A 55,614-nucleotide genomic window follows, 5' to 3' on the forward strand; every position below is an offset into this window, starting at 1 on the left:
TTGAGGGGTTAAGGCTCCCAGTAGACGACTGGGTTGATAGGCCAGATGTGGAAGCCCTGTGAGGGGTGGAGCTGACTGGTACTAATAGGCCGAGGGCTTGTCCATTGTTGCTCGCGTTCACTGTGTGGTTCTGAAACAACCAGCCCACCTGTCCCCTTGGGGCGGGTGTGTGTTTCATGGTGTTTCGGTGGTCATAGCGTGAGGGAAACGCCCGGTTACATTCCGAACCCGGAAGCTAAGCCTTTCAGCGCCGATGGTACTGCAGAGGGGACTCTGTGGGAGAGTAGGACACCGCCGAACAATTCTTGTCAGAGGCCCGGCCTCGGATCTTCAGGGATCCGGGACCGGGCCTCTTTTGCGTCTGGGGTAGAGTCTGCCCGGAACGTCCGGACATACATACAGGAGGGGCCCGGTGGAGGTCCAGGAGACAAGGGTGCAAACGGATCGGATCTTCACGATCCCGAACATCCTGAGTATGGGCCGGCTGGTGGGCGTACCGGTGTTCCTGTGGCTGATTCTGTGGCCCGAGTTCGACGGACCCAAGGCCGACGGCTGGGCCCTGCTCGTACTCGCCCTGAGCGGCGTCAGCGACTATCTGGACGGCAAGCTGGCGCGCCGCTGGAATCAGATCAGCAGCCTCGGCCGGGTTCTCGATCCCGCCGCGGACCGGCTCTTTGTACTGTCCACCCTGGTGGGCCTCACCTGGCGCGACATCCTCCCACTCTGGGTAACTGTTCTGTTGCTGGCCCGCGAAGCCATGATGGCCGTGATGCTGCTGATTCTGCGGAGGCACGGGTACGGACCTCCCCAGGTGAACTTCATCGGGAAAGCGGCTACCTTCAACCTTATGTACGCCTTTCCGCTGCTCCTGCTGAGCGACGGTAGTGGATGGCTCGCGACGCTGGCGTCTGTTTTCGGCTGGGCGTTCGCAGGTTGGGGTACAACCCTGTACTGGTGGGCAGGGATCCTCTATGTGGTGCAGGTCCGCCGACTTGTCCGGGCGGACACCACGGCTGACTGAGTCACGAGGAGGACGTTCCGACATGAAGGCGGTTGTCATGGCCGGCGGTGAAGGCACTCGCCTTCGCCCAATGACCTCGAGCATGCCCAAACCTCTGCTGCCGGTGGTGAACCGCCCCATCATGCAGCACGTTTTGACATTGCTGAAGCGGCATGGCCTCACCGAGACGGTGGTGACGGTCCAGTTCCTGGCCTCCCTGGTGAAGAATTACTTCGGGGACGGCGAGGAATTCGGAATGGAGCTCACCTACGCCAACGAGGAAAAGCCGCTGGGGACGGCCGGCAGCGTCAAGAACGCCGAGGAGGCCCTGAAGGACGACTCCTTCCTGGTGATCTCCGGCGACGCCCTGACGGACTTCGACCTCACCGAGCTGATCGAATTCCACAAGGAGAAGGGAGCCATGGTCACGGTCTGCCTGACCCGGGTCCCCAACCCGCTGGAATTCGGCATCACCATCGTGGACGACGAGGGACGCGTCGAACGCTTCCTGGAGAAGCCCACCTGGGGCCAGGTGTTCTCCGACACGGTGAACACCGGCATTTATGTGATGGAGCCCGAGGTCTTCGACTACGTCCAGGCCGACGTGTCCGTCGACTGGTCCGGCGATGTCTTCCCGCAGCTGATGAAGGAGGGCAAGCCCGTCTACGGCTTCATCGCCGAGGGCTACTGGGAGGACGTCGGCACCCACGAGAGCTATGTGAAGGCCCAGGCCGACGTCCTGGAGGGCAAGGTCGACGTCGACATCGACGGCTTCGAGATCTCCCCGGGCGTATGGGTCGCCGAGGGCGCGGACGTACACCCCGACGCCGTCCTGCGCGGACCGCTGTTCATCGGTGACTACGCGAAGGTCGAAGCGGGCGCCGAGATCCGCGAGCACAGCGTCATCGGCTCCAACGTGGTCGTGAAGACCGGCGCGTTCCTCCACAAGGCCGTCATCCACGACAACGTCTACATCGGGCAGCAGACCAATCTCCGCGGCTGCGTCATCGGCAAGAACACCGATGTGATGCGCGCGGCACGGATCGACGACGGCGCGGTCATCGGCGACGAGTGCCTCATCGGCGAGGAATCCAACATCGCCGGCAACGTACGCGTCTATCCGTTCAAGACCATCGAGGCCGGCGCCTTCGTCAACACCTCGGTCATCTGGGAATCACGCGGCCAGGCACACCTGTTCGGCGCGCGCGGCGTGTCCGGCATCCTCAATGTGGAGATCACACCCGAGCTGGCCGTACGGCTGGCGGGCGCGTACGCGACGACGCTGAAGAAGGGCGCGACCGTCACCACGGCCCGCGACCACTCGCGCGGCGCGCGGGCGCTCAAGCGCGCGGTGATCTCGGCGCTCCAGACGAGCGCCATCGACGTCCGCGACCTGGAGAACGTGCCGATGCCCGTGGCGCGGCAGCAGACCGCGCGCGGCAGCGAGGGCGGCATCATGATCCGCACCTCGCCCGGCCGGCCGGACTCGCTCGACATCATGTTCTTCGACGAGCGGGGTGCGGACCTGTCGGCCGGCGCCCAGCGCAAGCTCGACCGGGTCTTCGCCCGCCAGGAGTACCGCAGGGCGTTCCCGGGCGAGATCGGCGACCTGCACTTCCCGGCGACCGTCTTCGACTCCTACACCGGTGCGCTGCTGCGCGCGGTGGACACCTCGGGGATCGCCGACGCCGGCCTGAAGGTCGTGGTCGACGCCGCCAACGGCAGCGCGGGACTGGTCCTGCCCAGCCTGCTCGGCAGGCTCGGCGTCGACGCCCTGACCGTCAACCCCGGCCTGGACGAGGCACGGCCGACCGAGACCACCGAGAGCCGCAGGGCCGGGCTCGTACGGCTCGGCGAGATCGTCGCGTCCGCGCGCGCCGCCTTCGGCGTCCGCTTCGACTCGGTCGGCGAACGGCTGTCCCTGGTGGACGAGCAGGGCCGGATCATCGAGGACGACCGCGCCCTGCTGGTGATGCTCGACCTGGTCGCCGCCGAGCGCCGCAGCGGCCGGGTGGCGCTGCCCGTCACGACGACGCGGATCGGCGAGCAGGTCGCCGCCTACCACGGCACCCAGGTGGAGTGGACGACGACGTCGCCCGACGACCTCACCCGGGTCGGCCGCGCCGAGGGCACCATCTTCGGCGGCGACGGGCGCGGCGGCTTCATCGTCCCGGAGTTCAGCAGCGTCTTCGACGGATCGGCCGCCTTCGTCCGGCTGATCGGACTCGTGGCGCGTACACAGCTGACCCTCAGCCAGATCGACGCCCGGATCCCGCGGGCGCACGTCATCAAGCGCGACGTGCCGACGCCGTGGGCGGTGAAGGGCTCCGTCATGCGGCGCGTGGTCGAGGAGGCCGGCGACCGCTCGGTGGACACCACCGACGGCGTACGCGTCGTGGAGGCCGACGGGCGCTGGGTGATGGTGCTGCCCGACCCCGCGGAAGCCGTCACGCACCTGTGGGCGGAAGGCCCCGACGACACCTCGGCGCAGGCGCTGCTGGACGAGTGGTCGGAGGTCGTGGAGAGCGCCGGAAGCTGATTGCGCGCCCGAACGGCGCGCCGTGAGGGGGCCGTTCGAGTGTGGCGGCCCCGACGTGCGACGATGTGCGGCATGCCGCAGCAGCAACCCGATCGGAGCAGCCCCCTCACAGGGGCTGCCCGGCGGCGTCCCGACGCCTCGATGTCGCTGCTCACCAACGTCATGGAGCACAGCCTCGACGACGGATACGCCGAGGCCGCCGCGCGCCGCGGGGAGGTCGGCACCTCCCGGCTGCCCAAGCGGCTCGGCGGGAAGCTGGGCCTGGCGGCCGGCCTCGTACTGGCCGCGATCGTCGTCACGGTGGGCGCCGCCCAGACCCGGGTCGCCGCGCCCACCGAGGCCAAGGAACGGCAGAAACTGATCGATCAGGTGAAGTCCGGGACCGACAGCGCCGACAAGCTCCAGGACAACGTCGACAGCCTGCGCGACACGGTCGCCGCGGAACAGCGGGCCGCCCTGGAGGACCACGGCGGCGACAGCACGGCTCTCGTGGAGCTGCTGGCCGGTGCCACACCGGTCGAGGGCCCGGGGGTGCGGCTGGTCGTGGACGACGCCAAGGAAGCCTCCGAAGGGGGCACCGGCGGCCCGCGGGAGAGCAGCGGCTTCTCCGACACCGGGCGGGTCCGCGACCGCGACATGCAGCGCGTGGTGAACGGCCTGTGGTCCTCCGGCGCCGAGGCGATCACGGTGAACGGCCAGCGGCTCACCGCGCTGTCCGCGATCCGGGCCGCCGGTGACGCCATACTGGTCGACAACAAGCCACTGGCGCCGCCGTACACGGTGCTGGCGATCGGGGACGGGGAGCGGTTGAGCACGGCGTTCCAGGACAGCGCGGACGGCCAGTATCTGCACGTACTGCAGCAGGACTACGGCATCCGCACCAGCATCTCCGTCCAGAAGAGTCTGCGGCTGGCCGCGGCGCCCAGTCTGATCGTGCGGTACGCCAAACCGGTCACCGACCGGCAGACGACGGACTCGGCCGCCACAGGGCAGGCCACAACAGGGAAGGGTGCGAAGTGATCGCCGTACTGGGCCTCGTCGTGGGAGTCGTGGTCGGGCTCGTGGTCCGACCCGTGGTGCCGACCGGGGTCGAGCCCTATCTGCCGATCGCCGTCGTCGCCGCGCTCGACGCGGTCTTCGGCGGCCTGCGGGCCATGCTCGACGGGATCTTCGACGACAAGGTCTTCGTGGTGTCCTTCCTGTCCAACGTCGTGGTGGCCGCGCTGATCGTCTTCCTCGGCGACAAGCTCGGCGTGGGCGCGCAGCTGTCCACCGGCGTGGTGGTCGTGCTCGGCATCCGGATCTTCTCCAACGCCGCGGCCATCCGCCGCCATGTCTTCCGGGCGTGACGACGGCATGAGCGACGAGCGGGAAGAGCCGGAGAACACGGCACCGGGCAGCACGGACGGCGCCACACCGGGCAGCACGGACGGTACGACGCCGCACGAGCACCGGGCGCACGAGCATGCCGCCCCGCCCGTCACCGGCCGGCAGCGCCTGGTGGCCGGGTTGTGGCCGCCGCGGCTCTCGCGCGCCCAGCTGACCGTCGCCGTCCTGCTGTTCGTGCTCGGCCTCGGTCTGGCGATCCAGGTCAGCTCCACCAGCGACAGCGGCGGGGCGCTGCGCGGCGCGCGCAAGGAGGACCTGGTGCGCATCCTCACCGAGCTGGACAACCGCACCCAGCGGCTCGAGGACGAGAAGCGCGGCCTGGAGAGCCAGCGCTCCGAACTGGAGACCAGCTCGAACCAGGCTGCCGAGGCGCTCAAGCAGACCCAGGCCAAGGCCCAGCAGCTCGGCGTCCTGGCGGGCACGGTGGCCGCCCAGGGCCCGGGCATCACGCTGACGATCACCGACCCCAAGGGCGGTGTGGAGGCCGACTCGCTGCTGGACACCCTCCAGGAACTGCGGGCGGCCGGAGCGGAGGCGATCCAGATCAACGACGTACGGGTCGTCGCCGACACGTACTTCACCGAGGGTGCGGACGGGGTGCTGATCGACGGCCACAAGGTCGCGCAGCCGTACGAGTTCAAGGTGATCGGAAACCCGCAGGATCTGGAGCCGGCGCTGAACATCCCTGGCGGGGTGGTGCAGACGCTGGAGAAGGAGCAGGCCACGGCCGATGTGGTCAGGTCGCAGAAGATCGTTGTGTCCGCCTTGCGGCCGTCGAAGCAGCCTGACTACGCTCGGTCGTCATCCCAGTGAGACGGGGTCCGGGGCATCAGTGGGGTGTTGTGTGAGGGAAACTGTGTGTAGCGAGGGTTCGTCCTGCCCCACGGGCGGGTCTGTTTCTTTCAAGGGGAATCGCCCGTGAAGTTGTTTGGGAAGTTTTTCGGCAAGAGCGCGCGGCAGTCGGGTGGTGACCCGGCGACGGCGCGGCACCGCGCTCCGCGGAACCTCGGGGAGGACGCCCAGCCCGGCGACCGCCCGCTGTTCCGCAACGAGGAGCAGTACGGCGGCGGCGATTATTCGTCCGGCCCCGGCGTGGCGCCTGTTGACCCTGCGTCGTCCGGCCGCATAGGTTTCGGGGAACCATCAACCTCAACCCCGGGTGGAGGGTTCGGCTTGCCGGTCTGTACGAGGTGCGGGCACACGAACGCGGAGGCGAGCCGCTTCTGCTCCAACTGCGGTGCGCCGCTGCGTGCCGCCGGCGGCGGGCAGGAACGGGCGTCGGAGACCACCTCCACCATCTCCATCTCGGGCCTGGAGGCGTACGAGGCGGAGGCCACCGGTCAGCATGTGATGCCGTCGCTGTCGTCCGAGGCGCAGTCGGCGGTGGACGCCCTGCCGATCGGCTCGGCGCTGCTGATCGTCCGCAGGGGACCGAATTCGGGCAGTCGCTTCCTGCTGGACGGTGAGATCACCACGGCCGGCCGGCACCCGCAGAGCGACATCTTCCTGGACGACGTCACCGTCTCCCGGCGCCATGTGGAGTTCCGGCGCGGCCCCGACGGCGGTTTCACCGTCTCCGACGTCGGCAGCCTCAACGGGACGTACGTCAACCGGGAGCGGATCGACTCCGTGCCGCTCGCCAATGGCGACGAGGTCCAGATCGGCAAGTACCGGTTGGTGTTCTACGCGAGCCAGCGGGGGATCTGACTCCCCGGGACCGCCGGGGAAGGACCCCTTTTACCCCCGGACCGGGTCCGGGGAGATCGAAGAAGGTGTCCATGCCGAGAACGCAGGGCGGTGCCGGGGACGGCACCGCCACCGGCGACAGTGCGCTGCTGAGCATTGGCGCCGTCCTGGGGCAGCTCCAGGACGAATTTCCCGAGGTCACCATCTCCAAGATCCGTTTCCTGGAGGCCGAGGGTCTGGTCGAGCCGCAGCGCACCCCGTCGGGATACCGCAAATTCGCGGCCCGCGACGTCGAGCGGCTCGCCTACGTCCTGCGGGTGCAGCGCGACCACTACCTGCCGTTGCGGGTGATCAGGGAACACCTGGACGCCCTCGACCGGGGCGAGCACGTACCGCTGCCCGGGCCCGCGGAGCCGCGCGACGGGCACGACCTGCTCACGGACGGCGGCATCGAGCCCGAGACGCCCGCCGAGCTGCGGATCGGCCGCGCCGAGCTGCTGGCCGCGACCGGGGCCGACGGCGAGGAGCTGGACCAGTGGGAGTCCTACGGGCTGGTCGAGGCGGGCCGGGACGGCGGCTATGACGCCGAAACGGTGAACATCGGGCGGCTCATCGTCGATCTCGGCCGATTCGGGCTCGAACCGCGCCATTTGCGGGCCGTGAAGGCCGCCGCGGACCGTGAGGCGGGCCTGGTGGAGCAGGTCGTGGCGCCGCTGCGCCTGCACCGCAATCCGCAGACCAGGACACATGCCGAGGTCACCGCCCGGGAGCTGGCCGCGCTCTCCGTACGGCTGCATGCCGCGATGGTGCAGTCGGCGCTGCGGGTCAAGCTGCTCTGACCGGTGTTTCCGGCCTTTTCCGGCCGCCGCGAAGCGGTGTTCGAAGCTGTGGAAGTCCGGCCCAAGGGGTGCCCGACTACCCAAACCCGGCGGGCACGTCCTAGGGTTGCTGTGTGAACGAGCTCGACGTTGTGGGTGTCCGGGTCGAAATGCCCTCCAATCAACCGATCGTGCTCCTGCGTGAAGTGGGAGGCGACCGGTACCTGCCCATCTGGATCGGGCCGGGGGAGGCGACGGCCATCGCCTTCGCGCAGCAGGGCATGACGCCTGCGCGACCGCTCACCCATGACCTCTTCAAGGACGTACTCGAAGCGGTCGGACAGACCCTCACCGAGGTCCGCATCACCGACCTGCGGGACGGCGTCTTCTACGCCGAGCTGGTGTTCGCCAGCGGCGTGGAGGTCAGCGCCCGTCCGTCCGACGCCATAGCGCTCGCGCTGCGCACCGGAACGCCGATCTACGGCAGTGACGGGGTGCTCGACGACGCCGGGATCGCCATCCCGGACGAGCAGGAGGACGAGGTGGAGAAGTTCCGCGAGTTCCTCGACCAGATCTCGCCCGAGGACTTCGGCACGAGCAACCAGTGAGCCGTTCCCGAATCGGGGACACGCGAAACCACTCGTGGGGTGAATTTCACTCGGCGTGCCGAGTGTGGCGATCGTTGACGCACCCCTGGCGACTGCCTACCTTCGGAGTGGAAAGTCCCGATGGCACGTGCGCGTGGCCCCGGGACGCGAAGGGACGGAGGGCGGCGTGAGAAGCACCGGCGACGGTCTGGTGACCGGCGGCCCGTACCCGACCCAGGGGGCACTGGCCCGCGCGACGGGTGACACGGCCGGCGGCGGGGCGGCACAGGACGTACCGCCCGAGCAGATCGGCTACCGCGGGCCCACCGCATGCGCCGCGACCGGCATCACCTACCGGCAGCTCGACTACTGGGCGCGTACCGGCCTGGTCGAACCCAGCGTCCGCCCGGCCTACGGCTCCGGCACCCAGCGGCTCTACAGCTTCCGTGACGTCGTCGTCCTGAAGATAGTGAAGCGGCTGCTGGACACCGGCGTCTCGCTGCAGAACATCCGGACGGCGGTACGGCACCTGCGCTCGGTCGGGCCGACCGAACTGGCCCGGATGACGCTGATGAGCGACGGCGCCACGGTCTACGAGTGCACCTCGCCCGACGAGGTGGTCGACCTGCTCCAGGGCGGCCAGGGCGTCTTCGGGATCGCCGTGGGTGTCGTCTGGCGGGACGTGGAGAGTTCGCTGTCCCAGATGCACGGCGAACGCGTCGACACCGGCGAGACCCTGGTCGGCGACAATCCGGCCGACGAGCTGGCACGGCGGCGCAACCGGGCGGGCTGAGGGCCTGCCGGGGGACTCCGCCGCCGACGTGCCGTACACGTGTACGGCATTTGTCGGTGGTGTGCGGCACGATCGGTAGTTGTGAGAAGTACGCCGACGATCCTGCACCTGGACATGGACGCGTTCTTCGCCGCGGTCGAACAGGCGTCGAAGCCGAGCCTGCGGGGCAAGCCGGTGGTGGTCGGCGGCCTCGGCCCCCGCGGCGTCGTGTCGACCGCGTCCTACGAGGCACGCGTGCACGGCGTCCACTCCGCGATGGCCATGGCGCACGCGCGGCGGCTCAGCCCCAACGCCGCCTATCTCGTGCCGCGCTTCGGCATCTACCGGCAGATCAGCGAGACGGTGATGGCGCTGCTGCACGAGGTGTCACCGCTGATAGAACCGCTCAGCCTGGACGAGGCGTTCCTCGACCTGGAGGCGGGCGAATTGGCGGACGATCCGCGCGGGGCCGCCCGCCGACTGCGCGCCGAGATCCGCGCCGCGACCGGCCTGACCGCCTCGGTGGGCCTGGCCGGGTCGAAACTGCTGGCGAAGATCGCCTCGGAACAGGCCAAGCCGGACGGCCTGGTCGTCGTCGAGCCCGGTACGGAACGCGCGCTGCTCGAACCGATGCCGGTCCGCACCCTGCCCGGGGTCGGACCCGCCACCGCTGAGCACCTGCGGCGCGCGGGCATCACCACGGTCGGCGAGATCGTGCAGGCCGGCGAGCCGGAGCTGGTCCGGCTGCTGGGCAAGGCGCACGGCTCGGGACTGCACGCGATGGCCGCGGGCCAGGACAGCCGGCCGGTGGTCGCCGACCGCGACGTGAAGTCCATCTCGGTGGAGGACACCTTCGACGCCGACCTCACCGACCGCGCCCATGTGCGCTACGAGATCGACCGGCTCGCCGAGCGCTGTGTGCAGCGGCTGCGCGGCGCCGGCCGCTCCGGCCGCACCGTGGTCGTCAAGGTGCGGCGGTACGACTTCTCGACGCTCACCCGCTCCGAGACACTGCGCGCCCCGACCGACGACCCCGGCGTCGTACGGGAGACCGCCAGGCGGCTGGTGGAGGCCGTCGACACCACCGGCGGTGTGCGGCTGCTCGGGGTGGGCGTGGCGGGCCTCGCCGACTTCACGCAGGAGGATCTGTTCGCGCACGCGGCGGAGGAGCGGGCGGAGGGCGAACAGGCCCCCGAGGAACTGCCCGCCACACCGCCGCCGGCGCCCGCGCGGGCCCGGCTCTGGTGGCCGGGCCAGGACGTGGAGCACGAGACGTACGGCTCGGGCTGGGTGCAGGGCAGCGGGGTGGGGCGGGTCACCGTGCGGTTCGAGGTGCCCTCGGACACCGTGCCGGGGCGGGTGCGGACCTTCCCGGTGGACGATCCGGCGCTGGCGCACCGCGATCCGCTGCCGTTGACGGCGGGCGGCGGCCAGGAGAGTGAAGCGGAAGAGGTGACGGGCGGGGCGGCGGCTCAGTCCTCGCCGGCCAGCCGCCCGAAGTCCCGGTCGGCCGGGACCGCACCTGGCGCCGGCTCGGAGGCGGACGTCGGCACGTCCATCCCGTAGTGGTGGTAGAGCTGCAACTCCTGCTCGGGGGACAGGTGCCGCCCGACGCCGAAGTCCGGCGCGTCCCTGATCAGCGCCTTCTTGTACGGCACCCGCAGTTCGTCGTCGACGACCTCACTGGGCTCCAGCGGCACGAACGCGTCGCGGGTGAACAACCCGGTTCTGACGGCCGCCCACTCGGGTATGCCGGTGGCGTCGTCGAGATACACCTCGTCCACCGTGCCGATCTTCGTACCGTCATGGTCGAAGACACGGCGGCCGATCAGGCTGCGCGGATCGATGTCGGTCTGCACGGTCCCTCCAACCAACGACGACGGCCGGGCGGCACCGCCGCCCGGACTGCTGGACACCAGCCAAAGGCACATTTTCCCCCGTGTCGACTCGGGGAGTCGGCACGGTAGGCTGGTGAACGGCTGTCGACCCCGTGCGGGAGAGCTTCCGAGAAGGTGTCGGAGGCGCCGAAGGAGCAAATCCTCCCCGGAATCTCTCAGGCATCCGTACCGCACGGACGAGGTCACTCTGGAAAGCAGGACACGCACCGGGAGCCGGATTCCGGAGCGGGCCCTCACCGACGGTGCAAGCCGCCCCCCGCCGGGGCGGTGAAGCTCTCAGGTTCTGATGACAGAGGGGGAGGCCGTACGGGTGTCCGCGCCGCGGCACCCCCGAAGGTCGTCGCAGACCAGGAGGCCTCCGCAGATGACGTCCCCTCGCATTCCCCTCGCCGAGCTGGAAGCGGGCATGCCGTTCGCCAGGCGCCACATCGGCCCCGACGCCGCGGCGCAGGCGAAGATGCTCGCCCAGGTCGGCTACGGCTCGCTGGACGACCTCACCGACGCGGCCGTGCCCGACACCATCCGCAGCGCGCAGGCCCTGGCGCTGCCCGCGGCCCGCACCGAGGCGGAGGCGCTGGCCGAGCTGCGCGCGCTGGCCGACCGCAATCAGGTGCTGACCCCGATGATCGGCCTCGGCTACTACGGCACCTTCACCCCGCCGGTCATCCTGCGCAATGTCATGGAGAACCCGTCCTGGTACACGGCCTACACGCCGTACCAGCCGGAGATCTCGCAGGGGCGCCTCGAAGCGCTGCTGAATTTCCAGACCGTCGTCGCCGACCTCACCGGACTGCCCACCTCCGGCGCCTCGCTGCTGGACGAGAGCACCGCGGCGGCCGAGGCGATGGCACTGTCCCGCCGGGTCGGCAAGGTCAAGCAGGGCGTCTTCCTGGTCGACGCCGACACCTTCCCGCAGACCGTCGCGGTGATCGAGACCCGCGCCGAGCCGACCGGTGTCGAGGTCGTCGTCGCCGACCTGTCCGACGGCATCCCCGCGGAGATCGCCGAGCGCGGCGTGTTCGGTGTGCTGCTGCAGTATCCGGGCGCCTCCGGCGCGGTCCGCGACCTGCGCCCGGTCGTCGAGCGCGCGCACGAACTGGGCGCGGTCGTCACTGTCGCGGCCGACCTGCTCGCGCTGACCCTGCTCACCTCGCCCGGCGAGCTGGGCGCGGACATCGCGGTGGGCACCACACAGCGGTTCGGCGTCCCGATGGGCTTCGGCGGCCCGCACGCCGGCTACATGGCCGTCCGCGAGTCCTACGCCCGCAATCTGCCCGGCCGGCTCGTCGGCGTGTCCGTCGACGCGGACGGCGACAAGGCGTACCGCCTGGCGCTGCAGACCCGCGAGCAGCACATCCGCCGCGAGAAGGCGACCAGCAACATCTGCACCGCGCAGGTGCTGCTCGCCGTGATGGCCGGGATGTACGCGGTCTACCACGGCCCCGACGGGCTCGCGGGGATCGCCCGCCGCACCCACCGCTACGCCGCGGTGCTCGCCGCCGGCCTGCGGTCCGGCGGCGTCGAGATCGTGCACGACGGCTACTTCGACACCCTCACCGCCCGGGTGCCCGGACGCGCCGCCGACGTGGTCGCCGCCGCCCGCGCGACCGGCGTCAATCTGCGGCAGACCGACGCGGACCTGGTCGGTATCGCCTGCGACGAGACGACGAACCGGGCCGCGGTCGCCGCCGTGCTCGACGCGTTCGGCATCCCCGGCGAGAGCGCCGACCTCGACGCGCTGGACGCGGACACCGAGGACGCGCTGCCGGCCGGACTGCTGCGCACCGACGCGTATCTGACCCACCCGGTCTTCCACGAGCACCGCAGCGAGACGGCCATGCTGCGCTATCTGCGGCGGCTCGCCGACCGCGACTACGCGCTCGACCGCGGCATGATCCCGCTCGGCTCGTGCACCATGAAGCTCAACGCCACCACCGAGATGGAGCCGGTCACCTGGCCCGAATTCGGCGCCCTGCACCCCTTCGCGCCGGTCGACCAGGCCGAGGGCTACCTCGCGCTGATCCACGGCCTGGAGGACCAGCTCGCCGAGGTCACCGGCTACGACAAGGTCAGCCTCCAGCCCAACGCGGGCTCGCAGGGCGAACTGGCCGGGCTGCTGGCGGTCCGCGCCTACCACCGGGCCAACGGCGACACCGGCCGTACGGTCTGCCTGATCCCGTCCTCCGCGCACGGCACCAACGCCGCGAGCGCCGTGATGGCGGGCATGAAGGTCGTCGTGGTGAAGACCGGTGAGAACGGCGACGTGGACGTCGCCGACCTGCACGCCAAGATCGAGCAGCACCGCGAGCAGCTCGCCGTCCTGATGGTCACCTACCCGTCCACGCACGGCGTGTTCGAGGACAACATCACCGACATCTGCGCGGCCGTGCACGACGCCGGCGGCCAGGTGTACGTGGACGGCGCCAATCTCAACGCGCTGGTCGGCCTCGCCCGGCCCGGCCGCTTCGGCGCCGACGTCTCGCACCTGAACCTGCACAAGACCTTCTGCATCCCGCACGGCGGCGGCGGTCCCGGCGTCGGCCCGGTCGCGGTCCGCGCGCACCTGGCCCCGTACCTGCCCAACCACCCGCTCCAGCCCACCGCGGGCCCGGCCACCGGCGTCGGACCGGTCTCCGGCGCACCCTGGGGCTCGGCGGGCATCCTGCCGATCTCCTGGACGTACGTCCGGCTGATGGGCGCCGAGGGGCTCAAGGCCGCCACCCAGATGGCGGTGCTGGGCGCCAACTACGTGGCCAAGCGGCTGGAACCGCACTTCCCGGTGCTCTACACCGGCCCCGGCGGGCTCGTCGCGCACGAGTGCATCATCGACCTGCGGCCGGTCAGCAAGGAGACCGGCGTCAGCGTCGACGACATCGCCAAGCGGCTGATCGACTACGGCTTCCACGCGCCGACGATGTCCTTCCCGGTGGCCGGCACACTGATGATCGAGCCGACCGAGAGCGAGGACCTCGCGGAGCTGGACCGCTTCTGCGACGCGATGATCGCGATCCGCGGTGAGATCGACCGGGTCGGCGCGGGCGACTGGCCGGCCGACGACAATCCGCTGCGGGGCGCCCCGCACACCGCGGCGGCGCTGGGCGGCGACTGGTCGCACCCGTACAGCCGCGAGGAGGCGGTCTTCCCCGCCGGGGTGAGCGCGGCCGACAAGTACTGGCCGCCGGTGCGGCGGATCGACGGTGCTTTCGGCGACCGGAATCTGGTCTGCTCCTGCCCGCCGCCGGACGCGTACGAGAGCTGAGGCGGCCGGCCGCTCCGTGAGGCCGCACCGATTCCGCACATGACGAAGCCGGTTCCGCTGTCAGCAGTGGAACCGGCTTTATGTGTGCGGTGACGTGCCGTGCGGTGATCTCCCGTGCGGTGGCGTGCGCCGCTGTGCGGTCTCGTGTGCGGGCGACCCCGTACCGGTCAGGCCGCGGTGGTGATCTGTTCGGTGCCCAGCGGGCGGTGCGGGGCGATGATCTGCCCGTCGGGCAGCAGTTCGCCGGTGTCCTCGAAGAGAAGCACGCCGTTGCACAGCAGGCTCCAGCCCTGCTCCGGGTGGTGGGCCAGGGTGTGCGCGGCCTCACGGTCGGGGCACTCCGCGGTGGGGCATTGGGGCTGGTGCTGGCACATGGATGGTGTCTTTCGCTGCGAGAGGTGAGTGGTGCGGATGACTGCGCTGCTTGACTGGTGCATATCCGTTCCCCCGTCGGTACGGCCGTTCCCAGTGTTGCTCTCCGGACGACGATCCGCAGGGATTTCCCGCAGGCAATCCCTTTGCTGTCAAGACGCGTCACTCCGCCGGACGGTTGCGGGCCGCGGAGGGCTCCCGGCGCGCTCGCGGACAGCGCGATGCCCCCGTGCGCCGGACGGCGCACGGGGGCATGCGGGAGAGGCGGACGGACCCGTCAGGCGGGCGACCCCAGCAGCGGCGGCGGCGCCGTACGGACCGACAGCAGCGGCATCAGCTCCGACAGCCGGTGCAGCCGGTGCGAGGCGATCCCTGGGGGCGCCGGCGCCAGCGGCACCAGGACGTCGGCCGGGGTGGGCTGGGCCGTCGCGGCGTCGGCCCGCGGATCGCAGTGCAGCCACAGCGCCAGCATGTACAGGCCGGGCACCGACAACAGATGCGGCTGGTACGTGGCCGGCAGCGTTTCCCCCTGGCGCAGCGCCCGCTCGGTGGAGGCTAGGAACGGCCCCTCGGAGAAGCGCGAGAACACCCAGCCGTCGGCCGTCGCCACCGTCTCGCCCGCCGCGACGGTCTGCTGTGGCCAGCCGCCCGCGAGGATATGGAACCGCCAGCCGGTCAATCGGGCCCGCGGCAGACCACCGGGGACCTCGGCGGGCTCGAACACATGGACCGGCAACGGGTGTTCGGCCGTCAGCGGCCCTTCGGCGTTGCGCAGCGCCGGCGTCCGGGCCTCCTGGACCGCGGTGGGTGAACTGAGCGCGGCCAGGATGCTCCGCAGGGCGGGAGCGGGTGCTGGGGGAACAAGCAGCGGCATGATGTCGCCTCTCACTGGGAGACACAGTGGTGCGGGGTGACGGGGGTACCGGAGCGTGCGGGGTGCCGACGGCTCCGGCGGCGGTGCTACGGGGGTGGGGCTGCGGGGGTGCGGACGGCGCGTGAGGGAGTGAAGAGAAGCAGTTCAGGCGCGTCCGGCGAGAGCGGATGCTTTGCCTTGTTCGCGGAGTTTATACGACGGGTGTTCGCTCCGTGTTTCGTCTAGTCGCAGCCAGTATTACGCGCAAGACGAGAATTCGCCTTCTTCTGCGACGGCCCCCGAAGCATTCATGCAGGGTGCGCGGTGTGCGGCGGAAAATTCTGCCCGCCACGGACGGCTGGATCCCGCCGTCCGTATTCACGAGGTCTTAACGCGGTGCCCGCGGTTCCGTATGCCGCCGGTATGTGCCAGCGGAACCGACCCTGTTAGGCGCTGCCCACAGCCTAGCGGGAGACATCCGTCCGTCGTGGCGTTATCGATCATTTGGGTGGGCATCCTCCGGTGAGTACCCGCTCGAGGAGGGACGCTTCGATGGGGGAGAAGGTCGTCGCCAACGGCTTCGGTCTGGCGGACCGCAGGCTGTACCGGCACAAGCTCCAGCAGTGCCTCGTGGGGCTGGAGCGGCTGTTGGACGAGAAGCGATTCGACCGGCCGCGCAATCTCATGGGCCTGGAGATCGAATTGAATCTCGCGGATTCCGACGGTCTGCCGCGCATGATGAACGAAGAGGTGCTCGAGCGCATCGCGAGCCGGGATTTCCAGACCGAGCTGGCCCAGTTCAATATTGAAGTAAATATTGCGCCGCACCGGATTTCCGGCCGGGTCCTCGACCGGCTCGCCGAGGAACTGCGGATCGGCCTCGGCTATGCCGACCGGATGGCCGGCGAGGTCGGCGCGCACATCGTGATGGTGGGAATTCTGCCCACCCTGGAAGCGCAGGACCTGGTCTCCGCCAACCTCTCCCGCGCCGACCGCTACACCCTCCTCAACGACCGGATTCTCGCGATGCGCGGCGAGGACATCACCCTCGACATCGACGGCCCCGAGCACCTGCTCTACACCTCGTCCTCCATCGCGCCCGAGGCCGCCTGCACCTCCACCCAGATGCACCTCCAGGTCACCCCGGGCCGCTTCGCCGACGTGTGGAACGCCGCTCAGGTGCTGTCCGGGCCGCAGGTCGCGGTCGGTGCCAACTCGCCGTTCCTGTTCGGCCGTGAGCTGTGGCGCGAGACGCGCGCCCCCCTCTTCCTCCAGGCCACCGATGTGCGCCCCCAGGAACTCATCGCCCAGGGCATGCGGCCCATCACCTGGTTCGGCGAACGCTGGATCGACTCGGCCGCCGACCTCTTCGCGGAGAACGTACGGTACTTCCCCTCGCTGCTGCCGATCTGCGACGAGGAGGACCCGCTGGCGGTGCTGGAGGACGGGGGAGTGCCGCGGCTGCGCGAACTGACCCTGCACAACGGCACGATCTACCGCTGGAACCGCCCCGTGTACGACGTGGTCGACGGAGTGCCGCACCTGCGCGTGGAGAACCGGGCGATGCCCGCGGGGCCGACCGTCGCCGATGTCGTCGCCAACGCCGCCTTCTACTACGGGCTGGTCCGCGCGCTCGCCGAGGCGTCCCGCCCGGTCTGGCAGAAGCTGCCCTTCGCCGCCGCCGCGGCCAACTTCGAGGCGTCCTGCCGCGACGGCATCAACGCGGTGCTCCAGTGGCCGCGCGGCCGCGGCGGCGCCCTGACGGAGACACCCGCGGCGGAACTGGTCCTCGACGAGCTGCTGCCGCTGGCCGCGGCCGGCCTCGACGCCTGGGGCATCGAGGCCGTCGACCGCGACCACTTCCTCGGCATCATCGAACAGCGCTGCCTGCGCCGTACCAACGGCGCCGAATGGCAGTCGGCGGTCTTCCACCGGATGCTCGACCGCGGCCTCGACCGGCGTCCCGCGCTGGCCGCGATGACCCAGCGCTACCGCGAACTCATGCTGGCCGGCGAGCCGGTGCACGCCTGGGAGGTGGGCTGAGGCTCAGGGCGCCTTCGCCGCCGCGTTGGTGGCCGCGGCCACGACGGCCTTGAGCAGCACCGACTGGATCTCCGAGGGATCGTTGACCTGGTAGGCGGCGCCGCCGGTGGACCGCGCGATACGGTCGCAGGCCGCCTTGTCGGCGTTCGGCCCGACGGCGATGGCGATCAGCGGCACCGGGTGCGCGGGATCGTCCAGCGACTTCAGCTTCGACTCGAGCGCGCCGAGCGAGATGCTGCCCGGGTCCTCGTTGGCGCCGTCGGTCAGGATCACCACCGCGTTGAACTTGCCGTCGCGGTACGACCCGACGGCGTTCCGGTAGACCGCGAGGGCCGTGTCGTACAGCCCGGTGGAGCCGTCCGGCACCGGCTGGAGGTCGCGGAAAGCGGTGTCCAGACGTTGGCGGCGTGTCGTGCCGGTGGCGACGGTGTCACCGAGCCGGCCGGTCGGCACCACCTCTTGGTAGTCGTGGTCGCCGTCGAGCCGGGTGGAAAAACGCCACAGCCCGATCTCGTCCTGCGGGGTGAACTGCGACAGCGCCTGCCGCAGCGACTCCTTGGTGATGTCCAGCCGCGACTTGCCGCCCGCGCCCGTCACCACCGTGCCCATCGACCCGGACACGTCGACCACCGTGGTGATCCGGGCGCTCTGCACCGTGATCTGCCACAGCAGCCGCAGCTTCTGCAGTTCGGGTCCTGACGGGGAGGGGGCGGGCGAGGCGGCGACCGGCTGCGGGGTACGGCCGCCGGCCCGCTGGACCGGACCGGTGTCCGGTACGGCGCCCGGCGTACGGAAGCCCGCGTCCGCGAGCGTCTGCGTGCCCTCGTCGCCGCCCAGCAAGGTCAGGAAACGGGCCGCGGCCCGGCCCTGGTCGGTGCTCAGATGCAGGTCGTCGACCATGGTGTACGGATAGTCCAGCGTCGCCGCGCCGTCGGACGGATAGAACAGCCGCACCGGGGGCGCCGACCCGCCGTTGTGCGTGTAGGCCGCCTGCTCGGAGAGGATCACCGCCTGGCTGTGCGCCGGGTCCTTCAGCTCGGCCGACGTGGTGCCGCGGGGCAGCGTGGCCACCACCTCGGCGTCGCTCGGCCGGGTGCGCTGCGCGAGCGCCTTCGCCGCCGCCCCCGATTGGGTGTCGGTGTCCTGGTGGGTGCGCGCCCCGGCCCGCGCGATCGACTCGTTGATCATCGCGAGCGCCAGCATGCCGCTGGCGTTGCGCGCCGGGTCCGCCGTACCGAACCGCAGATCCGGCCGGCTGGCGGCGACCCCCGCCAGCTCCGCCCAGGTGTACGTCTTCTTCGGCCAGCCCAGCGTCCTCGCCTGTGCCTCCAGCGCGCCGACCACGACAGGGGACGTGGCGACCGACCGCAGCTTCGTCAGCGACCGCGCGCTGCCGGTCGCCGTCGCCTGGTCGACCCAGAGGCTGTCGTCCGGCACCCACACCGCGAAATCCGGCTTCTGGGAATTGTCGATCAGTTCGGCGGCCACATCGGCCGAGGGCCGGGCGGTGACGCGGACGTCCAGGCACCGGCCGTCGGTCGTGTCGTGCTCCTGGCGCGCCCGGTCCGCCACCGCCGTGAGCGCGGGCGCGATGTCGGGCGACGCGACCGCGGCGATCCGGACCGTACCGTCCCGGCACGCGCCGCCGAGCGGCAGCAGCCCGCCGCGCAGCGCCGCGAAGGCGCCGCCTCCCGCCGCGATCACCAGAGCCGTGGCGGCTGCGGTGGCACGGCGCCGGGACCGCGCGGGACGCGGACCCACCGCCGATTCCCGGCCATGCGCAATGCGGTGACGGCCCATCGCTCCAGTGCCTCTCCTGGGGTGGCTACGAACAGTCGAGCCCGTCCTTCGTAATCTTTGCCGGAGACCATAGCCACGCGCGGACGGCGCTGAAGCGGGATGACGTAAATGGAGGTCCGCGTGCACACAGAGTCATACGAGGTGGAGGCGGGGTTCGAGCGGCGCACACTGCGCAGCGAGACCCTGATCGTGCTGGCGCTGTCGCTGGGGGCCAGCGGGGTCTCCGCACTCATCGACTTCATCGGCTCGGTCACCCGGCCCGGTGCGCTCAAGGACCAGGCGGCCACCCTCGTCGGCTCCCAGGCGCCGGGCCGGCCGTGGCTGGATCTGGCCTGGCAGGTCTTCTCGATCGCCACCGCGCTCGCTCCGGTGGCCCTGGTCGCCCATCTGCTCGCGCGCGAGCGGGTCGGGATGCCCGCGATCGGCTTCGACCTCACCAGGCCCCGTCTCGACCTCGCCAGGGGCGCCGCGGTCGCCGCCGTCATCGGCGGCACCGGCCTCGCCTTCTACCTCGGCGTCCGCGCCGCCGGCTTCAACCTGACCGTCGTCCCCGAGTCCCTCCCCGACGTCTGGTGGAAGATCCCGGTCCTGATCGCCTCCGCGATCCAGAACGCCGTGCTCGAGGAAGTCATCGTCGTCGGCTACTTCCTGCGGCGCCTGGGTCAGTTGGGCTGGAGCCCCAACGCCGCGCTGGCCGCCAGCGCCCTGCTGCGCGGCTCCTACCACCTCTACCAGGGCGTCGGCGGCTTCGTCGGCAACATGGTGATGGGCGTCGTCTTCGTCCTGCTCTACCGCCGCTGGGGCCGCGTCGGCCCACTGGTCGCCGCCCACTCCCTCATCGACACGGTCGCCTTCGTCGGATACGCCCTGCTGGCCGGAAAGGTGGGCTGGCTGCCGACGGGATGAGGCCCCTGGGCCCACGGCTCACGAACCTCTCGCGACGCGGGCGGCCACGGCACCGCGTGCAGTTCGCCGTCCACCACCGTGACCGCGGAACCGGTCAGCAGCACCCTGTCGCCCAGCAGCCGCGGGAGACGAAGTCGTAATCGCTCGTGGGATCGGCGGCGCCCGCGGTCGCGATCACCCCGCGCCGTGAGTGCCGGGCGAGCGCCGCGAAATCGGGCGCGAGGGCGCGGACGGTCCGTTCGTCGGCGACCTCGATCAGCAGGTCGCCGCAGTCGGAACCGGTGTCCAGCACGCTCAGCGGCTCGGCCCCCAGCGCGTCGGCGACGCCGTCGGGCGCCGCCACCGGGGGCAGTGGCGCGGCCGGGAAGTCGAGTGTGATCGCGCCGCTCTGCCGCGACCTGTTGGAGCCAGCCGTCGGGCGGGAATCCTTCCGCGTCGATCAGCAGCACCCCCGCCGGGTTGCCCGAGAACGGGCGGTGGGTGAAGGCGTCGACGATACGGATGCGCATGATCGCGAGCGTAGGCCCCCAGGTCGGAGGCGTGTTGTCGGATGTGGTTGTCATCCGAAAGGTTCCGATATATCGTTGAGCCATCGCGAACGATCAGCGATGTGTAATGACTCGACGAACGAAAGGAGCGCCATCATGCGTTCCCACGGACACGACCACGGACAGCACGGCCACCGCGGATGGGGTGAGCGCGACGAGCGCCGCTCGGCCTTCGGACCGTTCGGACCGCCCTTCGGCGGCGGACCCTTCGGGCCCGGCGGGCGCGGGCGCGGCGGACCGCGGGGGAGGGCGAGGAGGGGCGACGTACGTGCCTCGATCCTGGCCCTGCTCAAGGACCGGCCGATGCACGGCTACGAGATGATCCAGGAGATCGCCGACCGCAGCGGCGGCGCGTGGAAGCCGAGCCCCGGCTCGGTGTACCCGACGCTTCAGCTGCTGGAGGACGAGGGCCTGATCAGCAGCGCGAGCGAGGGCGGCAAGAAGCTGTTCACGCTCACCGACAGCGGCCGCACCGAGGCCGACGCGGGCCCCGAGGCACCCTGGGAGGACGCCGGCCGCGGCGTCGACTGGGATGCCATGAACGAGATCAGGAAGGCGGGCGGCGGTCTCATCGAGGCGTTCCGCCAGGTATGGGCCACCGGCACGCCCGAGCAGCGCGAGAAGGCGCTGGGCGTGGTCAACGACGCCCGCAAGAAGCTCTACCTGATCCTCGCCGACGAGGACGTCACCGACCTCACCAAGGAGTGACGCGCCGCGAGCGCCCCGGGGGCGGCCGGTTCCGTACCGGCGCGGCCCGTGACGCGGACGGTGGCACCGACACCTGCACGGACGACGAGCCGGTCCGGGCGTATCACGCCCCGGGCCGGCTCGATCCGCGTATCAGCAGGCGGGTCGGGATGATCCGCGGCTCCGCGGTGTCGACCGGGGCCGCGTCGATCAGCCCGCGCAGCGCCGCGACGGCCGCCTCCCCGAGCCCGCGCTGGTCCTGCGCGACCGTGGACAGCGCCGGGCGCACCAGCGCGGCGGCGTCGATGTCGTCGAAGCCGACCACCGCCAGATCCCGGGGTACGGACAGACCGGCGTCGGCCGCTGCGTGCATCGCGCCGACCGCCATCTGGTCACCCGCCGCGAAGATCGCGGTCGGCCGCTCGGCCACCGCGAGCAGCCGGCGGCCCGCCGCCACCCCGCTGTCGAGGAAGAAGTCGCCCTCGGTGACGTACGACGGCGGCACCGGAAGTCCCAGCCGAGCGCAGGCCCGCTGGTAACCCGCCAGCCGCTCGGCGGCCGGCGGCAGGTGCAGCGGCCCGGTGATGGTGGCGATCCTGCGGTGGCCCAGCGCGTACAGATGCTCCACCGCCGCTTCGGCACCCGCCGCGTTGTCCGAGCTGACGCGGACCGTACGCGGCCCGGTGAACGCGGTGTCGATCCCCGCGCAGGGCACGGCCGAGGCGGCCAGCACCCGCAGACAGCGGTCGTCCGGCGGGGTGGTGAGGACGATGACGCCTTCGAGATTGTGCCGCCGCACCGCCTGGAGATGCGCCGCGTCCGGATCGTCCGGCCCCGGGGCGGTCAGCAGCATCAGGTGATAGTCGGCCTCCGACAGCGCGGTGCGCACCGCGCTCAGCAGCCCGAGCAGAAAAGGGTTGTGGAGTCCTTGCGCCTCCTGCCCGCTGTCCCAGATCAGCCCGATGGTGTCGGAACGGCGCCTGACCAGCGTGCGGGCGGGCTCGTTGGGCGCGTAGCCCAGCTCGCTCGCCAGCTGCCGGATGCGGGCGCGGGTGGCCTCGCTCACCTCGGCCCGGTCGTTGAGTGCCCGGGACACGGTGGCGGTCGACACGCCGCTGCGGCGGGCGAGTTCACGAATGTTCACGGCGTACCTGATTCTGCGCGGGGGGAACAACGTGGAAACGTAGGGCGGGCGAAAGGTGACTCCTGCGTACAGTCTTGACGATCAGTCATCGTGAGGACAGACTTCCGGCCGATCGGAAACGTTTACGGCACTAGGTCCTGGTGACCCGCCAGGACCCCGACAGGAACGGGACGCCTGCGATGCCTACGAACGCACGACGACGCATACGCCTCAGAGGCATTCTGACACTCGCCACCGCCGCCGCGTGCATCGCTGCGGTGGCTTCCGTACCGGCCGAGGCCGGGGACAATCCCACCTACACCAACGCGAAAGCGCCGGTCGACGTGCGGGTGAAGGATCTGCTCAAGCGTATGACACTGGCCGAGAAAATTGGTCAGATGGACCAGATCTCCGTGGTCAGAATGCAGGGCGACTGCGAATGGAGCGGCGGCGAATTCACCCCGGCCTGCCTGAAGAAGGTGCTCGTCGACAACGCGGCCGGATCCGTGCTGTCCGGCGGCGGCGCGGGCCCATCGGTGAACACGCCGGAGAACTGGGCGAAGATGGTCAACACCGTCCAGAAGTACGCCATCGACAATTCGCGGCTGCACATCCCGATCATCTACGGGGTGGACGCCGTGCACGGCCACAACAACGTCCTGGGCGCCACGATCTTCCCGCAGGAGATCGGCATGGGCTCGACCTGGGACCCGGACCTGGTCGGCGACGCCGGCGCGTCCACCGCCAAGGCCGTCGCCGCCACCGGCATCGACTGGAATTTCGCGCCCGTCACCGACATCGCCCGCGACCAGCGCTGGGGCCGCTACTACGAGACGTTCGGCGAGGACCCGCTGCTCGCCGGCACGCTCGCCGCCTCCGCCGTCGAGGGCATCCAGGACGCCAAGGGCGCCAAGCAGGTCGCCGCGACCGTCAAGCACTTCGGCGGCTACGGCGAGCCCGGCAACGGCCACGACCGGGTGCCCGGCGACGTCTCGATCCGCTACCTCCAGGACACGCTGCTGCCCTCGTACAAGCAGGCGATCGACGCGGGCGCGCAGTCCGTCATGGTCAACTCCGGTGCCATCAACGGCATCCCGGCGACCGCCTCGCACTACCTGCTCACCGATGTGCTGCGCAAGAAGTGGGGCTGGGACGGCGTCGAGGTCAGCGACTGGGCCGATGTCGTGGCGCTGCAGAATTCGTACCACATCGCGGCCGACTACCCCGAGGCCATCGCCAAGGCCGTCAACGCGGGCCTGGACATGGCGATGGAGCCGTACGACGCGCAGGGCTGGAGCGACGGGCTGAGGACCGCCGTCCAGCGCGGACTGGTCACCGAGAAGCGCATCGACCAGTCGGTGGCGCGCATCCTGAAGATGAAGTTCGACCTCGGCCTGTTCGAGCACCCCTACGTCGACGCCTCCAAGGCCGACAGCCGGGTGATCGGCGCCGACACCGCGCTGGCGCGCCAGGCCGCCGACGAGTCGCAGGTGCTGCTGCGCAACGACGGCGATGTGCTGCCGATCTCCTCCTCGGCCAAGAAGATCGTGGTCGCGGGCTCCTACGCCGATGACATCAACGACCAGGTCGGCGGCTGGACCGTCGGCTGGCAGGGCGTCCCGGACGGTGTGACGCTGCCGGGCACCACCGTGCTCCAGGGCATCAAGAAGGCCGCGCCCTCCGGCACGCGGGTGGTGCAGGCCACGACCGCGGACGACGCGGTGGCCCAGGCCGCGGACGCCGATCTGACCGTCGTGGTCGTCGGCGAGAAGGCGGCGGCCGAAGGCAGCGCCGACAGCCCGCGCCCCGAACTGAGCGCGGACCAGGTGGCCCTGGTGAAGGCACTGAAGGCGACCGGCAAGCCGGTGGTCACCGTGGTGCTCGCCGGGCGCCCGCTGGTCCTCGGCGACGCGGACGGCACCCAGGGCCTGCTGATGTCCTGGCTGCCCGGCACCGAGGGCGGCAACGCGGTCGCCGACATCCTCTTCGGCAAGGTCAACCCGAGCGGCCGGCTGAACGCCACCTGGCCCAAGGACATCGGCAACGAGCCGATGTACTACCAGCAGCTGCCCGGCACCAACGCGGGACCTGAGTCCTTCGTGGACGCCGCCTACCCCTTCGGCGCCGGCCTGTCCTACACCACCTACGCCTTCGACTCGGTCAAGGCCCGCTCCGCCACCTCGCGGACCCGGGACACCGTCCACCTCACGGTGAAGGTGTCCAACTCCGGGAACCGCGACGGCGACCTGGTCGTGCCGGTGTACGTGTCGCGGCCGTCGAGCGATGTGCTCTCGCCGTCCCGCAGGCTGGTCGCCTTCACCAAGGTGCACCTGAAGGCCGGGCAGTCCCGCACCGTCTCGCTCGACGTCCCGCCGAGCCGGCTGGCCGTCACCCCGGGCGACATCGACGGCGCGGGCAAGCAGCAGGTCGAGCGCGGCGACTACGTCTTCACCGCCGGCGACAAGACCGCGGCGGTGACGATCCGCTGACCGCCGGAGCACCACCGCACGGATGACGGCGCCGGGCCGCGGACGGGTCACTTCCGTTCGCGGCCCGGCGTCCGTCCGTGCGACCGGGGGGGCGCGGCACTCAGTTCTGATGGGCCGTCAGATACGGCGGGTGCGGCGGACGGCCGCTGCTGCGCGGCGCCGTCGGGGGAGTGGCCAGCAGCCGGTTCACATGCGCGCGCGGCAGGCCGTGCGCCGGATTCACCGGCAGCAGCAGCCGGTCCGTGCGGTACCGGGCCTGGCGGACCAGCCGGCGCGGGATCATGTCGTCGGTCCAGGCGAACGGCCGCCCCGCCGCGTGCCGCAGGATCGGCGCCCACTTGCGCGCCGAATACCGCTCCGCCTCCCGCAGCACCGGATCGCCCGGCAGCGGCAGATAACCGGCGATCTCCACCACGGGTAACTGCGGCAGCCCCAGCCGCGGGGATATGTGCCGGTTGGCCTCGTGCTCCCAGGTGGTCGCCCAGACGAGGTCGTAGACATCGGCCAGTTCGCGCAACCACGCGCCGTGCCGCGCGGACAGCAGCACCGTGGAGGCCAGGATGTCGTGTGCGGCGAAATCCGGTGACGGCAGCACCGGATTGAGCACACCGTCGACATCGAGGAAGAGCAGCGGGCGGGCCATGGAACTCCTTCCCCGGCGGCGGGGCAGGTCGGTGCTTGTCGCCAGAGAGGGACGAGGCGGCGGGCCGGTACGGTTGCGGGTCGGACGGGAGGACATATGCACGAGAACGACGGTCCGGTTACCCCGGCGGGCGGGGACGATGCGTCGTCCGGCGCCGCGCCGGACGGTGGAGCCGGGCCCGACAGTACCGCCACCGACGACGCCGGCCTGCTCGCCCTGCTGCGGGCCGCGCCCGTACTGGCCGGTCCGCTGCCGGAATTCGACCCGGACGGCGCGCCGGACACCCCCGGCCCGCTGCTGGCCGCCTGGCTGCGGCAGGCGCTGGCCGACGGTGTGCCCGAACCGCATGTGATGACGCTCGCCACGGCCGCCGCCGACGGCACCCCGAGCGCCCGCGTCCTCATGCTGCGCGGCATCGACACCGCCGCCTGCGCCGTCGACTTCGCCTCGGACGCGGCCAGCCGCAAGGGCCGCGACCTCGCGGAGAATCCGCGGGCCGCCCTGACCTGGTACTGGCCCGCCCAGGGCCGCCAGATCCGGCTGTCCGGCCGCGTCCACGTGCTGGACACGGAGACCGCCCGCCGCGACTTCCTCGGCCGCTCCCCGGCGTCCCGCGCCGCGGGCTTCACCGGATCGATGAGCGGGACGCTGACCGGCGCGATGGCGTACGAGCGGGCGCGCGCCGAGGCCGAGGCGCTGGTGGCTGCGGAACCCGGGCGCGTCCCCGACGGGCACACCGTCTACCGGCTGCGCGCCCAGGAGGCGGAATTCTTCCAGGCCGACCCCGGGCGCTTCCACGTACGGCTGCGGTACGCGCGTGAGGACGAGGCGGCCGGGGCACGGGAACGCGAGGGCGGTCGGGACGACGCGGGCGGGCCGGGCGCCGCCGGCTGGACCCGGACCTTGCTGTGGCCATGACTCATCCCTGGGGATGAGCCGCGCGCCGGGCGCCCCCCTCCGGGGACGGAGACAGGGATGGACCCGGATGCCGATGCGCCACGCCGCTACCACCTGATGAGGTGGATGGCGTGTACAGCAACCACCGGCCGCCGCTCGACCTGAGCCACCTCGCGGACGACCTCCGTCTGACGGTGGAGCTGCGTTCGGTGGCGGCCAGCGCGCGGCGCCGCGCGACGCGGGACGGCGATCAGCAGATCGACACCGCGCACCTGCTGCACTCGCTGCTGGAGATCGACCCGGCGGCCCGCGCCGCGTGCGATGCCGGCACCGGACGCGTCGCCCGCGTGCTCGGCTATCTCGTCCAGCGCAGCATCGGCTACGGGCTGCGCTGGCACGGCAGCGTCGAGGACTCCGGCGCGCTGCCCGTCGTCCAGCCCGCGCACGCCACCGGCTGGAGCCCGTCCGCGGGCGCCGCGCTGCGCAACGCCGTCACCCTCGCCCGCCGCCGCGGCCGCCCGCAGGCCGACGGCATCGACCTGCTCGACGCCCTCGCCGCCGACCCCGCCTGCCGCGCCGTGGAAGTCCTGCGCGCCGCCGGACTGGACGTCAGTGGCTTCAGGGATGACGGTCCTGTCGCGAGCTGACATCATGACCCGATGCACGTAACTCAGCGGCGAAACGGGGGCCTCGGGCTCGCTCTGCTGTCCGCCTTCGCCTTCGGCGGCTCCGGTGTCGCCGCCAAGCCGCTGATCGAATCAGGGATGGACCCCCTGCACGTGGTCTGGATGCGCGTCGCGGGCGCCGCCCTGATCCTGCTCCCGGTCGCCCTGCGCCACCGTGAACTGCCCCGCCGCAGGCCCGGACTCGTCCTCGGCTTCGGCCTGCTCGGCATCACCGGCTGCCAGGCCCTGTACTTCGTGGCCATCTCCCGCATCCCGGTCGGCGTCGCCATCCTCGTCGAATTCCTGGGCCCCGCCCTGCTGCTGGGCTGGGTGCGGTTCGTCCAGCGCCGGACGGTCAGCCGCTCCGCCGCCATCGGCGTCGTCCTGGCCATCTCCGGCATGGCCGCCGTCGTCGAGATCTGGTCGGGACTCGCCTTCGACGCCCTCGGCCTGCTGCTTGCCTTCGGTGCCGCCTGCTGTCAGGTCGCCTACTTCGTGCTCGCGGACGACGGCGGCGAGCACGCCGGTACGGACGCCGGCGCGGGCTCCGGCCCGGTCGCGCCCGACGTGCCCGAGCCCATCGCCGTGATCGCCTACGGCCTGCTCGTCGGCACCGTCGTCCTCACCGTCGTGGCCCGGCCCTGGACCATCGACTGGACGGTGCTCGGGCAGCAGACCGCCCTCGGCGAACGCGACGTCCCCGCCGTCCTGCTCGTCGCCTGGATCGTGCTCGTCTCCACCGTCGTCGCCTACCTCTCCGGCGTCCAAGCGGTCCGCCGCCTCACCCCGCAGGTCGCCGGCGTCGTCGCCAGCATCGAGGCCGTCGTCGGCACCGTCCTGGCCTGGGTCCTGCTCGACGAACACCTGGGACTCGCCCAGATCGTCGGCGGCACCCTCGTCCTGGCCGGGGCTTTCACCGCCCAGACGGCCGCGGGCGGAAGGAAGAGGGAGGCCGTGCGGGGCGGTCCGGAAGCGGTCACGGCGGGGTCGGGCGAAGCCCCGGGCGAGGCCGGGGCGGCGGAGGCGGGCCTGGCCGAGGCGCCGGGACTGCCGTAGCCCAGGGGCCGTTGACCCTGCCCGGCACCCGCCCCGTAAGCTGCGCCCATGCACTCCACCGTTCTCCCGCCGCCCGTCGTCTGACGCGGGCGGCAGTACGGAAGACCTGGGTCCCTTCGGCTCCACGCGTGACCAACCGCGTGTGAGGCGGACGGGCGGGTCGGCGCTGTCCGCGTGCCGTGATCGGCGTACGCGCTGCGCACCCACCCACTGACCCACCTCTTCCGCGGGAGCATTCTCGTGTCACTCACCCATGTCTCCACCTCCACCCCGGTCGGCGCCCCGCTGTCCACCAACCGGGGCCTGCTGTACGTCGTGTTCGCCGCCACCGCCTGGGGCACGGCCGGCGCGGCGGCGGCGCTGCTGTACGACGGGAGCGGGCTCGGCCCGCTCTCGCTGACCTTCTGGCGGGCGGCCTGCGGCTTCGTCCTGCTGCTGGCGGTGAGGGCGGTGCGCCCGGCTGCCTCGGCGCCGCGGCGGCCCGCCGCCGAACCGGCGCGCCGCAGGGCGGTCCGCGTGCTGGCGACGGGGGCGGGTCTGACCCTGTTCCAGACGGCGTATTTCTGCGCGGTGAAGTCCACGGGACTGGCCGTGGCGACCGTGGTGACGCTCGGCTCGGGGCCGGTGCTGATCGCGGCTGTGGCCCGGCTGGGCATGGGGGAACGCCTCGGGCGGGGCGGCACGGCGGCCGTGGCGGGCGCCCTGGCGGGTCTCGCGGTGCTGGTGCTCGGCGGCGGGAGCACGGGGGTGCGCCCGCTGGGGGTGCTGCTGGCGGTGCTGTCGGCGACGGGGTACGCGGGGATCACCCTGCTCACCCGGTGGCTGGGGCGCAGCGGATCGGCGGGCGATCCGCTGGAGACGTCCCTGTGGTCGTTCGGGATCTGCGCGGTGGCGCTGCTGCCCGCGGCCTGGGCGGAAGGGCTGCTGCCGCGGGCGGCGGACCTCGGCCGTACGGTGCTGCTGCTCGGCTATCTCGCGTCGGTGCCGACGGCGGTCGCCTACGGCCTGTACTTCGCGGGCGCCGCGGTGCTGCGGGCCGCGACGGTGTCGGTGATCGCGCTGATCGAGCCGGTCTCGGCGGCCGTGATCGCCGTGGCGCTGCTGGGGGAGCACCTGACGGCGGCGACGGTGACGGGCACGGTGATCCTGCTGGCGGCCGTGACCTGCCTCGGGCTCGAGGAGGCACGGTCGGCGTCCGCGCAGCGCAGGACGGCGCCCGCTGTGGAGTGAGCCGGCGGATCAGCCGCGGTCGCCCGGCTCTTCCTGCCGGGCGGCCAGGCGGCGGGCCTGGTGGGTGCGGGCGGCGGCGTCGCGCGGCCCGTCGCGGTCCGCGAGCAGGTCCAGATCGCGGCGCTGCATCCACACCGGTTTGTTGCCGCCGAATTTGAACTTCGCCCGGACGTCGACGACATCGAGCCGGATGCCGCGGATGCCGGGCAGCATGCGGCCGAAGGGCGGCTCATCCGGTGTCACGGGCGCGGTGCCGCCGTCGGGCTGGAAGTGGCCGACCTGCCGCCGCAGCAGGTCGGCCTTGTGGCCCGGGTCGTCGACCACCCGGGCCGTGCAGTGCAGCAGGACGGCGGCGTAGAAGCTGGTCGGGGTGCCGTGCTCGGCGGGGCCGTCCGCGGGCGCGTGCCAGGGCCCGGGGATGAACGCGTAGTCGTCGACGACGCTGAGGGTGACCTGCGGGGCCGCCTCCAGCGCCGGCCAGATCGGGTTGGGCCGGGCGAGGTGGGTGACTGCCTCACCGAGCCCGTGGCCGCCGGCCGCCGGGTCGTAGGCGAAGTGCAGCGGCTGGACGAACGGTGGTTGCCCGGACGGCCCGTTGACGGTGAGCTGGCCGAAATCGTGGGCGGCCAGCCAGTCCCGCCACTCGCTGTCGTCGGTGGGCGCGTCCCAGGGGTGGATCAGCACGGCGGCGGCCTCACTTCCCGAGCGGACGGCTCAGATAACCGGGCAGCGGTATCGACGGGTCGAGGTCGTCGGCCGGGACCGGGGTGCCGTACCTGCGGGCGACGGGGACGACGCCGGTCCAGTACGGCAGCGCGATGTCCTCGGGCTCGTCGTTGGGGCCGCCGGTGCGGATCTTCGCCGAGACCTCCAGCAGATCGAGGCGGATGACGGCGGTGGCGGCCAGCTCCTTGGCGTCGGCGCGCCGTGAGTCGGCGGCGCGGCCCGGCACGGCCTGTTCGACGATCGCGTCCAGGGCGACCGCCCGTTCGCCGGGGTCGGTGACCTGGTGGGCGGTGCCGTGCACCACCACGGAGCGGTAGTTGATGGAGTGGTGGAAGGCCGAGCGGGCCAGTACCAGGCCGTCGACATGGGTGACGGTGAGGCAGACCGCGAGCCCGGCGTCCTCCCGCGCCCCGCGCAGCGGCCGGGAGCCGGTCGAGCCGTGCACATAGAGCCGTTCGCCGTGCCGGGCGTAGAGCGTGGGCAGGACGACGGGCGCGCCGTCCCGGACGAAACCGAGGTGGCACACATAGCCCTCGTCGAGGATGGCGTGCACCACGTCCCGGTCGTACGCGGCGCGTTCCCTGCTGCGGGTGGGGACGGTCCGGCCGGTCGGCGCATACGCGGCGGGAGGTGCGGAAGACATGGCGTCACCTTTGCACTAGTGCATAATGATGTTTGTGCTAGGAGATTACCGGATCACAGGTCGGGGCGCATCGGATATCGCGGCCAGCGTCGAGAGCGCGGTCGGCGCGGGCGTGCTGCGGCCGGGCGAGGCGCTGCCGCCGCTGCGCGAGCTGGCCCAGGAGCTGGAGGTCAATCCGAATACGGTGGCCGCTGCGTACCGGCTGCTGCGCGACCGCGGGGTGATCGAGACCGCGGGGCGGCGCGGCAGCCGGGTCCGCGCGCGGCCGGCCACCGCGCCGCGCGACGCGATCCGGATCGAGGTGCCGCCCGGCGTCCGCGACATCTCGGCGGGCAACCCCGACCTCGCGCTGCTGCCGCCGTTGGACGGGGCACTGGCCGCCGCGGCGGCACGGCACGCGGCGGCGCCCGCGCTCTACGGCGGTGTCCCCGTCGATCCGGAACTGGCGGCCGCGGCCCGCGCCGCGTTCGACGCGGACGGTGTGCCCGCGGGCCCGATCGGTCTCACTTCGGGATCGCTCGACGCCATCGAAAGAGTGCTGAGCGCCCATCTGCGCCCCGGTGACGCGGTGGCCGTCGAGGACCCCGGCTGGGGCAGCACCCTGGACCTCGTGCCCGCGATGGGGCTGCGGCCCGTCCCGGTCGCGGTGGACGACGAAGGGCCGCTGCCGGCGGACGTGGCCCGGGCGGTCCGGGCGGGCGCACGGGCGCTGGTCGTCACCGACCGGGGGCAGAATCCGACCGGCGCCGCGATCTCGGCCGCGCGGGCGGCCGAGCTGCGGTCGCTGCTCGCGGAGCACCGCCACGTACTGGTCGTCGACGACGACCATGTGCACGGGCTGGTCGACCTCCCGCTGCACTGCCTGTCCGGTGTCACCGACCACTGGGCGCTGATCCGCTCCACGGCCAAGGCGTACGGCCCCGACCTGCGGCTGGCGCTCTACACCGGCGACCCGGTGACCGTCGACCGGGTCCGCGGGCGGCACCGGCTCGGCGCGGGCTGGGTGAGCCATCTGCTGCAACGGGCCGTGGTGCACCTGTGGGAGACCGGGGCCGTCGACCCGGAGCGCACGGCACGTGCCTACGGTGAGCGGCGCGACGCTCTGGTGCGGGCGCTCGCCGCGCGCGGTGTCGCCGCTCACGGCCGCAGCGGCATGAACGTCTGGGTGCCGGTCAGTGACGAGACCGGCGCGGTGGCCGGACTGCTCCAGCGCGGCTGGGCCGTCGCCCCGGGTGCTCGCTTCCGCCTTGCCTCGCCGCCGGGGGTGCGGCTGACCGTCTCCCCGCTCACCCCGGACGACATCGGGCCGCTGGCCGACGCCGTCGCCGCCGTGCTGCGCCCGGCGGGACCGGGCGCCGCGGCGGACGTGGGTCGTTACGGCTGAGGCGCCGGCTTGGGGCCTGTTCGGGACCGCCGCTGAGTGAGCGCGGCGCCGGTCAGGATGACGGCCGCGCCGACCGGTTCGTTCCAGCTCAGTGACTCGCCGAGCAGCAGCACTCCGGCGGCCGTGGCCACGATCGGGATGAGATACGTGACCATCGAGCCGATCGTCGGGCCCTTCTCCGCGACCAGGCCGTACTGGATGAGGAAGGCGGCACCCGTGCCGAGCGCGCCCAGCGCCAGCACCGACAGCACCGACTTCGCCGGGTAGGAGTCCGGTATCGAGGTGAAGAACGGCGTGACGATCAGCAGTTGCAGCGTGCCCAGGCTCAACTGGCTCGCGGACATGGCCAGGTTGGAGCTGCCGGTGCCGGTGAGCGTGCGCCGTACGTACGCCCAGCCGACCGCGTAGCTGAAGGCCGCGGTCAGCGCCATGATCGTGCCCTTGGGGTCCTGGCCGGAGAAGCCCTGCCAGGCGCCGAGCACGGTCAGCACCCCGATGAAACCGAGACCGACGCCCGCGAAGCGCTGCCGCGACGGCCGGTCCTCGGACAGCGCGACCACCGACACCAGCATCGAGAACAGCGGTGTCGCCGCGTTGCATATCCCCGCCAGCATCGACGGGATGGTCTGCTCGGAATAGGCGAACAGCGAGAACGGCAGCGAATTGAGCAGCACCGCCGCGACCGCCAGGTGCAGCCAGACCCGCGGTTCGCGCGGCAGCCGCTCCCGCTTGACCGCCACCGCCACGGCCAGTACCGCGGTGCCGAACACCATCCGGCCGAGCGTCACCTGGAGCGGTGCGAACGCCTCGTTGCCGACCTTCATGAACAGAAAGCTGAAGCCCCAGACCAGGCCGAGCGACGCGAACCGCAGCCGCCAGTCGACGGTCCTGCGCGTCGTACGGACGGCGGCGCCGGCGGACGCCGTGGATACCGCGGGCACGGCATACGCGGCGGCCGTGGCGGAATCGACGGAGGAAGCAGCGGGGGAGCGGTCGGCGGAAGCGCCGGTCCTGGGTTCGGCGGGTGCGGTCATACGGCTACGGTGGCGCGTCCGACGTCGTAGAACAAGCGAGAAAAAGTACACGGACGGCGTAGAGTTGCTTACATGTTGAGTCTGGAACGCCTGCGGATCCTGCACGCCATCGACACCTACGGCTCGGTGAGCGCCGCGGCGGACGTGCTCAGCGTGACGACCTCGGCCGTCTCGCAGCAGATGGCCAAGCTGGAGCGGGAGACCGGGCAGCCGCTGCTGGCCAGGAACGGCCGCGGGGTGCGGTTGACCGACGCCGGACGGCTGCTGTCCGGGCACGCCGACCGGATACTGTCGCTGGTCGAACTGGCGCACGCCGACCTGGAGGCGCACCGCGGCGCCGCCGTCGGCGAACTGCGCGCCGGCGCCTTCCCCACCGCGGTCCGCGGCCTGTTCCCCGACGCGCTCAACGCGCTGCGCCGCGAGCATCCGCAGCTGCGCACGGTGGTGCACGAGCTGGAACCCCACGAGTCGCTGTCCCGGCTGGCGCGCGGCGACATCGACCTCGCCGTCGTCCTCGACTGGTACAACAAACCGCTGTCGCTGCCCACCGGCCTGGCCAAGGCGCCGCTCATCGACGACATCGCCGATGTGGCGCTGCCCGCAGGGCACCGCCTCGCGGGCTGCGCCGACATCGAACTCGACGAACTGATCGACGAGGACTGGATCGCCTGGCCCGACGGCGGCTTCTGCCACGAATGGCTGCTGTTCACCCTGCGCGGCAAGGGCATCGAACCGCGGATCGCGCACCACGCGGAGGAGCACGCCACCGTCCTCGCGCTCGTCGCCGCGGGCCTCGGTGTCGCCGTCATTCCGAGGCTGGGCCGCGACCCCATGCCCGAGGGCGTCCGTATCGCCCCCGTCCAGCACACGATGCACCGCCACGTCTACGCCGTCTGGCGCGAGGACGCCGACCGCCGCCCGGCGATCCGGGTGGCCGTGGACGCGCTGCGCCGTTCCGCCGGCCACGAGGCCGGCTGACGCCCCGGGAAACCGCCCCGGCCGTACGGCTGTCCGGCGCCGGGCACGACACCCCACCTGCCGCGCCCGGCACCGCCGGAGGATCAGCTGTCGAGCATCACCTGGCCGCCGGAGACCGTGACCTTCTCCGGGGGCAGCGGCGCCATCGCGGGACCGCCCGCGACACTGCCGTCGGCCACATGGAACTTGCTGCCGTGGCACGGGCAGTTGATCGTGCCGTCGGACACGCTGGCGACCTGGCAGCCCTGATGGGTGCAGGTGCTGGAGAACGCCTTGTACTGCCCCGCCGTCGGCTGGGTGACGACCACCTTCTGGTCGGCGAAGATCTTCCCGCCGCCGACCGGGATGTCCGAGGTCTTGCCGAGCGGGGTGCCGCCGCCGGCCGCCGCGGAGGTGGACGGCGCGGCGCCCGCGTCCGATGTGGTCGGGTCCGTGGCCGGGGCCGAGGACGACGGCGAGGAAGTGTCGGAGGAGGCGTCGTTCGACGAGTCGTCCGAATTGCCGCAGGCGGCCAAGGCCGCGGCGAGTCCCACGCCGCCCGCGGCCGCGACGATGCGGCGGCGGGTGGGCGGCACGGGGAATCGGGGGGTCTCTGCCATGAGGAGCGTCCTGTCCGTTCGTGGGGCCGGGCGGCGGAGGGACACCGCCCGGCAGCGTGGTGTCACGCGTGACGAGTCATACGGCCGCCGGGCCCGGGATGTTCAACGCCTCGCGCAAGAAATTCACCTGGTGCCTCAGCAGCCCCTCCACCACCGTCGCGTCGGTCGGCGAATGGGTCACTCCCGACAGCGGAAGCACCTGATGGGGGCGGTGCGCCGCCAGCAGGGCCGCCGACATCCGCAGCGCGTGCGCCACCACCACATTGTCGTCGGCCATGCCGTGCACCAGCAGCAGCGGCCGGCGCAGCGACGCCGCCTCGCCGATCGGTGACGAGCGCTCGTACGCCTCCGGCTCCTCGTCCGGGTGGCCGAGGAAGCGCTCCCGCCAGTGCGTGTCGTACAGCCGCTGGTCGCTCGGCGCCGCGCCGCTGATCGCCGCGTGGAAGACGTCCGGTCGGCGGATCACCGCGGTCGCCGCCAGTGTCCCGCCGTACGACCAGCCGCGGATACCGACCCGCCCGAGGTCCAGGTCCGCGCAGTGCTCGGCCGCCGCGCGCAGCGCCGTGACCTGGTCCTCCAGCGGCGCGCTCAGCGAGTCCCCGCGCACCGTCTTCTCCCAGGCCGGGTCCCGCCCCGGCGTGCCGCGGCCGTCCGCGACCACCACCGCGAAACCCTCCTCGGCGAACCACTGCGCCTCCACCATCGACCAGCCGCCGCCGCGCGTCACCAGCCGCATCGCGGGCCCGCCGTAGGAGGCGACCAGCACCGGCAGCCGCGCGGCGCCCGGCTCGTACCAGGACGGCAGCACCAGCGCGGTCCTGATCTCGCGCTCCCCGGCCCGCAGCCAGGTCACCCGCGGCGCGAGCGCCGGCGTCGCGGCCAGCGATGCGATGACGGTCGCCCGGCCGCCGTCGCGCAGCAGCGTCGCCCGATGACCGCGTTCGGTACGGGAGTCCAGCAGCAGGGCGCCGCCCGCGGCCGATCCGGTGTGCAGGCCGGGCCCGGAGCTGAGCCGTACGGGGGCCGCCGCGCCGCCCGGCCCCGCGTCGTAACGCCACAGGTGTTCCTCCGTCGGCTCGTCGCAGGCGACGAACAGCACCGACTCGCCCTGGACCGCGACCACTTGGCGGATGTGCAGACCGTCGGGCGTCACCGGCCGCCCGTCGACCGTGAGGCGCCTGCTGTTGCCGGTGTCGGCGGTGTGCACCAGCGCCCCGGACGCGGTCCGCGCGGGCGTACCCGGCACGAGCTCCACCCAGGCCGGATCGCGCTGCTCGTGCAGCAGCCGGGTGGCGCCGCCGTCCGGATCGGCGGCGAGCACCCGCACCGTCTTCTGATCACGGCTCTGGACGCCCAGCAGCGGCCCGTGCGCGTCCCAGGTCACGGCGGTCAGATATTCGTACGCGGTCCGGTCCCAGTCCACCTCGGTCCGGGAGCCGTCCAGGCCGAGGACGTACAGGGAGACGTCCGCGTTGGGCGTGCCCGCGGCCGGGTAGGCGATCGCGCGCGGCGGCCGGGACGGGTGCGCGGGATCGGAGATCCACCAGCGCCGTACGCGGGCGGTGTCGACGCGGGCGGCCAGCAGGGCGGAGCCGTCCGGCGCCCACCAGTGGCCGCGGACCCGGTGCATCTCCTCGGCCGCCACGTGCTCGGCGAGGCCGTAGGTGACGTCGGCGTTCTCGGGTGCGGCGAGCAGCCGGTCGGCGCCGCCGTCGAGGCCGACCACCCGCAGGGCGCCGTCCGTCACATAGGCCACCCGGCGGCCCGCGGGATCGGGCCGCGGGTCGACCACCGGGCCCGCGGTGGCGATCCGCCGCGCCGCCCCGCCGTCGGTGCGCACCGTCCACAAGGCGCCGTCCAGTGCGAAGACGACGGTCGTCACGGCGGCGTCGGTGGCGTAGGCGACGATGCCGCCGCTGCGCTCCCTGGCCCGCTCGCGCCTGATCAGCTCGGCCTGCGGCACCTCGCCGGGCGCGGCGCCGAGCGTGTCGGGATCGACGAGCAGCTGCTCGGCGCCGCCTGCCAGCAGCCACAGGCAGCTCGTCCGGTCCTCGGAGCCGCGGGTGCGCAGGAAGAGCACGCGCGCGCCGTCCGGCGAGAGCGTGAAGGAGCGGGGCACGCCGAGCGTGAAGCGCTGGGTGCGGGCCAGCTGCCGGGGCAGTTCGCGCGAGAGGTCGGTGCGCGGGTCGGGTGCCGGGTCGGGGTGCGGGGGATCGGTCGGGGCCGGGCCGGAAGAGCGTGCCGGATCATTGGTGTCCATAAGGGGACTCTGGCCCATTAACCTGGGGCGATGTTGAGAGAAGTGACGGGCATCCGCTATGTGACGCCGCTGCGCGAGGGCGGCTCGGTGCCCGGAGTCGTCGAGGCCGACGATCTCGGTACGTACGTCGTGAAGTTCACCGGCGCCGCCCAGGGCCGCAAGGCGCTGATCGCCGAGGTGATCGCGGGCGAACTGGCCCGGCGGCTCGATCTGCGGGTGCCCGAGCTGGTGCGCTTCGACTTCGATCCGGTGATCGGACTCGGCGAGCCCGACCAGGAGATCCAGGATCTGCTGAAGGCGAGCGGCGGGCTCAATCTCGGTATGGACTTCCTGCCCGGATCCCTCGGCTTCGATCCACTGGTCTTCCCGGTGGAGACGGCAGAGGCGAGCCGCATCGTCTGGTTCGACGCGCTCATCGGCAACGTCGACAGATCGTGGCGGAATCCTAACATGCTGGTCTGGCACCGGGACTTGTGGTTGATCGACCACGGCGCCTCGCTGATCTGGCACCACAACTGGCGTACCGCGCGGGCCGCCTCCGACAAGCCGTACGACGCCTCGGAGCACGCGCTGTCCCGCTTCGACCCCGATCCGGCCGCCGCGGCGGCCGAGTTGGCGCCGCGGGTCACCGACGCGCTGCTCACCGAGGTGACCGGGCTGATCCCCGACGAGTGGCTGACCGACGAGCCGGGCTTCGACACCCCCGACGACGTACGCCGCGCCTATCGCGAACTGCTGTTGAACCGCGCCGCGGACGTCCACCGGCGGATCACCCTGGCGCCCAAGCAGGGGGAGCGCCAGCCGCCGCCCGAATGGCTGCGGACCTGGGTCGAGGGGAAGAACGCGCAGTGACCGGCAGGGACGTCTTCGAGTACGCGCTGGTGCGCGTGGTGCCGCGGATCGAGCGCGGCGAGATGATCAACGCGGGTGTGCTGGTGTACTGCCGCGCCCAGAGCTACGTCGGGGCCCGGGTGCACCTGGACGAGGCCCGGCTGCGCTGCCTGGACGCCGCGGTGGACGTGCTGGGGGTGCGGGCGGCACTGCGCGGGTACGAGGACATCTGCGAAGGCGGCAAGCAGGCGGGACAGGCGGCCGGGGACGACCCCGGGCGGCGCTTTCGCTGGCTCACCGCGCCGCGCAGCACCATCGTGCAGCCGGGCCCGATCCACACCGGGCTGACCGCGGACGCGGCGGCCGAGGCGGATCGGCTGCTGGCGCTGCTGGTGCACTGACTCCGCCCGGGACCCGGCTCGGACCCGGTTCGGACGCGGGTCGCCGGCGGCGGTGCCGACCCGGACACCCGTGCCCTGAGCCACATCGGCCGTGGTGGCGTTGACACAAAGTCACGGCGCTCCTACGGTTTCGGCTACGGGACCTACTAAGCGGTCGCTCATGTGTCCGGCGCGGGCCGGTCACGGGCGTGCCGCACCACCGGGCTGAGGAGATGCAGATGTCCACCACCGAGCAGCGCGTCGCGATCGTCACGGGGGCCGCGCGCGGAATCGGCGCCGCCACCGCGGTCCGCCTGGCCGCCGAGGGCCGCGCCGTCGCCGTACTCGACCTCGACGAGAACGCCTGCAAGGACACCGTCGAGACGATCACCGCGGCCGGCGGCCGGGCGATCGCGGTCGGCGCCGACGTCTCCGACGAGGCGCAGGTCGAGGCGGCCGTCGCGAAGGTGGTCCAGGAACTGGGCGCCCCCACCATCCTGGTGAACAACGCGGGCGTGCTCCGCGACAATCTGCTGTTCAAGATGAGCGTCTCCGACTGGGACACCGTCCTCGGCGTGCACCTGCGCGGCGCCTTCCTGATGACCCGCGCCGTGCAGAAGCACATGGTGGACGCGAAGTTCGGCCGCGTCGTCAACCTCTCCTCGTCCTCCGCGCTCGGCAACCGAGGCCAGGTCAACTACTCCGCCGCCAAGGCCGGAATGCAGGGCTTCACCAAGACCCTGGCCATCGAACTCGGCAAGTTCGGCGTCACCGCCAACGCCGTCGCGCCCGGCTTCATCGCCACCGACATGACCGCCGCCACCGCCGCCCGCGTCGGCATGGGCTTCGAGGACTTCAAGACCGCCGCCGCCACCCAGATCCCCGTCCAGCGGGTCGGTGTCCCGGACGACGTGGCGGGCGCCATCGCCTTCTTCACCGGTGACGACGCCGGCTTCGTCTCCGGCCAGGTGCTGTACGTCGCCGGCGGCCCGCTCGACTGACCCGCCGTCACCCACCCGCAGGCGGATCACCAGACAGGCCGGAGGCCCCCCATCATGACCCAGCTCCCCGACAGCGGTCGCGTCGCCCTCGTCACCGGCGCCAGCCGGGGCATCGGCTACGGCATCGCCGAAGCCCTCGTCGCCCGCGGCGACCGGGTGTGCGTCACCGGACGCAACGAGGACACCCTCAAGGAAGCCGTCGAGAAGCTCGGCGCCGACCGCGTCATCGGCGTCGCGGGCAAGGCCCACGACGAGGCGCACCAGGCCGTCGCCGTCGAACGCACCATGGAGGCGTTCGGCCGGATCGACTTTCTCGCCAACAACGCGGGCACCAACCCCGTGTACGGGCTGCTCGCCGACCTCGACCTCGGCGTCGCCCGCAAGGTCTACGAGACCAATGTCATCTCCGCGCTCGGCTTCGCCCAGAAGACCTGGCACGCGTGGCAGAAGGAGAACGGCGGCGCGATCGTCAACGTCGCCTCCATCGCGGGCGTCGCACCGTCGCCCTTCATCGGCGCCTACGGCATCAGCAAGGCCGCGATGATCAACCTCACGGCGCAGCTCGCCGCCGAGATGGCGCCCGGCGTCCGGGTCAACTCCGTGGCGCCCGCCGTGGTGAAGACCAAATTCGCCTCGGCGCTGTACGAGGGCCGCGAGGAGGAAGCGGCGGCGGCCTACCCGCTCAAGCGGCTCGGCGTGCCCGAGGACATCGGCGGCGCCGCCGCCTTCCTGCTCTCGGACCAGGCGGCCTGGATCACCGGCCAGAACCTGGTCATCGACGGCGGCCTCTTCCTCCAGGCGGGCGTCGGCTGACCCGTACGGGTCGCGGGTGCGGGCGGAGGCCCTTGCCTTCGTCCGTACTCCAGCGTGCACAGTCCTCGGGTGACCGGCCGCACCGGCCGGTCACCCGAGAACCGTCACGTTACGGAGACCACCCATGCATTACCGCACGCTCGCCGGCGGCACCGGACCCGAGGTCAGCGCCCTGTGCCTGGGCATCCTGCCGTTCGGCTCGTCCGTCGACGACGCCACGTCCTACGCGATCCTCGACCGCTTCGCCGAGGCAGGCGGCACCTTCGTCGACACGTCCAACAACTACGCGATCTGGGCGCCGGGCGGCACCGGCGACGAGAGCGAACTCCTGCTCGGCCGCTGGCTGCGCGACCGCGGCGCCCGGGACCGTACCGTCGTCGCCACCAAGGTCGGTGCCCGGCCGCCGGCCGGTTCCACCAAGATCTGGCCCGAGGTCTGGGAAGGGCTCTCGGCCAAGGTGATCCGGGCCGGCATCGAGGGCAGCCTGCGCCGGCTCGGCACCGACCACGTCGATCTGTACTACGCGCACGTCGAGGACCGCGACGTGCCGGTCACCGAGACCGTGGAAGCCTTCGCTGAGGTCGTCCGCAGCGGCGCCACCCGCGTCCTCGGCGTCAGCAACCACGCCGCGTGGCGGGTCGCGGCGGCCCGGCAGTACGCGGCCGACCAGGGGCTGCCCGGCTACACCTGCGTCCAGCAGCGCCACACCTATCTGTGGCCGGTGCCCGGCGGCGAGTGGGGCGCGCAGTGGTACGCCCGCGACGACGTGCAGGACATGATCGCCGCGAACGACGACATGACGCTCATGGCGTACGGACCGCTGATCCACGGTGCCTACACGCGCCCCGACAAGAAGCTGCTCGCCGAGTACGACCACCCGGTCTCGCACCGCAGGCTGGATGTACTGCGCGAGGTCGCCAAGGAGCTGGGCGCGACCCCCAACCAGGTGGTGCTCGCCTGGCAGATGGGCGGCGCGCTGCCGATCGTGCCGGTGGTCGGGGTGAGCAGCGTCGCCCAGCTCGACGAGGCGCTCGCGGCGGTGGACCTGGACCTCGGCCCGGAGCTGCGGGCCCGGCTCGACGCGGTGTGAGCCGTCCGGCGGGGCCGGGCGGTACGCGTTGTCAGTGGGTGACGGTACGTTCTGTGGCAGTGACAACGCCATCGATGGCCGGAGGTTCCTGACGTGCCCAGCATGCTGCCCGACTCCTGGGAGACCGTTCTCGGCGAGGAGTTGGACAAGCCGTATTTCCAGCAGCTCACCGACTTCGTCGAGGCCGAGCGGCGGGAGCACCGGATCTTCCCGCCGCGCGACGAGGTCTTCGCCGCGCTGGAGGCGACACCCTTCAACCGCGTCAAGGTGCTGATCCTCGGTCAGGACCCCTACCACGGCGAGGGACAGGGGCACGGCCTGTGCTTCTCGGTGCGCCCCGGGGTGAGGACCCCGCCGTCGCTGCGGAACATCTTCAAGGAGATGAAGGAGGAACTGGGCCACCCGATCCCGGACAACGGCTATCTGATGCCGTGGGCCCAGCAGGGTGTGCTGCTGCTCAACGCGGTGCTCACCGTCCGCGAGGGCGAGGCCAACTCGCACAAGGGCAAGGGCTGGGAGAAGTTCACCGACGCGGTCATCAAGGCCGTGGCGACCCGCCCCGACCCGGCGGTGTTCGTGCTGTGGGGCAATTACGCGAAGAAGAAGCTGCCGCTGATCGACACCGAGCGGCACGCCGTCGTGCAGGGCGCCCACCCCTCGCCGCTGTCGGCGAAGCTCTTCATGGGCAGCCGCCCCTTCACACAGATCGACAAGGCCGTCGCCGACCAGGGGCACGCCCCGATCGACTGGCGCATCCCGGATCTGGGGGTGTCCGCGGGTTAGCGTCGTGCCCGAGACGAGGAGGCTCGGGTGGACGAACGGGACGGGCCGGGTGAACCGGACGCGATGATGGGCCGGATCGGCCAGGTCGTCATGCTGCTGCACGCCGGGGACCGGGAGGAGGCCAGGATCCGGTTCGCGGCGCTGTGGGAGGAGATCGGGGAGCAGGGCGACCCGCTGCACCGCTGCACGCTGGCGCACTACATGGCCGACACCCAGGACGACCCCGAGGACGAACTGACCTGGGACCTCAGGGCGTTGCGGGCCGCCGACGCGCACACCGGCGGCGAGGACGGCCGGCGGATCCTGGGCTTCTACCCCTCGCTCCACCTCAATCTCGCCGCCGACTACTGGAAGGTGGACGAGGCCCGGCTCGCCCGCAGCCATCTGGGCCTGGCCCGCGAGGCGTGCGACGCGCTCGGCGACGACGCGTACGGGGACGGCGTGCGGGCGGCCGTCGGCCGGATGGAACTGCGGGTGCTGGGCTCCGACCAGCTTCCGTAGCGGCCGGTGTCCCGCCGTGCCGGCTGGACCGGTCGGGACGGGACCGGACAGGACGGGACGGGACCGGTCGGGACAGGATTGGACAGGGCTGGACGGGGCCCGACCGGGAGGTCAATCGCCGTAGGACCGGCGGCAGATCCGGGCCGCGTCGCTGTCCGCGGCCCAGCCGCCGTACGTCTCGCCGAGCGCGCAGACGCCCGCGCCGCCGGGCAGTGTCACGTCCGGCGGCTGCCGTTCGGCGGGCGGGGGCGCGGCCCGGCGCGAGCGGGGGACCGGCCGCTGTCCCGGCGTGGTGCCCGGGTGGGGCGCGGCGGCCTGCGGAGCGGGCCGCGGGCTGTGCGCCGGCACGGGCGACGGCGTCCTGACCGGCGCCGGGCCGGGCTCCGCCGTCGCCAGCACCGCGTGGTCCGGCGGCGGCAGCAGCACCCCGCCGTCCGGCACGGCCACCCTGGGCGCGGTGCCGCCGGTGGCGGGGACGGGGACCGGGGGAGCGGAGACGGTGGTGCACCCGGCAGCGGCGGAGGCCGCCACCAGGAGCACGACCACAGGTAAGCGGCGCATTCCGCCAACTGTGCCGAATGCCGCCGGGCCCGCCCAGACCCCGCAGGAGTGAGCCGCCGGGCGGCGCGTACCGTTCGCTCACCCGTACGGGTGCCCCTTGTCCGGCCCGTATGCTGCGGGGACACCGTCACGGGACACCGCGACGAGGAACGACAGGAGAGCAGCACATGGCATCCGGCGGCGCGCCCCTCAAGATCGGTGTGATCGGGCTCGGTGACATCGCGCAGAAGGCGTATCTGCCGGTCCTCACCGCGCAGCCGGATCTCGAACTCCACCTCCAGACCCGCACCCCCGCCACCCTGGAGCGGATCGGCGCCGCCTACCGGCTGCCGCACCGGCACACCGCGCTGGACACGCTGCTCGACCAGGGACTCGACGCCGCCTTCGTGCACGCCCCCACCGAGCACCACGTGGAGATCGCCGAGCGGCTGATCGAGGCGGGCGTCCCCACCTACGTCGACAAGCCGCTGGCCCGCGACGCGGCCGGCGCCCGCGGGCTGGTGGAGCTGGCCGAGGAACGCGGCGTCGCCCTCATGGCGGGCTTCAACCGCCGTTACGCGCCCGGCTACGCGCAGTGCCTTGACCACCCGCGCGACCTGATCCTCATGCAGAAGAACCGCGTCGGCCTCGCCGAGCAAGCGCGCGGCATGATCTTCGACGACTTCATCCATGTCGTCGACACCCTGCGCTTCCTGGCGCCCGGCACGATCCGCGACGTGCATGTGACCGCGAAGGTCCGCGCCGGACTCGTCCACCACCTCGTGCTGCACCTGTCCGGCGACGGCTTCACCGCGATCGGCTCCATGAACCGGATGAGCGGCTCCACCGAGGAGAGCCTGGACGTCAGCGGCGACGACACCCGCCGCCAGGTGCTCAACCTCGCCGAGATCGTCGACCACAAGGGGCAGCCCAGCGTGCGGCGCCGCGGCGACTGGGTGCCCGTCGCCCGGCAGCGCGGCATCGAGCAGATCACCCTCGCCTTCCTCGACGCCGTCCGCGCGGGCAAGACGCTCGACGCCCGCGACGCGCTGGCCACCCACGAACTGTGCGAGCGGATCGTCACCGAGGTGCGGGAGCGGACCGGCTGACCCACCACCGGCGGGCCTCGTACGCGGCGGCCACCACCAGCAGCGCCAGGGCCAGCCGCGGCACCCAGTCGCCGAACCGGTCGTACGGGCTGCGGCCGGCCGCCAGCGGTACGTCGTAGACGGTGGCGGCGCTCGCGCTCTGCGGCATCCGGTGCCCCACCGCGTGCCCGTTCGCGTCGTACACCGCGGTGATGCCGGTCAGCGTCGCGTGCACCATCGGCCGCCAGCTCTCCGCCGCCCGCAGCGCCGCGAGCGACGCGTGCTGCGCGGGCGCCCACGAGCCCTGGAAGGACGAGGTGGACGACTGCGCCACCAGCAACTGGGCGCCCATGTCCGCCAGATGACGGCTCATGTCGGGGAACGCGGACTCGAAGCAGACCATCGGCCCGATCCGTACCGCCGGGGTGTCCATCACCACCTGGTGGTCGCCGCGCTGCCGGTCCTCGCCCGCCGCCTTGCCGACGGAGGTCGCCCAGCCGAGCAACGAGCGGAAAGGCACGTACTCGCCGAAGGGCACCAGCCGCATCTTGTCGTACGCGGGCCCCGTCACCCCGGCCGGGCCGATCAGCGCGGACGTCTTGGAGATGCCGGTGCCGTCGGCCCGCTCGGCGTCCACATTGACCAGGATGTCGGCGCCGACCGCGCGGGACAGCGCCGCGAGCCGGTCGGCGACGTCCGGCCGGGAGGTCAGATCGACGCCGACGCTGCTCTCGCCCCACACCACCAGATCCGGGTGGCTGCCCACCAGACCGCGGGTGAGCGCCGCCTGGCGGTCGAAGCGGGCGTCGGGCCCGACGATCACACCCGGCTGGACGACCGCTATGCGGACCGCGCCCGCGCGCTGCGGATGCGGCGCCCACAGCCACACCACACCGGTCAGCGTCGCGGCGCCCGCGAGCGCCGTGGCCGCCGGTCTGCGGACCGCGGGCACCGCGACCAGGGCGGTCAGCGCCGTGTTGACCAGCACCACCAGCGCGCTCACCAGCCAGACCCCGCCGACCGACGCCAGCCGCAGCGCGGGCCGCACCTGCCACTGGCTCGCGCCCAACAGCCCCCAGGGGCCGCCCAGATACTGCCAGGAGCGCACCAGCTCCACCATCAGCCACCCGCAGGGCACCAGCACCATCGCGACGGCGGCCCGGCGCGGCCCCGTCCCGTCACCGAGCAGCCGCCGCACCAGCCAGCCCCACGGCGCCCACAGGGCGCCGAGCAGCAGTGCCAGCACCACGATGAAGACATTGAGGCTCGCGAACAGCCAGTGGTGCACCGCCAGCATGAAGCCCGCGCCGCCCAGCCAGCCGTCCACCGCGGCCCGTCGCGCGGTGCGCGCGGACCGCGCGAGCAGCATCCACGGCACCAGCGCCGCGTAGGCCAGCCACCACAGCGCGGGAGCGGGGAAGGCGAGCGCGGGCAGCGCCCCGGCAGCGGCGGCGCCGAACCCGCGGATCCACGGCGAGGAGAGCCGGGCCCGCCGCTCCTGGACCGTGACCGTCATACGCGCTCCTCGATGGCGTCAATGGTCCCCCGTACGGGCCCGCTCGGGCCGTCCTCCTGGCACCGGCCTACCCTGCGCGGACCGCCGCACACCGGCGTGCGCGCGGCGCGCGGGCGCACGCGGGGCGTCCCACCGCGCCCCGCACGGCCGGCCGTGCGGACCGGACCGCCGTCAACCGCTGTCAGTCACCGTCAGCCGCCGTCAGTCGCCGTCCCGGTCGTCCAGCTCCGCGAGATCCTCGGCAGCCGGAGCGGTGGCCAGCGCGCGCCGCCGTACGACGCCGAAGGCCGCCGCCGCGGCACCCGTGAAGGCCACCGCCACCACCCACGGCCGGTCCAGGACGTGCCCGGTCGCATGGTCGAGCGAGTAACGGCCAGGGCCGGCCACACCGAGCGCCGCGGCGCAGAAGCCGAGGAAGGCCGGGTACTCGAAGCCGCCCGAGGTGGCGAAGAAACCGGCGGGCGCGTGGACGGAGACGGCGCCCGCCATCGCTCCGGCCGCGGCGGCGCCCGCCGCGGGAGTGGCGAGACCGAGGACCAGCAGCGCCCCGCCGCCGGCCTCGCCGAGACCCGCCGCGACGGCGCTCTGGCGCTCCGGCCGGAAACCCATCCGTTCCATGGCCGCCGCGGTGCCGTCGATCCCGCCGCCGCCGAACCAGCCGAAGAGCTTCTGCGCGCCGTGCGCGAAGAGCACCCCGCCGGTCCCGGCGCGCAGCGCCAGCAGTCCGAGATCCTTACGGTGCGCGAGTGCCATGACCGGGTCCTCTCCCTGCCGCGGGCCCCGGTCCTGACCGCCGCAGGACCGCCGGGCTGCTCCCAGTCTTCCCGGTCGGTACGGGATGCCGCCGTCGGTGGCGGGCCGTACGGGCGACGCGGCGGCCTACGGACGCGGTGGCGGCCCGGCTCAGGGCAGCCGGTTCCAGGCGGTCAGGACATGACGGCCGTGCTCGATGCCGAGCCGGCTGACCGTGCCGGTGGCGAGCTGGAACAGCGCGCCGTCGGCGGGCGGCAGCCCGAGCCTGCGGGCGGTCAGCACCCGCAGGAAGTGCGCGTGCGCGACCAGCACCACATCGCCGCCGTCGCCATTGGTGAACGCCGCGTCGGTCCTGGCCAGCATGCGGTCGGCGCGCTCGCCGACCTGGTCGGGCGTTTCCCCCGGATGGCCCTCGGGGCCCGGCACGACCCCGTCGGTCCACAGGTCCCAGTCCGGGCGGGTGCGGTGGATGTCGCGGCTGGTGACGCCCTCGTAGCCGCCGTAGTCCCACTCGTGCAGATCGGCGTCCACCCGCGGGTGCTCGAGGCCGGCCAGCTTCGCGGTGTCCCGGGCGCGCTGCAACGGGCTGGTGATCACGCAGGAGATGTGCCGGGAGGCCAGCAGCGGCGCCAGCGAACGGGCCTGTTCCTCACCGTTCGCGGTGAGCGGCAGATCGGTCCAGCTGGTGTGCTGGCCGGTCAGGGTCCACTCGGTCTCACCGTGGCGGATCAGTACCAGTTCACCCATCGGGACACCTCCTGCGGCGCCCCTCGGCGCCCCGTAGTGATCATACGTCCGGCGGTCGGCGTCAGTAGGATGACGGCCTGGCCACCTCCTTCCGCCCGCGCGTGAACAGACAGCAGCACAGGAGCCGGTATGAACGACGCTGCCCGTACCTACGACGTGATCGTCATCGGAGCGGGACCGGTGGGTGAGAATCTCGCCGACCGCACCCAGGCCGCGGGCCTCAGCACCGTCATCGTGGAGAGCGAACTGGTCGGCGGTGAGTGCTCGTACTGGGCGTGCATGCCGAGCAAAGCGCTGCTGCGGCCGGTGGTCGCGCGCGCCGACGCGCGCCGGCTGCCCGGGCTGAGCCAGGCGGTCGGCGGGCCGCTGGACGCCGCCGCGGTCCTCGGCCGCCGCGACGAGTTCACCTCGCACTGGAAGGACGACGGGCAGGTCGGCTGGCTGGAGTCGGTCGGTGTCGACCTCGTGCGTGGCCACGGCCGGCTCGACGGCGCCAAGCAGGTGGCGGTGCGCACCCCGGAGGGCGGGACCGTACGGCTGACCGCGCGGCACGCCGTCGCCGTCTGCACCGGCACCTCGGCCGCGCTGCCGAAGATGCCGGGCATCCACGACATCAACGCGTGGACCAGCCGCGAGGCGACCAGCGCCAAGGAGGTGCCCGGGCGTCTGGTGGTGGTCGGCGGCGGTGTCGTGGCCGTCGAGATGGCCACGGCCTGGCGGGCGCTGGGCTCCGAGGTCACCATGCTCGTCCGCGGCGACGGGCTGCTCGACCGCATGGAGCCCTTCGTCGGCGAACTGGTCACCGAGGGGCTGCGCGAGGCGGGCGTCGACGTCCGCTTCGGGGTGAACGTGCCGGTCGTGGAGCGCGACGGCGCGCACGGCGAGGTACGGGTCGGTCTTGAGGGCGGCGGCCGGGTCGTCGCGGACGAGATCCTCTTCGCCACGGGGCGCGCGCCGCGCACGGGGGACCTGGGTCTGGAGACGGTCGGGCTCTCCGCCGGGGACTGGCTCACCGTGGACGCCACCTGCCGCGTCACCGGTGTCGCCGACGGCTGGCTCTACGCCGCGGGCGACGTCAATCACCGTGCGCTCCTCACCCACCAGGGCAAGTACCAGGGGCGGATCGCTGGCGCCGTCATCGCGGCCCGCGCCAAGGGCGAGCCCGTGGACGACGCGCCGTGGGGCGCGCACGCCGCCACCGCCGACGAGGCGGCCGTCCCGCAGGTCGTCTTCACCGACCCCGAGGCGGCCTCGGTCGGCCTCACCGCCGCCGAGGCGGAGCGCCTCGGGCGCCGTACGAAGGTGGTCGACTACGACCTCGCCCAGGTCGCCGGCGCGAGCCTGTACGCCGACGGTTACCGCGGGCGCGCCCGCATGGTCGTCGACCTCGACCGCAACGTCCTGCTCGGTGTGACCTTCGTCGGGGCCGGCGTCGGGGAATTGCTGCACTCCGGCACGGTCGCGGTCGCCGGTGAGGTCCCCCTCGACCGCCTCTGGCACGCCGTCCCCGCCTACCCGACCATCAGCGAGGTCTGGCTCCGCCTCCTGGAAACCCTCCGCGGCTGACCCCGCCCACGGTCCCCTCCCGCGGAGGAGGGTGCCCGATCGCACGTACGGCACTGCTGACGCGGGCCGTCAGCAGACGTCAACAGCGGTCAGCCCGCGGCGAGTTCGGCGTAGAGCGCGGACGGGTCGGCGGCGAGACCGGCCTTGACCTGGCGGCTGAGGTCGTCGGCCAGCACCTCGTGCAGCCCGGCCTCGATGCCGTCGAGCGCGAGCCGTGCGACCTTCGCGGGGTCCTCCTTGGGCGCGTCGACGTCGGCGGCCATGTCGGTGTCCATGTAGCCGACGTGCAGTCCGGTGACCTGGGTGCCCTGGCCGCGCAGCGCCAGCCGGAGCGCGTTGGTCAGCGACCATTCCGCGGACTTGGCCGCGGAGTAGACGGGCACGGAGGGCACGGTGACCCAGGACAGCACCGACAGCACATTGAGGACCGCGCTGTCGCCGCCGCGCGCCAGGACGGGCGCGAAGGCGCGGGTCACGTCGAGGGTGCCGAAGACATGGGTCTCGAACTCGTTCCTGACCGCGTCGAGGTCGCCGCTGAGCAGGTCCACCTGGCTGATCGCACCCGCGTTGTTGATCAGCAGGGTGACGTCGTCGGCCTGTTCGGCAGCGGCGCGCACCGACGCGGGGTCGGTGATGTCCAGCGCGATCGGCACCGCGCCGGGCACGGTCACGGACGCGGGATTGCGGGCGGCGGCGTAGACCTTGGCCGCGCCGCCGTCGAGAAGGGCCCTGACGAACTTCTCGCCGAGGCCGCGGTTGCCTCCGGTGACGAACGCCACGGCGCCGTTGATCTGCATGGAAGTGCCTTTCGTACGCGTCGGCCGACCGAGGAAACCGATCGGTTTCCACCACTGTAGACCGATCGGTTTCCGATGCCAAGCCAGCGCGGTAACCTCGGCGTATGACCACCACGCAGAAGCCGGGACCGCGCGACCGGCTGCTCGACGCCGCGGCAGGGCTCTTCTACCGGGAAGGCGTCGCCACCGGCATCGACGCGCTGTGCAAGGCCGCCGGAGTGTCCAAGCGGTCGATGTACCAGCTCTTCGCGAGCAAGGACGAGGTGCTGGCCGCCGCGCTCGAACGGCAGGGGCCGGTGGTCGACGCGCGTCTGCTGCCGCCGCCCGGGGAACCCGCCGCGCCGCGCGACCGGGTGCTGTACGTCTTCGAGCGCATGGAGGAGGTCGCCGCGGGCGACGGCTACCGCGGCTGCCCCTTCCTGGCCGCCCAGGTCGAACTCAAGGACCCCGAGCACCCGGCCAGCGTCGTGGCCCGCCGCACCAAGCAGGGCCTCACCGACTTCTTCCGGGCCGAGGCCGCACGCGCCGCCGTCGCCGATCCCGAGCTGCTGGCCCGCCGGCTCACCCTGATCTTCGACGGCGCCAGCGCCCGCGCCGGAATCGGTGTGGAGGTCCTCGACGGCCTCGCCGTCACCACCGCCGCCGCCGTCCTGGACGCGGCGGGCATGACGGCGGGGCCGGCCGGCGAGGCGGCGGCGCAGGTGCCCGGCCGGCGCTAGTCGAGCAGATCCACCTCCGCGAGCTTCCCGCTCGCCACGTCGAAGACGAAGCCGCGCACCGCGTCGGTGTGCGGGATGAAGGGGCTGCGGCGGATCCGGGCCGCCGACTGGCGGACATCCGTCTCCAGGTCGGCGAAGGCTTCCGCCGCCCACGGCGGCTTGACGCCGGTCTCCTCGCGGATGCCCTCACGGAAGGCGTCGTCGATGAAGGTCAGCATCCCGCAGTCGGTGTGGTGGATCAGGATGATCTCCCGCGTGCCGAGCAGCCGCTGACTGATCGTCAGCGAACGGATCGCGTCGTCGGTCGCCACGCCGCCGGCGTTGCGGATCACATGCGAGTCGCCCTCGGCGAGCCCCAGCGCGCCGTAGACGTTCAACCGGGCGTCCATGCAGGCCAGGACGGCGGTGCGCCGCGCGGGCGGCAGCGGCAGCGGGCCCCGGAAGCGCGCCGCGTAGGCGGCGTTGTTGTGGAGATAGTCGTCGGTGACGGTCGGCGGACGGGCTGGGGCGGAATCGTCGGTCACGGGAGTCTCCTCGTCGGTCGACGCGGTGGGGTCATGCGGACCGCCGCCACGCCTCGGCCAGCAGGTCGTTGGAGCGGATCCGGTCCTGGTGGTCGTGGGTGATGGTGGTGACCAGCAACTCATCGGCACCCGTGGCCTGTTGAAGAGTGCGCAGCCGTTCCACCACGGTTTCGGGGGCGCCGGCGAACTGGGTGCGGACCCGGTCCTCGACCAACGCCCGCTCCTGCGCGGTCCACGGATGGGCCGCGGCCTCCTCCGGGGTCGGGAAGGGGATCGCACCGCGTCCCGAGCGGATGCTGTGCACCCACAGCGCGTACGGCGACGCCAGGTGCCGGGCCGTCGCGTCGTCGTCGGCGACCACCACATCGGCGGAGACCAGCACATGCGGCTCGTCGAGCACCGCCGAGGGCACGAACGCCTTGCGGTACGCGTCCACCGCCTCGATGACGGCCGCCGGGCTGACGTGGTAGTTCGCCGCGAAGGGCAGGCCGAGGGCGCCCGCGGCCTTGGCGCTCGCCCCGCCGCTGCTGCCCAGCACCCACACCTGGAGGTCGGCGCCCTCGCCGGGCACCGCGTGCGCCTCCAGCCCCTCCGGGGTCCGGTAGTCACCGCGCAACAGGCCCAGGATCTGGTCCAGTTGGTCACGGTAGTCCGGCAGCTCCGCACCCGGATACTGCACCAGCTGCGTATAGCGGGCCAGCAGCGGCGAACCGAGCAGCTGCGTGAAGTCGAACGGCGCCGGGATCAGCAACCCCTCGGGTGTGTACCGGGGTTCGGTGCGGCGCGGCGCCGGGGGAGCGGCGGGCGCGGCCGGCGCCTCGCCGTTCGCGGCGGGCTTGCGGAAGCCGGTACGGCCGAGGCCGAGGTCGATCCGGCCCGGGAACAGGGCGTCCAGCAGTCCGAATTCCTCCACCACCGACAGCGGTGTGCGGTGCCCGAGCTGGGCGGCGCCCGCGCCCACCCGGATGTGTGAGGTCGCCGCCGCGACCAGCTGGATCACCAGCGCGGGCGACACCCCGGCCACGCCGGTCGTCAGATGGTGCTCGGCCAGCCAGTAGCGGGCGTAGCCGGCGGCCTCCGCGCGCCGCGCGAGATCCACCGTGTTGTGCAGCGCCTGCGCCGCCGTGGAGCCCGAACTGATCGGCGACAGATCGAGGATGGACAGCGGCACCGTCGCCGCGGGCGTGCGCGGGCCGGCGGCGTTCGCGGCCTTGGTGCCGGGAGAAGCCGGGGAATCCGGGGAAACGGTCATGCCGCGTCGCCCTCCTTCGAGACGGTACGCAGGGTGTCGGGGGAGTCGGGGTTCACCGGGGCCCAGGCCCACGGCGGATCGGGAATCTCCTTGCGCAGCACGGGCGCCACCTCGGACTGGAAGCGCTCCAGCGACGACCGGTGCTGCGCGGCGGTCAACCCGCTCGCGTCGGCGTGCACATGGAGCACGCTGTGGCCCAGCCGCTCGTGGTAGCGGTGCACCTTGTCGACGATCTGCTGCGGGCTGCCGATCAGCGCGGAGCTGCGCTCCACGAAGTCCTCCAGCGTCCCGAAGACCACCGGCAGACCGACCTGCCGCTGGAAGGCGAGCGTGCTCTCGAAGATCGGCCGGTAGACCTCCAGCGCCTCCTGCGAGGTCCTGGCCACGTACAGCCCTGCCGAGCCCGCGCCGACGGTCAGGGCCGCCGGATCGTGCCCGTAGAAGGCCCAGCGCTCCCGGTAATAGCGGACCAGTTCGGCGTACGGCTCGACCGGGTTGGTGACGTTCGCCGAGAACAGCGGGTCGCCGTAGCGGGCGGCGAGGTCCACGGACTCCTTGCTGGTCGCGCTGCCGTGCCAGACCCGGATCGGCCGCTGGTACGGGCGCGGCCACACCTCGGCGTCGGTCAGCTCCGGCCGGAAACGGGTCCGCGCGGTCACCTTGTCCTGGCGCCAGAGCTGCCGGAAGACCTCGTAGCTCTCGGCGTTGCGGTCCCACTGGTCCTCGGGCGTGACATGGAACAGCTCGCGCTGCGCGGTGCCGTTGCCCTTGCCGATGATCAGGTCGAGGCGGCCCTCGGCGAGATGGTCGAGCGTCGCGTAGTCCTCGTACGCGCGGACCGGGTCGAGCAGGCTCAGCGTCGTGACGGCCGTGAAGAGCCGGATCCGCCGGGTGAGCGCGGCGACATGGCTGAGCACCACGGTCGGCGCGGACGAGATGAACGGCCGTTCGTGCCGCTCCCCGACGCCGAACCCGTCGAAGCCCAGCTCCTCGGCGAGCACCGCGTTGTCCAGCACTTCCTGGAAGCGCTCCTGCGTGGACGGCAGCACGCCCGTGACCGGGTCGGGCCGGTGCACGATGAGCGTGATGGCGAGGAATCTCATGCCACCGACTCCGCCACGGACGCGCCGCCGTTCCCGGCGTCCGGGTGCGCCAGGCCGAGGTGGTCGCGGAGCGTCGTGCCCTCGTACTCGGTGCGGAACACCCCGCGCTCCTGGAGCAGCGGCACGACACGGTCGGCGAAGCCGTCGAGGCCGCCGGGCGTGATGTGCGGGACGAGGATGAAGCCGTCACTGGCGTCGGCCTGCACGAAGGAGTCGATGGTCTCCGCGATCGTGGCGGGGGAGCCGACGAAGGACTGCCGGTTGCCGGTCTCGATCACCAGGTCCCGGATGGACCACTTGTTGGCCTCGGCCAGCTCGCGCCACTCCCGGGCGGTCGCCAGCGGGTCGCGGTACATCCGCACCTGCGCCCGGCCGCGGGCGACGGTGTGTTCGCCGAGGTCCGGGTCGATCTCGGGCAGCGGCCCGTCCGGGTCGTAGCTCGACAGGTCGCGGTTCCAGACGAATTCCAGGTGCTTGATCGCGGTCGCGCCGCTGACCTGGAGCCGGCGCACCTCGCGGGACAGCTCCTCGGCCTCCGCGTCGGTGTCGGCCAGGACGAAGGTCGCGGCGGGCAGGATCAGCAGCTGCTCGGGCCTGCGGCCGTACCGGGCCAGCCGTCCCTTGACGTCGGTGTAGAACGCCTGCCCCTCCTTGAGGGTGCTGTAGCGGCTGAAGATCGCGTCCGCGCCCGCTGCCGCGAATTCCCGGCCCTCGTCGGAGTCGCCCGCCTGGAAGATCACCGGCCGCCCCTGGGGACTGCGCGGCACATTGAACTGCCCGGCGATGTCGAACTGCGGCCCCTTGTGCGCGAAGGCACCGGCCCGCGCGTCCCGCAGGAAGGTCCCGGTCGCGGGGTCGGCGACGATCTCGTCGCCGCGCCAGGAGTCGAAGAGTTCGTTCGCGGTCGCCAGGAATTCCTTCGCCCGCGCATAGCGGTCCTGCTGCGGCAGGAAGCCGCCCCGGCGGAAATTCTCCCCGGTGAAAGCGTCCCAGGAGGTGACGACGTTCCACGCCGCCCGGCCGTCGGAGAGGTGGTCGAGACTCGCGAACTGCCGGGCCACCTCGTACGGTTCGTTGAAGGTCGAGTTGATCGTGCCGGTCAGGCCGATGCGTTCGGTCACCGCGGCCAGCGCGGCCAGTACGGTGAAGGTGTCGGGGCGGCCGACGACGTCCAAGTCGTAGATCTGGCCGCCCTGTTCGCGCAGCCGCAGACCTTCGGCGAGGAAGAGGAAGTCGAATTTGGCGCGCTCGGCGGTGCGCGCGAAATGGCTGAAGGATGCGAATTCGATATGACTGCCGGCGGCCGGATCGCTCCACACCGTCGTGTTGTTGACGCCGGGGAAGTGGGCCGCGAGGTGGATCTGCTTCAGGGGCTTGCTCATGACGGTCGGATCCTCCGGCTCAGGCGCTGGTGGTGGCGTAGCGGTTCGCGGGGCGGGCGAGCCCCAGCAGGCCGCGCAGCGTGCCGGCCTCGTAAGCGCGGCGGAAGGCGCCGCGGGACTGCAACTCGGGCACCAGGCCCCGGGTGATCACGGGCAGGTCGTGGGCGAGCGCCGCGGGCCGCAGCCGGTAGCCGGTGAGCCCGGCGGCCCGCCACTCCAGCAGCAGGTCGGCCAGCTCCGCGGGCGTCCCGGCGAAGATCTCGGCGTCGCTGGTGTACGGCGCCTCCAGCAGCCCGTCCAGCCGGTCCCTGCGGGCCCGGGCCGCCGCGCCGTCCTCGTCGAGGAACACCACCAGGTCACCGAAGACGTGCACGGTGTCCGCCGCGCGGCCCGCCGCCTCCTGCTCGGTACGGATCTCGGCGACGATCCCCGCCGCCTGCGCCGCGTCGTGCGGGGTCACATAGCCGATGTCGGCCGAGCGGGCCACCAGCCGGTACGGCACCGTCGCGTGCGCGAGCGCGGTCACCGGGGGCTGGCCCTGCGGCGGGCGCGGGGTGATCGAGGGGCCCTTGACGCTGAAGTGCCGCCCCTGGAAATCGATGTAGTGCAGCTTGTCGCGGTCGATGAAGCGGCCGGTGGCCACGTCCCTGATCTCCGCGTCGTCCTCCCAGCTGTCCCACAGCCGGCGGACCGCCTCCACGTAGTCGGCGGCCTCGTCGAAGAGATCGGTCACCAGCTCCTGGACGTGCGGCCGGTCGTACTCCTCGATCGTGAACGGCGGGAAGGTGCGGCGGCCGAAGTGCGCGGCCTCGTGCGGGCGGGCGGACACCTGCACCCGCAGGCCCGCCCGGCCGCCACTGACGTAGTCCAGGGTCGCGATCGCCTTGGACAGGTGGAACGGCTCGGTGTGCGTGGCGATCAGCGTCGGCACCAGGCCGATGTGCCGGGTCAGCGGCGCCACCCGGGAGGCGATCAGCACCGCGTCCAGCCGGCCGCGCACCTGGTCGGTGCGCTCGTCGGGGCCGCCGTAGCCACTGGTCTGGAGGCCGAGGGAGTCCTCGATGGTGACGAAGTCCAGCAGCCCGCGCTCCGCCTCGGCGACCGCGTCCGCCCAGTAGCCGGCGGTGAACAGCTCGTCGGCGCGGGCGCCGGGCTCGCGCCACGCGGCGGGGTGCCAGCCCGCGCCGTCCAGCGCGACCGCCAGGTGCAGAGGCGGCAGGGGGGACGGGGGGACCGAGGGGGAGGCAGGGGACGGCGAGGGCAGGTCTGACGACGGTTGTACGGACACGGCGAGGTGCCTTCCTGATCGACCGGATGAGGACACGACGGCCCGGTGGCGGTCGT

Annotated in this window: 52 protein-coding genes, 2 rRNA genes, 1 pseudogene and 2 riboswitches; of the genes and pseudogenes, 33 read left to right on the top strand and 22 right to left on the bottom strand. The window is 72.3% G+C overall.

From position 1 onward, the window contains the following. From BM076_RS29225 to BM076_RS29280, 12 genes are all read left to right on the top strand, one after another. Window positions 1-105, top strand: a 23S ribosomal RNA gene (locus BM076_RS29225); the annotation flags it as partial. Between the two features lie 78 nt (window positions 106-183). Continuing rightward, a 5S ribosomal RNA gene (rrf, locus tag BM076_RS29230) occupies window positions 184-300 on the top strand. A gap of 112 nt (window positions 301-412) precedes the next feature. Continuing rightward, entirely contained in the window at window positions 413-1,021 is a 609-nt protein-coding gene (locus BM076_RS29235; RefSeq protein WP_093716744.1) for a CDP-alcohol phosphatidyltransferase family protein, read from the top strand. Between the two features lie 22 nt (window positions 1,022-1,043). Beyond that, the gene (locus BM076_RS29240; protein WP_093716745.1) at window positions 1,044-3,539 is read left to right on the top strand and encodes a mannose-1-phosphate guanyltransferase; all 2,496 of its coding nucleotides are present in this window, start codon (window positions 1,044-1,046) and stop codon (window positions 3,537-3,539) included. Between the two features lie 63 nt (window positions 3,540-3,602). After that, window positions 3,603-4,559: a DUF881 domain-containing protein gene (locus BM076_RS29245; RefSeq protein ID WP_177246669.1), complete on the top strand. Its 957-nt coding sequence runs from the start codon at window positions 3,603-3,605 to the stop codon at window positions 4,557-4,559. Continuing rightward, complete coding sequence (locus BM076_RS29250; RefSeq protein WP_033175851.1) at window positions 4,556-4,888, top strand: small basic family protein; 333 nt, start codon at window positions 4,556-4,558, stop codon at window positions 4,886-4,888. Before BM076_RS29245 ends, BM076_RS29250 begins: the two co-directional genes overlap by 4 nt. Next, complete coding sequence (locus BM076_RS29255; protein ID WP_093716747.1) at window positions 4,872-5,741, top strand: DUF881 domain-containing protein; 870 nt, start codon at window positions 4,872-4,874, stop codon at window positions 5,739-5,741. The genes BM076_RS29250 and BM076_RS29255 overlap by 17 nt, the downstream gene beginning before the upstream one ends. 63 nt (window positions 5,742-5,804) lie before the next feature. Next, the gene (locus BM076_RS38350; RefSeq protein ID WP_093716748.1) at window positions 5,805-6,635 is read left to right on the top strand and encodes an FHA domain-containing protein; all 831 of its coding nucleotides are present in this window, start codon (window positions 5,805-5,807) and stop codon (window positions 6,633-6,635) included. A 71-nt stretch (window positions 6,636-6,706) separates the two neighbouring features. Next, window positions 6,707-7,453, top strand: coding sequence for a transcriptional regulator FtsR (gene ftsR / locus BM076_RS29265; RefSeq protein ID WP_093716749.1), 747 nt, complete (start codon window positions 6,707-6,709; stop codon window positions 7,451-7,453). 113 nt (window positions 7,454-7,566) lie between these two features. Next, window positions 7,567-8,040, top strand: coding sequence for a bifunctional nuclease family protein (locus tag BM076_RS29270; protein ID WP_093716750.1), 474 nt, complete (start codon window positions 7,567-7,569; stop codon window positions 8,038-8,040). Window positions 8,041-8,263: 223 nt separating this feature from the next. Continuing rightward, window positions 8,264-8,812: a MerR family transcriptional regulator gene (locus BM076_RS29275; RefSeq protein ID WP_407640729.1), complete on the top strand. Its 549-nt coding sequence runs from the start codon at window positions 8,264-8,266 to the stop codon at window positions 8,810-8,812. Between the two features lie 81 nt (window positions 8,813-8,893). Then, on the top strand, window positions 8,894-10,357 hold the full coding sequence (locus BM076_RS29280) for a DNA polymerase IV (RefSeq protein WP_093716752.1): 1,464 nt from the start codon (window positions 8,894-8,896) through the stop codon (window positions 10,355-10,357). On the opposite strand, the gene BM076_RS29285 is transcribed toward BM076_RS29280, so the two are convergent. Next, entirely contained in the window at window positions 10,264-10,650 is a 387-nt protein-coding gene (locus BM076_RS29285; RefSeq protein WP_093716753.1) for a PRC-barrel domain-containing protein, read from the bottom strand. The genes BM076_RS29280 and BM076_RS29285 overlap by 94 nt on opposite strands. A 124-nt stretch (window positions 10,651-10,774) precedes the next feature. Then, a riboswitch (glycine riboswitch) is annotated at window positions 10,775-10,870 on the top strand. Next, window positions 10,871-10,992, top strand: a riboswitch (glycine riboswitch). A gap of 61 nt (window positions 10,993-11,053) precedes the next feature. Between BM076_RS29285 and gcvP the strand changes: the two genes are divergently transcribed. Continuing rightward, window positions 11,054-13,948 carry an aminomethyl-transferring glycine dehydrogenase gene (gene gcvP, locus BM076_RS29290; protein ID WP_093716754.1) on the top strand — a complete coding sequence of 965 codons (2,895 nt, stop codon included), beginning with the start codon at window positions 11,054-11,056 and terminating at the stop codon, window positions 13,946-13,948. A 167-nt stretch (window positions 13,949-14,115) separates the two neighbouring features. Here gcvP and BM076_RS29295 read toward each other — a convergent pair whose 3' ends face one another. Then, complete coding sequence (locus BM076_RS29295) at window positions 14,116-14,322, bottom strand: DUF5999 family protein (protein WP_093716755.1); 207 nt, start codon at window positions 14,320-14,322, stop codon at window positions 14,116-14,118. Between the two features lie 275 nt (window positions 14,323-14,597). Further along, a complete protein-coding gene (locus tag BM076_RS29300) occupies window positions 14,598-15,194 on the bottom strand; it encodes a hypothetical protein (RefSeq protein WP_093716756.1) in 597 nt (198 codons plus the stop codon). A 531-nt stretch (window positions 15,195-15,725) separates the two neighbouring features. Between BM076_RS29300 and BM076_RS29305 the strand changes: the two genes are divergently transcribed. Beyond that, entirely contained in the window at window positions 15,726-17,216 is a 1,491-nt protein-coding gene (locus BM076_RS29305) for a glutamate--cysteine ligase (protein WP_093716757.1), read from the top strand. 3 nt (window positions 17,217-17,219) lie between these two features. Here the strand turns inward: BM076_RS29305 and BM076_RS29310 are convergent, their stop codons facing one another. Beyond that, entirely contained in the window at window positions 17,220-19,016 is a 1,797-nt protein-coding gene (locus tag BM076_RS29310) for a substrate-binding and VWA domain-containing protein (RefSeq protein ID WP_093716758.1), read from the bottom strand. Between the two features lie 120 nt (window positions 19,017-19,136). Between BM076_RS29310 and BM076_RS29315 the strand changes: the two genes are divergently transcribed. Then, window positions 19,137-19,922 carry a CPBP family intramembrane glutamic endopeptidase gene (locus BM076_RS29315; protein ID WP_245796495.1) on the top strand — a complete coding sequence of 262 codons (786 nt, stop codon included), beginning with the start codon at window positions 19,137-19,139 and terminating at the stop codon, window positions 19,920-19,922. 121 nt (window positions 19,923-20,043) lie between these two features. Here BM076_RS29315 and BM076_RS29320 read toward each other — a convergent pair. After that, window positions 20,044-20,431 (bottom strand): annotated as a pseudogene (locus BM076_RS29320) (PhzF family phenazine biosynthesis protein); the annotation flags it as partial. A 135-nt stretch (window positions 20,432-20,566) separates the two neighbouring features. Here BM076_RS29320 and BM076_RS29325 point away from each other — a divergent pair. After that, window positions 20,567-21,178 (top strand): PadR family transcriptional regulator, encoded by a 612-nt coding sequence (locus tag BM076_RS29325; protein WP_093716760.1) that lies wholly within the window; start codon window positions 20,567-20,569, stop codon window positions 21,176-21,178. Window positions 21,179-21,281: 103 nt separating this feature from the next. Here the strand turns inward: BM076_RS29325 and BM076_RS29330 are convergent, their stop codons facing one another. Continuing rightward, window positions 21,282-22,301: a LacI family DNA-binding transcriptional regulator gene (locus BM076_RS29330; RefSeq protein WP_218160126.1), complete on the bottom strand. Its 1,020-nt coding sequence runs from the start codon at window positions 22,299-22,301 to the stop codon at window positions 21,282-21,284. Between the two features lie 257 nt (window positions 22,302-22,558). Between BM076_RS29330 and BM076_RS29335 the strand changes: the two genes are divergently transcribed. Further along, window positions 22,559-24,769 (top strand): glycoside hydrolase family 3 N-terminal domain-containing protein, encoded by a 2,211-nt coding sequence (locus BM076_RS29335; protein WP_177246670.1) that lies wholly within the window; start codon window positions 22,559-22,561, stop codon window positions 24,767-24,769. 100 nt (window positions 24,770-24,869) lie between these two features. Here the strand turns inward: BM076_RS29335 and BM076_RS29340 are convergent, their stop codons facing one another. After that, window positions 24,870-25,412 carry an HAD domain-containing protein gene (locus tag BM076_RS29340; RefSeq protein ID WP_177246671.1) on the bottom strand — a complete coding sequence of 181 codons (543 nt, stop codon included), beginning with the start codon at window positions 25,410-25,412 and terminating at the stop codon, window positions 24,870-24,872. 96 nt (window positions 25,413-25,508) lie between these two features. Between BM076_RS29340 and BM076_RS29345 the strand changes: the two genes are divergently transcribed. From BM076_RS29345 to BM076_RS29360, 4 genes are all read left to right on the top strand, one after another. After that, entirely contained in the window at window positions 25,509-26,330 is an 822-nt protein-coding gene (locus tag BM076_RS29345; protein WP_093716762.1) for a pyridoxine/pyridoxamine 5'-phosphate oxidase, read from the top strand. A 110-nt stretch (window positions 26,331-26,440) separates the two neighbouring features. Continuing rightward, the gene (locus BM076_RS29350; protein ID WP_322936547.1) at window positions 26,441-26,956 is read left to right on the top strand and encodes a Clp protease N-terminal domain-containing protein; all 516 of its coding nucleotides are present in this window, start codon (window positions 26,441-26,443) and stop codon (window positions 26,954-26,956) included. Between the two features lie 12 nt (window positions 26,957-26,968). Then, the gene (locus tag BM076_RS29355) at window positions 26,969-28,030 is read left to right on the top strand and encodes an EamA family transporter (RefSeq protein ID WP_093716764.1); all 1,062 of its coding nucleotides are present in this window, start codon (window positions 26,969-26,971) and stop codon (window positions 28,028-28,030) included. A 240-nt stretch (window positions 28,031-28,270) separates the two neighbouring features. Beyond that, complete coding sequence (locus BM076_RS29360; RefSeq protein ID WP_245796497.1) at window positions 28,271-29,260, top strand: DMT family transporter; 990 nt, start codon at window positions 28,271-28,273, stop codon at window positions 29,258-29,260. Between the two features lie 9 nt (window positions 29,261-29,269). Here the strand turns inward: BM076_RS29360 and BM076_RS29365 are convergent, their stop codons facing one another. Both BM076_RS29365 and BM076_RS29370 read right to left on the bottom strand, forming a co-directional pair. Then, window positions 29,270-29,944 carry an FMN-binding negative transcriptional regulator gene (locus BM076_RS29365; RefSeq protein WP_093716765.1) on the bottom strand — a complete coding sequence of 225 codons (675 nt, stop codon included), beginning with the start codon at window positions 29,942-29,944 and terminating at the stop codon, window positions 29,270-29,272. A 10-nt stretch (window positions 29,945-29,954) separates the two neighbouring features. Then, entirely contained in the window at window positions 29,955-30,629 is a 675-nt protein-coding gene (locus BM076_RS29370; RefSeq protein ID WP_093716766.1) for a pyridoxamine 5'-phosphate oxidase family protein, read from the bottom strand. 34 nt (window positions 30,630-30,663) lie between these two features. On the opposite strand from BM076_RS29370, the gene BM076_RS29375 reads away from it, so the two are divergent. Continuing rightward, a complete protein-coding gene (locus BM076_RS29375; RefSeq protein WP_218160127.1) occupies window positions 30,664-32,013 on the top strand; it encodes an aminotransferase class I/II-fold pyridoxal phosphate-dependent enzyme in 1,350 nt (449 codons plus the stop codon). On the opposite strand, the gene BM076_RS29380 is transcribed toward BM076_RS29375, so the two are convergent. Next, window positions 32,004-33,047, bottom strand: a complete 1,044-nt coding sequence (locus tag BM076_RS29380) for a DMT family transporter (RefSeq protein WP_107416996.1) — start codon at window positions 33,045-33,047, stop codon at window positions 32,004-32,006. The genes BM076_RS29375 and BM076_RS29380 overlap by 10 nt on opposite strands. 72 nt (window positions 33,048-33,119) lie before the next feature. Between BM076_RS29380 and BM076_RS29385 the strand changes: the two genes are divergently transcribed. Next, entirely contained in the window at window positions 33,120-34,025 is a 906-nt protein-coding gene (locus tag BM076_RS29385) for a LysR family transcriptional regulator (RefSeq protein ID WP_093716768.1), read from the top strand. An 83-nt stretch (window positions 34,026-34,108) separates the two neighbouring features. On the opposite strand, the gene BM076_RS29390 is transcribed toward BM076_RS29385, so the two are convergent. Together BM076_RS29390 and BM076_RS29395 are read right to left on the bottom strand one after the other, a co-directional pair. Then, the gene (locus tag BM076_RS29390) at window positions 34,109-34,624 is read right to left on the bottom strand and encodes a Rieske (2Fe-2S) protein (RefSeq protein ID WP_093716769.1); all 516 of its coding nucleotides are present in this window, start codon (window positions 34,622-34,624) and stop codon (window positions 34,109-34,111) included. A 76-nt stretch (window positions 34,625-34,700) separates the two neighbouring features. Next, window positions 34,701-36,884 (bottom strand): prolyl oligopeptidase family serine peptidase, encoded by a 2,184-nt coding sequence (locus BM076_RS29395; RefSeq protein ID WP_093716770.1) that lies wholly within the window; start codon window positions 36,882-36,884, stop codon window positions 34,701-34,703. A gap of 30 nt (window positions 36,885-36,914) precedes the next feature. Between BM076_RS29395 and BM076_RS29400 the strand changes: the two genes are divergently transcribed. The 7 genes from BM076_RS29400 to BM076_RS29430 all read left to right on the top strand — a co-directional run bounded on the left by BM076_RS29400 (window position 36,915) and on the right by BM076_RS29430 (window position 42,283). After that, complete coding sequence (locus BM076_RS29400) at window positions 36,915-37,736, top strand: HipA family kinase (protein WP_177246672.1); 822 nt, start codon at window positions 36,915-36,917, stop codon at window positions 37,734-37,736. Then, window positions 37,697-38,116 carry a DUF3037 domain-containing protein gene (locus tag BM076_RS29405; protein WP_093716772.1) on the top strand — a complete coding sequence of 140 codons (420 nt, stop codon included), beginning with the start codon at window positions 37,697-37,699 and terminating at the stop codon, window positions 38,114-38,116. The genes BM076_RS29400 and BM076_RS29405 overlap by 40 nt, the downstream gene beginning before the upstream one ends. Window positions 38,117-38,334: 218 nt before the next feature. Then, window positions 38,335-39,096 carry a 3-oxoacyl-ACP reductase FabG gene (fabG, locus tag BM076_RS29410; protein ID WP_093716773.1) on the top strand — a complete coding sequence of 254 codons (762 nt, stop codon included), beginning with the start codon at window positions 38,335-38,337 and terminating at the stop codon, window positions 39,094-39,096. Window positions 39,097-39,150: 54 nt separating this feature from the next. Then, window positions 39,151-39,909, top strand: a complete 759-nt coding sequence (locus tag BM076_RS29415; protein WP_093716774.1) for an SDR family oxidoreductase — start codon at window positions 39,151-39,153, stop codon at window positions 39,907-39,909. 124 nt (window positions 39,910-40,033) lie between these two features. Beyond that, window positions 40,034-40,999 carry an aldo/keto reductase gene (locus tag BM076_RS29420; RefSeq protein WP_093716775.1) on the top strand — a complete coding sequence of 322 codons (966 nt, stop codon included), beginning with the start codon at window positions 40,034-40,036 and terminating at the stop codon, window positions 40,997-40,999. A 102-nt stretch (window positions 41,000-41,101) separates the two neighbouring features. Then, entirely contained in the window at window positions 41,102-41,782 is a 681-nt protein-coding gene (ung, locus tag BM076_RS29425; protein ID WP_093716842.1) for a uracil-DNA glycosylase, read from the top strand. Between the two features lie 27 nt (window positions 41,783-41,809). After that, window positions 41,810-42,283: a hypothetical protein gene (locus tag BM076_RS29430; protein ID WP_407640728.1), complete on the top strand. Its 474-nt coding sequence runs from the start codon at window positions 41,810-41,812 to the stop codon at window positions 42,281-42,283. A 111-nt stretch (window positions 42,284-42,394) separates the two neighbouring features. Here the strand turns inward: BM076_RS29430 and BM076_RS29435 are convergent, their stop codons facing one another. Next, window positions 42,395-42,844 carry a hypothetical protein gene (locus tag BM076_RS29435; RefSeq protein WP_143120668.1) on the bottom strand — a complete coding sequence of 150 codons (450 nt, stop codon included), beginning with the start codon at window positions 42,842-42,844 and terminating at the stop codon, window positions 42,395-42,397. A gap of 167 nt (window positions 42,845-43,011) precedes the next feature. Between BM076_RS29435 and BM076_RS29440 the strand changes: the two genes are divergently transcribed. Further along, window positions 43,012-43,932 carry a Gfo/Idh/MocA family protein gene (locus BM076_RS29440; protein ID WP_093716777.1) on the top strand — a complete coding sequence of 307 codons (921 nt, stop codon included), beginning with the start codon at window positions 43,012-43,014 and terminating at the stop codon, window positions 43,930-43,932. Here the strand turns inward: BM076_RS29440 and lnt are convergent. The 3 genes from lnt to BM076_RS29455 all read right to left on the bottom strand — a co-directional run bounded on the left by lnt (window position 43,904) and on the right by BM076_RS29455 (window position 46,927). Next, complete coding sequence (gene lnt / locus BM076_RS29445; protein WP_093716778.1) at window positions 43,904-45,427, bottom strand: apolipoprotein N-acyltransferase; 1,524 nt, start codon at window positions 45,425-45,427, stop codon at window positions 43,904-43,906. The two genes, BM076_RS29440 and lnt, sit on opposite strands and share 29 nt — an antisense overlap. Before the next feature lie 201 nt (window positions 45,428-45,628). Then, entirely contained in the window at window positions 45,629-46,180 is a 552-nt protein-coding gene (locus BM076_RS29450) for a DoxX family protein (RefSeq protein ID WP_093716779.1), read from the bottom strand. 150 nt (window positions 46,181-46,330) lie between these two features. After that, entirely contained in the window at window positions 46,331-46,927 is a 597-nt protein-coding gene (locus BM076_RS29455; RefSeq protein WP_093716780.1) for a histidine phosphatase family protein, read from the bottom strand. A 129-nt stretch (window positions 46,928-47,056) separates the two neighbouring features. Between BM076_RS29455 and BM076_RS29460 the strand changes: the two genes are divergently transcribed. Next, window positions 47,057-48,493: a dihydrolipoyl dehydrogenase family protein gene (locus BM076_RS29460; RefSeq protein ID WP_177246673.1), complete on the top strand. Its 1,437-nt coding sequence runs from the start codon at window positions 47,057-47,059 to the stop codon at window positions 48,491-48,493. An 89-nt stretch (window positions 48,494-48,582) separates the two neighbouring features. Here BM076_RS29460 and BM076_RS29465 read toward each other — a convergent pair whose 3' ends face one another. Beyond that, a complete protein-coding gene (locus BM076_RS29465) occupies window positions 48,583-49,290 on the bottom strand; it encodes an SDR family oxidoreductase (protein WP_093716781.1) in 708 nt (235 codons plus the stop codon). A gap of 104 nt (window positions 49,291-49,394) precedes the next feature. Between BM076_RS29465 and BM076_RS29470 the strand changes: the two genes are divergently transcribed. Next, complete coding sequence (locus BM076_RS29470; protein WP_093716782.1) at window positions 49,395-50,009, top strand: TetR/AcrR family transcriptional regulator; 615 nt, start codon at window positions 49,395-49,397, stop codon at window positions 50,007-50,009. Here the strand turns inward: BM076_RS29470 and BM076_RS29475 are convergent. From BM076_RS29475 to BM076_RS29495, 5 genes are read right to left on the bottom strand one after another with little or no spacing between them, the layout of a single operon-like run. Then, the gene (locus BM076_RS29475; protein WP_245796500.1) at window positions 50,006-50,533 is read right to left on the bottom strand and encodes a beta-class carbonic anhydrase; all 528 of its coding nucleotides are present in this window, start codon (window positions 50,531-50,533) and stop codon (window positions 50,006-50,008) included. The two genes, BM076_RS29470 and BM076_RS29475, sit on opposite strands and share 4 nt — an antisense overlap. A 31-nt stretch (window positions 50,534-50,564) precedes the next feature. Then, window positions 50,565-51,785, bottom strand: coding sequence for an LLM class flavin-dependent oxidoreductase (locus BM076_RS29480; protein ID WP_093716784.1), 1,221 nt, complete (start codon window positions 51,783-51,785; stop codon window positions 50,565-50,567). Next, window positions 51,782-52,888, bottom strand: coding sequence for an LLM class flavin-dependent oxidoreductase (locus tag BM076_RS29485; RefSeq protein WP_093716785.1), 1,107 nt, complete (start codon window positions 52,886-52,888; stop codon window positions 51,782-51,784). The genes BM076_RS29480 and BM076_RS29485 overlap by 4 nt, the downstream gene beginning before the upstream one ends. Further along, entirely contained in the window at window positions 52,885-54,270 is a 1,386-nt protein-coding gene (locus BM076_RS29490; protein WP_093716786.1) for an NtaA/DmoA family FMN-dependent monooxygenase, read from the bottom strand. Before BM076_RS29490 ends, BM076_RS29485 begins: the two co-directional genes overlap by 4 nt. 19 nt (window positions 54,271-54,289) lie before the next feature. Next, window positions 54,290-55,534, bottom strand: a complete 1,245-nt coding sequence (locus tag BM076_RS29495) for an LLM class flavin-dependent oxidoreductase (RefSeq protein ID WP_093716845.1) — start codon at window positions 55,532-55,534, stop codon at window positions 54,290-54,292. Window positions 55,535-55,614 lie beyond the last annotated feature (80 nt).

Source organism: Actinacidiphila alni, assembly GCF_900112845.1.
GTDB classification, from domain to species: Bacteria; Actinomycetota; Actinomycetes; order Streptomycetales; family Streptomycetaceae; genus Actinacidiphila; species Actinacidiphila alni.

Excerpts from the sequence above, each read along its gene's own strand:
- lnt (WP_093716778.1), bottom strand. The coding sequence starts at position 45,427 with ATGACGGTCACGGTCCAGGAGCGGCGGGCCCGGCTCTCCTCGCCGTGG.
- BM076_RS29305 (WP_093716757.1), top strand. The coding sequence starts at position 15,726 with ATGGGGGAGAAGGTCGTCGCCAACGGCTTCGGTCTGGCGGACCGCAGG.
- BM076_RS29245 (WP_177246669.1), top strand. The coding sequence starts at position 3,603 with ATGTGCGGCATGCCGCAGCAGCAACCCGATCGGAGCAGCCCCCTCACA.
- BM076_RS29325 (WP_093716760.1), top strand. The coding sequence starts at position 20,567 with ATGCGTTCCCACGGACACGACCACGGACAGCACGGCCACCGCGGATGG.
- BM076_RS29460 (WP_177246673.1), top strand. The coding sequence starts at position 47,057 with ATGAACGACGCTGCCCGTACCTACGACGTGATCGTCATCGGAGCGGGA.
- BM076_RS29370 (WP_093716766.1), bottom strand. The coding sequence starts at position 30,629 with ATGTCTTCCGCACCTCCCGCCGCGTATGCGCCGACCGGCCGGACCGTC.
- BM076_RS29240 (WP_093716745.1), top strand. The coding sequence starts at position 1,044 with ATGAAGGCGGTTGTCATGGCCGGCGGTGAAGGCACTCGCCTTCGCCCA.
- BM076_RS29480 (WP_093716784.1), bottom strand. The coding sequence starts at position 51,785 with ATGACCGTTTCCCCGGATTCCCCGGCTTCTCCCGGCACCAAGGCCGCG.
- BM076_RS29390 (WP_093716769.1), bottom strand. The coding sequence starts at position 34,624 with ATGGCAGAGACCCCCCGATTCCCCGTGCCGCCCACCCGCCGCCGCATC.
- ftsR (WP_093716749.1), top strand. The coding sequence starts at position 6,707 with ATGCCGAGAACGCAGGGCGGTGCCGGGGACGGCACCGCCACCGGCGAC.
- BM076_RS29295 (WP_093716755.1), bottom strand. The coding sequence starts at position 14,322 with ATGTGCCAGCACCAGCCCCAATGCCCCACCGCGGAGTGCCCCGACCGT.
- BM076_RS29440 (WP_093716777.1), top strand. The coding sequence starts at position 43,012 with ATGGCATCCGGCGGCGCGCCCCTCAAGATCGGTGTGATCGGGCTCGGT.
- BM076_RS29405 (WP_093716772.1), top strand. The coding sequence starts at position 37,697 with ATGGCTGCGGACCTGGGTCGAGGGGAAGAACGCGCAGTGACCGGCAGG.
- BM076_RS29385 (WP_093716768.1), top strand. The coding sequence starts at position 33,120 with ATGTTGAGTCTGGAACGCCTGCGGATCCTGCACGCCATCGACACCTAC.
- BM076_RS29380 (WP_107416996.1), bottom strand. The coding sequence starts at position 33,047 with ATGACCGCACCCGCCGAACCCAGGACCGGCGCTTCCGCCGACCGCTCC.
- BM076_RS29490 (WP_093716786.1), bottom strand. The coding sequence starts at position 54,270 with ATGAGCAAGCCCCTGAAGCAGATCCACCTCGCGGCCCACTTCCCCGGC.
- BM076_RS29355 (WP_093716764.1), top strand. The coding sequence starts at position 26,969 with ATGCACGTAACTCAGCGGCGAAACGGGGGCCTCGGGCTCGCTCTGCTG.
- BM076_RS29465 (WP_093716781.1), bottom strand. The coding sequence starts at position 49,290 with ATGCAGATCAACGGCGCCGTGGCGTTCGTCACCGGAGGCAACCGCGGC.
- BM076_RS29340 (WP_177246671.1), bottom strand. The coding sequence starts at position 25,412 with ATGGCCCGCCCGCTGCTCTTCCTCGATGTCGACGGTGTGCTCAATCCG.
- fabG (WP_093716773.1), top strand. The coding sequence starts at position 38,335 with ATGTCCACCACCGAGCAGCGCGTCGCGATCGTCACGGGGGCCGCGCGC.
- BM076_RS29470 (WP_093716782.1), top strand. The coding sequence starts at position 49,395 with ATGACCACCACGCAGAAGCCGGGACCGCGCGACCGGCTGCTCGACGCC.
- BM076_RS29455 (WP_093716780.1), bottom strand. The coding sequence starts at position 46,927 with ATGGGTGAACTGGTACTGATCCGCCACGGTGAGACCGAGTGGACCCTG.
- BM076_RS29450 (WP_093716779.1), bottom strand. The coding sequence starts at position 46,180 with ATGGCACTCGCGCACCGTAAGGATCTCGGACTGCTGGCGCTGCGCGCC.
- BM076_RS29300 (WP_093716756.1), bottom strand. The coding sequence starts at position 15,194 with ATGCCGCTGCTTGTTCCCCCAGCACCCGCTCCCGCCCTGCGGAGCATC.
- BM076_RS29345 (WP_093716762.1), top strand. The coding sequence starts at position 25,509 with ATGCACGAGAACGACGGTCCGGTTACCCCGGCGGGCGGGGACGATGCG.
- BM076_RS29420 (WP_093716775.1), top strand. The coding sequence starts at position 40,034 with ATGCATTACCGCACGCTCGCCGGCGGCACCGGACCCGAGGTCAGCGCC.
- BM076_RS29395 (WP_093716770.1), bottom strand. The coding sequence starts at position 36,884 with ATGGACACCAATGATCCGGCACGCTCTTCCGGCCCGGCCCCGACCGAT.
- BM076_RS29310 (WP_093716758.1), bottom strand. The coding sequence starts at position 19,016 with ATGGGCCGTCACCGCATTGCGCATGGCCGGGAATCGGCGGTGGGTCCG.
- BM076_RS29255 (WP_093716747.1), top strand. The coding sequence starts at position 4,872 with ATGTCTTCCGGGCGTGACGACGGCATGAGCGACGAGCGGGAAGAGCCG.
- BM076_RS29485 (WP_093716785.1), bottom strand. The coding sequence starts at position 52,888 with ATGAGATTCCTCGCCATCACGCTCATCGTGCACCGGCCCGACCCGGTC.
- BM076_RS29400 (WP_177246672.1), top strand. The coding sequence starts at position 36,915 with ATGTTGAGAGAAGTGACGGGCATCCGCTATGTGACGCCGCTGCGCGAG.
- gcvP (WP_093716754.1), top strand. The coding sequence starts at position 11,054 with ATGACGTCCCCTCGCATTCCCCTCGCCGAGCTGGAAGCGGGCATGCCG.
- BM076_RS29435 (WP_143120668.1), bottom strand. The coding sequence starts at position 42,844 with ATGCGCCGCTTACCTGTGGTCGTGCTCCTGGTGGCGGCCTCCGCCGCT.
- ung (WP_093716842.1), top strand. The coding sequence starts at position 41,102 with ATGCTGCCCGACTCCTGGGAGACCGTTCTCGGCGAGGAGTTGGACAAG.
- BM076_RS29415 (WP_093716774.1), top strand. The coding sequence starts at position 39,151 with ATGACCCAGCTCCCCGACAGCGGTCGCGTCGCCCTCGTCACCGGCGCC.